The following is a 57,138-nucleotide window of genomic DNA, read 5'->3' as shown; positions in this document are numbered from 1 at the left end:
AGATGTGTATAAGAGACAGGTACTAGAGATAGGCAAAAACTCGGTCAACCCCTCCACGACGCCCAAAACCAGGGCTTTAGCTAACAAAATGATATCCATGGGCAAATTTTATAGGTAAGCCAACGGTTGACAGGGATTTATGCCCTACTGCTTCTCAAATCCCTACTCGGATCTGAATTTGGCCTTAAACTTCATGGCACAAATAAAAAGTAGCTGAAATGACATGACAGAAGCACGCTTTAGACTTTCGAGACAATCCCTTTTAGGTTTGATCCTGATCCAAGCCCTTGGATTGGGTGCGTCTCTCAGTCCCGCTTCTGCCCAGACCGCCGTTGGAGGACGTCCAGCGCTACCAACCACTGTGAGCCCACAGTCACTCACTGGTTTAGAGATGCCACCCCAAATGGTGAGCGTGCCAAAACCTGCCCTACCTAATGTCGCCGCCCCATCTAATGTCAGCGGCAGCAATACTGATACCAATGCAGCTCAAGCTAGTCAGATGTCGGATTTGATTCGCTTGTATCAGGATGCCGCTTTTAGCGATCCCGTCCTCAATGCTGCACGCTTTAACTACCAAGCTAGCAAAGAACTGTATTGGCAAGGTTTAGCACTGTTATTGCCTCAAGCAAATGCAACACCCGGTGGCACTCGTTATTTTCAGCATGGAGTTGGCACCACAGTAGTGCAAACAGGTCCTGGAAATTCTCGTGTATTTGATCAGAAGAACTACACCGTCACATTGACACAACCTGTCTTTAATATGGCGGCACTTGAAGGATTCAAAATCGGCGATCTCAATACCAAGATTGCGGATATGAACTTTTATCAAGCGCAACAAGACTTAATTTTGCGCGTCTCGCAAGCTTACTTTGATGCGCTCACGAGCCAAGATAACGTAGAACTCTACCGCAATAAAAAAGCGCTCATCAAACAGCAGTTGGAGGTAGCACAAGCAAAGTTTGATGCGGGCTTGGCAACTATTGTGGATGTCAATACTGCCCAAGCAAGCTATGACTTAGCTACTTCACAAGAGATTGCTGCGCAGGCAGACTTGGTTGTGAAGCGTGGTGTTCTTGAGCAATTAGTGGGTCACCCTGTGGGAGCTCTCAGACCACTGGTTAAAGAAGCCAAAATTGATGGCGTTTTAAAAGACCCCCGTGCCATTGCCAAAGTCAGCAAAAGCGCTGAGGTTGGTGATACCGTGAATCCACAGTTACCACCGGGACAAACTTTAGATGATTGGATTGCACAAGCTGAATCGGCTAACTTTAAAGTGCTCGCCAGCCAACTATCGGTATCTGTTGCAGAAAGCACCTACCGTGCATCACAAGCGTTGAATTACCCTTCGCTAAATTTAGTTGGCACTACTGGCTACAACACGTCTAATGGCACACCGAATAGCTACCAACCAGCGCAAACCAATGTGTATAACAACACGATTGCCCTGCAGATGAATATTCCCCTGGTATCAGGTGGCTATAACAGCGCAGTCATTCGACAAAATGCCGCTTTAGTCGATGCTGCCAAAGCAAACTTTGATAATGCGCGCCGCACAGCGGCACAAAACACGCGTGCCGCTTTTACTGGTTTTTATGGCGGTTTGGCGAGCGTCAAAGCCTATGAGGCTGCCGAGCGCTCTTCACAGTCAGCCTTAGAGTCCAGCAAACTGGGCTTTCAAGTAGGTACCTTAATCAATATTGATGTGCTGATTGCCTTGGATACTTTATTTACTACTCGCTCACAATTGCAGCAAGCGCGCTACAACACCATTCTCAATGCAATTAGATTGAAAGCTAGCGCTTCAACACTCTCAGACGAAGATTTATTAGCAATTAACTCTTTATTGCGCTAACAACTTCAACGACGCTGTTAAAACGTCTTGAACACTCGGAGAATGTTGCATATCCCCTAAATTGATAATCTGGTTTGACCAATATCCTTCTGTTTTCCACAGTGGTGAATCGCAATAGATTTCAATGGAAGGCTTACCCAAGACGGCAGCTAAATGTGTTAATCCCGTGTCTACTCCAATCGTTAGGGCCGCAGAACTAATGACTGAAAATGCCTCTTCAATTGAAAAACGCTCTGGAACAAATGACCCTGGTATTTGCTGACAGAGTGCCTGACTCACCAGCCTCTCCGACTCACTACCCCAGGGCAAAACAACTTGATAGCCAATTCTAGTGAGAGCATTTCCTAGAGCAATCCAGTCTTCATTGGGCCAGCGTTTTGCTGCTCTGGCGGTGGAATGAAAAAACAATACATAAGGTTTTTCTAAGCCTGCAACCTGGGGTGCAGAAATGGCGCTCACGAATTCTGCAGGATAAAACTGCGGCGCTTCTTCTCTACCGATAAGTGGCCAATCGAGAGCGGAACTCATCACCCAACGCGATCGATCAACTGCATGACATTGCTCTGGCACTTGTACTGATTGTGTATAGAACATACGCGCTTGAGGCTCGTATCCAGAAAACTGGGTCGCATTACCAATACCAGCAACGGTGACACCAGGCGCCTTTTTAGCCAAGGCACAGACCAAAGCTGACTTGATGAGGCCTTGGGTTTCAATCACATAGTCGTAGGTGACTTCTTGCAATGCACTCTTGAAGGCAAAAAATTCTTGCCATGATTCCCGCTTAAGTAAATGATGCTTCCAACGACGTAAGCCAAAAGGAATGATGCGATCAATACCTCGAAATCCAGGCTGACTACGTAAAGGCTCTAAAAGATGAACGTAAGCCTCTTCAACCACCCAATCGATTCTGGCATTTGGCAGACGTGAGCGCAAATCCCAAACGATGGGCAAGTTATGCAGAACATCGCCTAGCGAAGACAACTTCACCAACAGAATGTTTGGTTGTGATGTGTTTTGCTGATCTGAGAATGTAGGCAAATGAATGCTCATAGCGGCATTATCGCCTGTTTAATGCAGCCCAAGTCCAACTAGAACTTTGGAATAGCATCCCAAGACAATCCTGCTGCATCCTTAGCATTGATGTTTGGTAAAACACCCGGAGGCAGGGGCCACTGAATACCGACAGCAGGATCATTCCAAGCCAAACATACTTCACTTTGGGGGTGATAGTAATCCGTCGTTTTATAGAGAACCTCAGCCGTTTCGGAAAGGACTAAATAGCCATGCGCCAATCCCTGTGGCACCCACATTTGTCGATGATTTTGCGCACTTAATTCAACACCCACCCATTTTCCAAAACTCGGTGATGCTTGACGTGAGTCGACGACCACATCAAAAACAGATCCCGCGACCACACGCACTAACTTTCCTTGAACATGCTCTTGCTGAAAATGCATTCCTCTGAGAGTCCATTGTCTGGAGAAAGAATGGTTATCTTGCACAAATTGAATATCAAGACCAGTTGCTTGTGCAAAATCTATTGCATTAAAAGATTCTGAAAACCAGCCACGCTCATCGCCAAATACTTTAGGCTCGATTACCAAGACATCTGGTATAGCGGTTTGCTCTATTTTTAGTTTAGTGTTTGACACGATCAAGGTTTCGTTGGAATAAGCTTACGTGAGCGAAGGAGGGTTGCCTTGCTGCATCTCTAACAATATTTTATTTAAGTACTGACCGTAACTATTTTTACTTAATTGCGCTGCCACCTTTTGGACGCTCTCTGCCGTAATCCAGCCCTGGCGGAAAGCAATTTCTTCAGGACATGCCACCATCAAGCCCTGACGCTTTTGTAGGGTAGCAATAAATCCTGCAGCATCCAGCAATGAGTCGTGTGTGCCGGTATCTAACCAAGCAAAACCACGCCCCATAATCTCGACATTGAGCTCTTTTTTGTCTAAATAGAAGCGATTAACATCGGTGATTTCCAATTCACCGCGAGCGCTTGGTTTAATGGCTGCTGCAACATCACAAACTTGCTCATCATAAAAATAGAGACCTGTGACAGCGTAGTTGCTTCTAGGCTTTATGGGCTTTTCTTCGATTGACAATGCTTTGGCATGATCATCAAACTCCACAACACCATAACGCTCTGGATCAGTCACGTGATAGGCAAATACCGTAGCCCCTTTGGCTCTTTGATTGGCATTGTGTAGTTGATTCACTAACTCATGGCCATAAAAAATGTTATCGCCTAATACAAGTGCGCTAGGGTGATTATTTATGAACGATTTTCCTAAGGTGAACGCTTGCGCCAAGCCATCGGGTGAGGGCTGTACACAATACTGAATATTGAGACCCCACTGTGAACCGTCTCCCAATAACTCAGAAAAACGAGGAATATCGTGGGGAGTGGAGATAAGCAAAATGTCTCGTATCCCCGTCAACATCAGTGTAGTTAATGGGTAATACACCATCGGCTTGTCATAGACAGGCATCAATTGCTTGGACACAGCCTGAGTCACTGGATACAAGCGCGTACCAGAACCACCTGCCAAGATGATGCCTTTTCGTTGCAAGGCTCCTGTTCCCATAACCATTCTCACTAGACTTTTAAATGACCTGCTCTTTTACAAGCGCTTGAACATAAGTCCGAACTTGCTCAGTCCAGGACGTATCCCACCGCTGCAATTTTGACACATCAGCCCTTGCCTCTATCGCCTTTTTGAGCTTTTGGGCAGACATTCTGGAATTCATAGGGCGTGGAGCGGGCAATGGATATTCAATCGCCTGAATCGGCTTAATGTTGCTTGGATCGAGTTTGAGTGAAGCTCCCACCTCGATAGCGGTGTTAATGGCCACAATTGCTAACTCATACCAGTTCGTCTGACCAGGAGGAACTGCATGATAAATACCGGAAGTAATTTTTTGTATTTCCCATTCATCATTGAAAATGAAATCTAAACTGATAGCAGCAAGCCACTGCGCTGAGGTGGGAACACCTAGCTGGTCTTGAATAATATTGAGCGCTTCACGCTCCTTTGCCAGACGCAAAATGGTCCTAATATAATTTCCGCCATCCCCATAGACCCAACTAGTTCTCAAAATGGCGTATTGACCTTTGAATGCCTTTTTAAATACTTCCTCTATAGCATGCTCGCCAGCCGCCTTGCTTTTGCCATACTGGCTGAGCGGGTTACGTAAATCACTCTCAATATAAACACCGGCCTTACTACCATCAAACACATAATCTGTTGAGTAGTGCAATAAGGTGGCGCCATTCTCGACAGCATATTGAGCCATCAATTGTGGGGCACGTGCATTAATGGCATGCGCCAACTCAGGCTCGCTCTCAGCCTGATCTACTGCCGTATAGGCAGCAGCATTGATAATCACATTTGGCTTGACTCGCCCTAATAGCGCAATCATTTCTTGAGGATTGGCAAGATCGCAATCACTTCGCCCTATCAATTGAACTTGCACTCCAAACTTTTCGAGAGGGGTTTGTTCAAACTGTTGTTGAAATGCTTTTCCTAACTGACCGTCTTTGCCGAAAACGAGAATCTGCATAAAAAGTGTTTAGGGTTCAGTGAATCAATCGTTATTGATAGTGCTTTTGCAACCACTCACGGTACGACCCGCTGACCACTCCCTCAACCCATACTGGATTATTGAGATACCACTGTACCGTTTTACGTATTCCAGTATCGAAGGTCTCTTGCGGCTTCCATTGCAAATCGCGCTCAATTTTTCTGGCATCAATCGCATAACGACGATCATGCCCAGGACGATCTGTGACAAAGGTAATCTGCTCTGCATAGGACTGCGCATCCGCCCTAGGTTTTAGAGAATCGAGCACAGAACAGATTGTTTTCACCACATCTAAATTGGCTTTTTCGTTCCATCCACCAACGTTATAGGTCTCACCAATTTTCCCTTTTTCCAGAACGCGTCTAATTGCCGAGCAATGATCTGACACATAAAGCCAATCACGGATTTGCTGACCATCACCATAAATGGGTAGCGGTTTACCATTTAAGGCATTGAGAATCACTAGGGGAATGAGCTTTTCTGGGAAATGATAGGGGCCGTAGTTATTGGAACAATTGGTTGTTAAGACTGGCAGCCCATACGTATGGAACCAAGCACGCACCAAATGATCAGATGCGGCCTTGGAAGCGGAATAAGGACTATTGGGCTCATATGGATTGGTTTCTGAAAAAGGGGGGTCCTCCGCCTTCAAGGATCCATACACTTCGTCAGTGGAGACATGCAAAAACCGAAAATCTGCTTTTTGCTCTGCAGGCAATTGACTCCAATAGGCACGTGCACTCTCTAGGAGATTAAAAGTACCCAACACATTCGTCTGCACAAAATCTGCTGGGCCATGGATTGATCTATCCACGTGACTTTCTGCAGCAAAATTGACGATGGCACGCGGTTGATATTTTTCTAACAAATCACCGACCAAACCACGATCGCCAATATCGCCATGCACAAAAATATGTCGGGAATCTTTTTCAAGAGAAGCCAAAGTAGCTAGGTTGCCGGCATAAGTTAACTTATCTAAATTAATAATGCCCTCTGCTTTGGGGTTGGCAAGCCAATCCAAAACAAAGTTTCCACCAATAAAACCGGCTCCGCCTGTAACTAAAATCATGCTTTAATTGGCCTCAAAATAGATTCTGCAAATGCTTGTGAAGTGAAAGGCACAAACTGGGAAGAAATTAAGAAGTCATGACCCGCTTGCTGGTATTGCTTGAATCTTGCTTCACTCATGCCGCTAATATAACTATACAGCGCTCTATAGGGATCGGGATCAGAAATGAACTCCCTAAAGTCAATAAAACAATCTTTTAGAACCATATTTTCAATGGCTGGCTCACCCCAATAAATAGGCACGCAACCGGCAAACAAACAGTCAAAGATCTTCTCGGTGACATATCCTGGAATATCTCGCGCATTTTCAAAGCAAATACTAAATTTTGACTTGGCATAAATCTCAAATTTGGTTTGCGCCACACCCTGATAGCTTTTAAATACCGGGCTACCTGTAATAAAAGGAATAATTTTCTCTAAGCGATATTGCAACTTACCTAGGGTTCCCAAGCGTTTTTGCGGCACCTTCCAACCATTACCGTACAAAGCAAAGTCTTGTGGAGCATTACGCTCAAACCAGCGAATAGCTCTTACTCTTTCGGAATACAACTCGCGCTGATCAATCGCATTAGCATGGCGATTGCTCGCAATTAATACGCACAATGTTTGGCGATTGGCAAATCCAGGATTGACTATCGCATTCACTTGAAAACCTGACGGCTGTACATTGGGATAGCGCATCTCAAACTTGGGAATATCTTTAGTCTGCTGTGCTAGCTTGTTTTGGGAATGGTTACTGAGTAGCGCCTGATCCCAGGTGTAGATACCGTCAAATTGATTCAAATAATTTGGGTCACCATTGATTGGTACGGTTAATTCAGTCTCAAAACGTACCAAGTAGTTTTTACATCCAGCAATCGGAATGATGGGGAGCGACTCCAGATACAGATTAAAGTCAGGTTGAATGTCCTGTAGCTGCAAGACATCAATAGTATGCAGTTGAATATTTTTTTGCTGTGCCTGTGACCTCAGAACCCGAAATGGCTCAAGGCAGTCATCGCGATTGCGGGGGCTATTAGGGTTAAAAAGATCATCATGACCCTCCTCCCAACCGACGATCCCTCCAACTAGCATAGACAACCAATCCTATTAGGTTACGCTTAAGACAAGCATTTCTGGCGTTAATGGTTTAATTATAGGGTTATGACTATTTATTCCTACCTTCAAGGGGGTCTTGGCAATCAAATGTTTCAATATGCGATTGCTAGAGCTCTTGCAAAGCATTATGGAACCGATTTTGCACTAAACCACAGCTGGTTTAACCGATCGTTACATGGAGATACTCCTAGAGAGCTGCAAATTGGTCTGCTCAACATTCCAAATGTGCCGCTAGTTAGCGCAGACTTTCCTCATAAACCAAACAAAATCTCTCGTTTCATTCAAAAATGTCTACCAATCAATCCATTAATCATTTATCAGAAAAGCGCCTTTGATTATGATCAAGCACTTTTCAATTTCACCGGCATCAGAAATAGAGATCTGTATCTTTCAGGATATTGGCAGGCTTACCCCTACATTCAATCTATTCAGAAACAGCTAAGAGAAGAGTTTCAAACCAAATCTCCACTCTCAAACCATTACCAAAAATATTTAGATCAAATCCAATCTACCGAATCAGTGATGGTGCATATTCGTCGAGGCGATTATGTGAACTCACCTGCAGCCTCCCAATTTCATGGCGTGCTACCCATCAGTTATTACCTATCCGCCATAGACGAAATTCGATCGCAAAAGCCGCAAGCGCATCTATTTATATTTTCTGATGATATTGCATGGGCCAAAAACGCTCTAGAGGATATTTCGGACAAAACGTTTATTGAACACACGTTATCCGGCGACGCAGCGGTAGAGGAACTGCAATTAATGATTGCTTGCAAACATCACATCATTGCCAATAGCACTCTTAGTTGGTGGGGTGCTTGGTTGAAAACATACCAGGATGGCATGGTCTATGCGCCCAATTACTGGGTCAACAATCAAAACCTCGAACTCAAGAATCTATTGCCAGCTGAGTGGCAAAAAATTTCTATTAAATCTAAGAACTAAAACCTTCCAATAAGGCTAGAAAAAGAAGCGGCCAATAAGCGCTCCATTCGAGTAAATGGAGTCATTAGACCGTTGCCTCGAAACTGGAAACGGGCATATAACTCTTGATTGGCCCCAATAGAAATATTAGGAATCTTTTGATTAATCAGCACCATAAATTGAATCCCATATTTCCAGCGCTTTAAAAAAGGTAGCGCTCTTGGCAAACATTTTTTTGGAATATTGAGGCGACGCAAATAATCTGCTTGCGCTTCAGAAAATACATTTCTTGCAGCCTGAAAATGATTTACGCTTGTTTGAGTTGAGTGCAATCGGTATGTAATGAGTTTCTTTTTTATATTAGCAAATCGATATCCTGCAAGCGCTATTTCGGTCCAAAGGCAATAATCCTCCGCATGAAGATAGGAAGCTTTATAAGGAAATTGCCTAAATATTTCTATGCGCCCCATCATGGCAGGGTTGCAAACTGGGCTGCAAACACTTAATAATGCGTGAATATCAGCATTTGAGTGACGTTGCTTTGAAGACTTAATCTGACCTGTTACTTGATTGAGCGTCCAATGATCAGCACCACACAAGTCAGCATGATTGGCCTCTAAAAAAGCAACTTGTTGCTCAAGGCGATCAGGATATGCGCGATCATCGGCATCCAATAGAGCGAGGTACTTGCCCTTTGCTAATTGTGCAATACGATTTCTGGTGGTAATTAGCCCCCTATTGCGATCTGAATAAACCTTCACAATGCGTGGATCTTGAAAACTATCAATAATTTCTCGCGTTCTATCAGTAGAACCGTCATCGACTATGATGAACTCAAAATTTTGATAGGTCTGCGCCAAAATACTTTCAATAGCCTCGGCAATATAACGCTCCGAGTTAAAGGCTGGCATCGATACCGTAACTAAAGGCTTCTTTTGAGATGTCTGCATGCGAGAAGATGATTGATGCTCGGTCATACTTGCAGGATGACTCATATCAGAAATAGCTTTGCAATAACCGAAGCAAGCGCTTTACCCTACGCAATGCCCTTGATGGCAATGATTTAGCAGGCGCGCCAAAATCCATTTCTGCCTCCCAAGCGGATTGATAAATAACGCCCATAAAATTTTGCCGCAACTTTAACTCTGTTTCTCCAATGCGCCGAGAAACATAGTATTGCCAGTCATAATGGTAGATTCTAAAGAGAGGCTCAATCATTCGTAATGGAATAGCTTGATATTTAAGCAATGCTTCTCCATACACTAGACTCTCAGGGTGTTTGGGCGTCACCAAATCCCACAACGTCATTCCTTTGGGCTCTAAATATTGACGATCTAAAGATTCCCATACTTTTGCAGACCAAATAAAAGGAGACGGGGCACAGTAATAATTAGGTCCCTCTCTATCAAATAATGATTTAACAGTTTCAGACTCTGTGCGCAGCTCGCTTTCAACACGCTGGTGACCTTGATTTGTTGCCATCTGAAAAAATTCTTTGTTCTGATGCAAAACGGTATAGGGATCGCCATCTGGCGCTAAAAAATCACTCTTAGAAAAATCCCGAATAAAAATACTGTCTGAATCAATACATAAGTAATTATTAGCCAGCCCAAGACGCCAAAATTCAGACTTAATGACTTGTTGTGCCAATCCACCACTTCTCATTTTCTGAATATCTTTTGGTGCGCGAGGATTAGCCCTAACAATCGATTCATCCGACACCCAATGGAAACTCTGCTTATCGCCTACAAGCGCAAAGAGTGCCTCTCGATCGGATTCAGGGGTAGAAATATAAAAAGGAATTGCATCGACATTATGTTTCTGCACAGACTCTAGCAAGCGCTTTACACGCAGTAGATCTCGTTGATACGATTTGCAATAAAGAACAAAATCCCGTGACATTAGGATTCGTAGCCCATTGGATTTTGAGACTGCCAACGCCAACTGTCTGCACACATTTGTTCTAGATTGCGTTCAGCACACCATCCTAAAAGATCGCGCGCCAAGGAGGGATCGGCATAGTAAAGCGCAACATCGCCAGGCCTTCTATCAGTCACTCGATAAGGAATAGGGCGACCGATGACTTTTTCATAGGCACGAATGACATCCATCACGCTATAACCAACGCCTGTTCCCAAATTGACCGTTAATGAAGGCTTGCCTGATAACAAATGTTCAACCGCTTTTACATGGCCGCGAGCCAAATCAACCACATGGATGTAGTCTCTTACTCCTGTGCCATCGGGGGTCTCCCAGTCATTGCCATAAACTTTTAATTCCTCCATACGACCTGCAGCAACTCGAGCAACCAAGGGAGATAAGTTATTTGGAATTCCATTTGGATCTTCACCAATCATTCCTGATTCATGCGCACCTATGGGATTGAAATATCGCAAATACGCTACACGCCATTTTGAATCTGATTTCTCAAGATCACGCAATATTTGCTCACTCATTAGCTTAGTCTGTCCATAAGGATTTTCCGGCTTCAAATCTGCGTCTTCTTTCACAGGGCTTACATCTGGATCACCATATACGCATGCAGAAGAACTAAAGACAAAATGATGGCAACTATGCTTTTGCATTACTTGCAAAAGAGCAATCAATCCACTGATGTTATTTTCATAATAAAGAAGAGGATTAGAGTAGGACTCGCCAACAGCTTTGAGTGATGCAAAGTGCACTACCCCTTTGATGGGAAATGATTGAAAAACGGACTCTAAAAAAACAGGGTCGCAAACGTCGCCCTGAAGAAATTCTAATTTTTTACCAGAGAGTTTTTCTAGGCGCGCCAATACCTTCGGGCTTGAATTAATAAAGTTATCAATACCAATGACGCGCTGACCAGCTTGGAGCAATTCAAGCCAAGTGTGTGAGCCTATGTATCCTGTGGCGCCTGTTAAAAGAATCATTCCAATCTATCTGCCATTCTCAGCATTTGCATCACTCGGTCACTATAAACATGGCACCCTTATCGACCCCCGAGCGGGACCATAAGGGGTGGGAGGCTGATTTTCCCGATTTAGCCGTTATTATTGAATTATATGAAACCTATAGGCTCAAACCGCTCTTTTTCGTTTTTGAGCGCCTTGATTATCCTGATTAGCAGTACCTTGCTGGCTGTTTGGTCGCTGACCAATACGATTGGCTTACGTAATGCGCTTTTAGCGCTTGGCGCCCTCACCGCCCTATTGCTTCTGAGGCAATATTCCAAAATACCGACAGCAAATATCAGCCAAGGTAATTTCAAGCAATCCAAACTACGATTTTTGCCCATCATTTTGTCCATTTGCATGTTGGCCTGGGTGATCATGCATTACCTGTTATTTACCCAAGAACCAGGGCAGCAATTCAAAGAGCTCACCAGCACATGGTTAAGAGTCTTGGAGGCACTTCTAATCGGAGCGGCAACTGGGATTGCATTACAGCAACATCCTCGACGAGCACAATTTTTGTGGTTTGGAATTTTATGTAGCTTTGCTTACTTGCTTAGTCACTATTTAATAGCGTATTCGCATTCTGGGCAACTCTTCATGCCCAATTATTATTTCACCAGCCCATTTGGAAATAAGATCAACACTGTATTGATGGGTGGCATCTTTATTAGCGCTGTTTGCGGCTCCTCTGCTGCTACCCTTCTCCACAATCGCCCTCAATACGCATGGCCTATCTATTGCTTTTGGGTATTAGGCACCTTTTTAATTCTCTTTGCCTTTACCACCATTATTGATACACGCAATGGGGTTGGCGTGGGCATCATTTTGCTGGCAAGCTGGGCTTTCTTTATTGGCATTTCTAAATCAGTACGGCAAATCCGTTTAGGAAAACTCGATTGGAAGGTTGGCTTAGCAACACTCATTCCTGCGCTACTCATCATTTTGTTTGTACAGCAACACTTAAGTATCAACCGTGGATGGAATCACTTCATCGACGACGTCAGTGTTGCCATCAAAATTGATGAAGTGCCTCATTGGCAAGATGTTAAAAAATATGGCTACCCTAAAACCGACAATGGCGAGCAGGTGTACCCCAACAACTATGAACGGGCTGCCTGGGCAACTGCTGGCATCCGCTCACTTATTCAAAATCCCCTTGGCTATGGAATGCTTGAACACTCCCTAGGTAAAGTCATACGACAATCTTTTCCAGAGGCAATGATTCGCTCTTCGCATAGCGCTTGGATTGATCTGGGATTGGCCTTTGGAGTTCCAGGGCTCATTTTCACATTGGGTGCATTACTGTCGACAATAGTGGTTGCACTAAAAACACAGTCTGAGAATCGCTTAGTGGCAATATGGATTGCAGCGGATTTACTGCTCACTTTCACTATTGCAGAGGTTAGCAGCAAACATACGATTGAGATTTTATTTTTCTGTATTGCATTACTAAACACCATGCTTTTAGCGCCAAAGAATGAGCGCGCTGTTCACTAGCAGTTTTTAAAGCTCTAGTAAGCGTTTTTATTCACAAATCCGCGGAAGATAGTGAAGAAAATAATTTTGAGATCTAGCCAAAGAGACCAGTTTTCAATGTAGTACAAATCGTGTTCAATACGGGCATTGAGGTCGGTGTCACCTCGCCATCCATGAATCTGCGCCCAACCGGTAATACCGGCTTTCACCAAATGCTTTTTCATGTAGTCCGGAATTTCTTTTTTGAATTGCTCAACAAAGATCGGTCTTTCAGGTCTGGGACCCACGATCGACATCTTGCCTTGCAGTACATTAAAAAATTGCGGCAATTCATCTAGACTGGTTGAACGCAACCATTTTGAGAATGGTGTAACCGATTTATTGGCAGAACCTCCCCAAACGACTTTGCCATCTTCAAGATCGACTGGCATGGTTCTAAATTTGTAAATCTCGAAGACTTCGCCATTCCAGCCCACCCGCTCTTGGCGATAGAGAATCGGGCCCGGAGAACTCAATTTGACCCCAATGGCCAATATCAGCATCAGCGGACTAATGAAAATTAATATCAAGATGGAAAGCACATAATCTTCCATCGATTTAAGAAATAAATTCATGCCTGTCATGGGCGTGCCATACAGATCAATCATCTGCATACCCAAGACTTCACTGACACCATGATTAATCAAGCGGAATGAAAACCAATCCGGCACAAATCGGATTGTGGCAGTACTCATCTGCAAATGCTCCATGACCATGCGCATTTGTGAGCCGTCGCCCATTGGTAATGCCAACCAAATTTCATTCAGGGGTTGCTTCGCGAGCTCATGTAATTTAGCAGCATCCAGATCTCTCAAGTGGTGTTGAACCCGATAGCCCGACCAGGAAGATTCATTAATGCGCCGGGCAATTTCATCAGCGGTACCGCCCGATCCCACAATGGCGATATGTCGCAGATTCACGCCTTTGCTGCGATAACGTCGAATTAAAACGTAACTAAATAATCTGCTGCCACACAATACGAATAAGCTGATCACTGCCCAAGAGCCAAGCCACAAACGAGAATACATTTCGGTGGATTTGCTAAACACCAACCAAATCAATATCAAAATCCAGGTTTTTAAAACGCCACTAGCAACCTGTCCAAATAAGGCCATTAAGTTTCCACCACGCCAAGAACGATAAGCGCGGTTTGTTAAAAATAAATATGCCAAACTGGCGAGCAACATCAAAGCGGCATAGCGCTGCAAATCCAATTCAGGATCTTTAAAAATCTGGATGGCAAAGAAGGTGCATAAACCGACCAAGTTAATGATCAAAAAATCAAAAACGCGGATCAGGTAAGAATTAATGAGGAAGGATGCAGCCATCGCCGTATTTTGCAGTACTACGACACATTCATGGAAAATTTACGCAAAGCAGCGACTACATCATCTACAGAAATTTGATCCATGAGATAAGTGGGGTGAACGGGGTACTCAAAACCCAAGTTCAGAAACGCCCCTCCCTCATTGGGGCCTAGGCCCAAAATCACAGTGCGGTCAGCATGTGGACTACCTGGATACACTGGGCCCCAGCGCAAGGGATTGGTGGGACCATGCAACGCAACCAAGGGCGCCCCCAATAAGGCAGCCAGATGCATCGTGCCCGTATTGACAGCAATCACCGCTGCAGCAGACTGCAAATAGGTTGCCGTCTCTAGAAGACTGGCTTTACCAGCAAGATTTATTAAGGCTTGCCCTTGAGAATGTCCAATTTGCTCACATAAAATTCTGGCTCGGTCGCCATCGCTGGGACCTCCAGTGATCACAACGCCATACCCAGCTGTAATGAGCCTTTTTGCTAAATCCACCCAGCGATCGATTGGCCACTCCCGAAGTTCAAAGCGGTTACCGCTGGCCCAAGGATGCAAAACTACATAAGGTTGCCTAATTTTTAAGCAATTTGCCTCTAATAAGCGAGATACTGCGATAGGAGGCGATAAGTTGGAGCGAAGCCCTAAAGGGTTCAATAAAGCCCCAAAATTGCTCAATTCATGCACTTTTGGGCTATGTTTTACAGAGTCATCATAGGCAAAGTGGCGATTTTGCCCCTCTGTTTCAAAGCCAATCGTCCAGCGAGCTCCGCTAAAAGCAGCCACTACCGCGCCAATCCGAGACCATTGGGAAGTGTCAATCAAGAGATCCACTGGGTGTTTTCTCATCACCGAAATGGCTTGCCAAGGCTTGGTAATAGGCACCAAAACCAATTGGTCATACCCCTCAATGAGCTCAAAAGTGACTGCATTTGCTGGGGTGGCAAATATCGTGATTTTGCTCTCTGGATAGGCTTTTTTCAGGTCTGCAATCAAACTAGAGGCTAATAGGGCATCCCCAATGGCCGCAAAAACACAGAGTCCAATTCGTTGAAATTGCGCAGGTTGAGGTCTTTTATGGCGAAAAAGCGACCAAATCCATAGAGATGGCACGCCAATCCAGCGATCGAGCTTACGCAAGAATGTTCTACCGCGCTCAGCTTTGCCCAATGCCCTCACCTATATTTAGCCCTGAAATACATCCCATTGTATTTCCTAAACTTTTGAATATGCCATCTAAAGAAATGAGCCCGCTAGGCGCGGGAACGTGATTTAAAACAATTTACAATAGCGTATTTACCATTCATCGAATTTCTGAAGAAAAATCCCATGTCAAAAAATAAAGTTGCCCTCATTACTGGTATTACTGGCCAAGATGGTGCGTATTTAGCCGAGTTATTACTCAAAAAGGGCTATGAAGTACATGGGATTAAACGTCGCACCTCTCTTTTTAATACTGATCGTATTGATCACCTCTATCACGATCCGCATATCGAAGGCTCTAAGCTCACTTTGCATCATGGTGACCTCACCGATTCTTCTTGCCTGATTCGCATCATTCAACAAACTCAGCCAGATGAAATCTACAACTTGGCTGCGCAATCCCACGTTGCAGTGTCTTTTGAAGAGCCTGAGTACACCGCTAACTCCGATGCATTAGGTGCACTACGTATTTTGGAAGCAATTCGCATCCTCAAATTAGAAAAGAAAACCCGCTACTACCAAGCATCGACTTCTGAACTCTATGGCTTGGTTCAAGAGATTCCACAAAAAGAAACGACGCCGTTTTATCCGCGCTCACCTTATGCAGTGGCCAAGCTCTATGCTTACTGGATCACCGTGAACTATCGTGAAGCCTATGGTATCTATGCTTGTAACGGTATTTTGTTTAACCATGAGAGCCCGATTCGCGGTGAGACTTTTGTAACTCGTAAAATTACTCGCGCCTTAGCGCGCATCAAGCTCGGTTTGCAAGAGTGCTTATACCTTGGCAACTTAGATGCCAAGCGTGACTGGGGCCATGCGCGTGACTATGTCGAGATGCAGTGGCTCATGCTCCAACAAGCAGAGCCAGAAGACTTTGTGATTGCTACTGGCGTGCAATACAGCGTGCGTCAATTTATTGATTACGCCGCCGAAGAACTCGGCATGAAGATCACTTGGAAAGGCCAAGGCGTTGATGAAAAAGGTTACGATGCCAACGGTAAATGCATCGTGGCAGTTGATCCACGCTACTTCCGCCCTACTGAAGTAGAAACCCTCTTAGGCGATGCAACCAAAGCCAAAGAAAAACTCGGCTGGGTGCCTGCAACTTCATTTGAAGATCTCGTTAAAGAGATGGTACGTGAGGACCTCAAAGGTGCTGAGCGTGATGAATTAGTAAAAAAACACGGCTACAGCACTCTCAGTCGCAATGAATAAAGACGCCAAGATTTATGTCGCTGGTCATCGTGGGATGGTGGGCAGTGGTATCACTCGTCTGCTCAAATCCCGTGGCTACCAAAATGTGATTACAAGTACCCACGCAGAATTGGATCTATTGGATCAAGCTGCGGTACATGCCTTCTTGCAAAAAGAAAAGCCAGACTACATTTTTATTGCGGCAGCAAAAGTGGGTGGCATTCAGGCAAACAATATTTACCGCGCGGATTTTATTTACCAAAATCTCATGATTGAGTGCAATCTCACGCATGGCGCCTATTTGGCAGGCGTGAAGCACTTAATGTCTCTAGGCTCAAGTTGCATCTACCCTAGAGACTGCCCTCAGCCAATCAAAGAAGAGTATTTGCTCACCGGCCCCTTAGAGCAAACCAATGAGCCTTATGCTTTGGCCAAAATTGCTGGCATTAAGCTGTGTGAGAACTACAACCGTCAGTACGGCACAAAATACGTGAGCGTCATGCCAACCAACCTTTATGGTCCGGGAGATAACTACGACTTAAATAACTCCCATGTGCTGCCAGCCCTGATTCGCAAGGCACATGAAGCTAAATTACGTAAAGACTCCCACTTAATGGTGTGGGGTTCAGGCAAACCACGCCGCGAGTTCTTACACGTGGACGATATGGCCAGAGCCTGCGTCATGCTCATGGAACAAGGCTATGACGGCTCTTTTGTGAATATTGGCTGCGGCAACGACATCACAATCCGCGAATTGGTCGAAGAGGTGGTCTCGGTAGTCGGTTTTGAAGGGGAATTACAGTTTGACACCTCAAAACCCGATGGCACCCCCCAAAAACTATTGGATGTCAGTAAAGCCAACGCCTTGGGCTGGAAGGCTGAAATTGCCCTGCGCCCAGGTATCCAGGATGCTTATCACTGGTTCTTGGAGCATGTGGCGCCAACTTTGAAGTAATTGAGTTGGTAAAAATATGCTTTTGAAAACAGGGGGTCTCTTGACCCCCTTTTCTTTAGGTAAAATTTGCCGATGAATCTTAACTTTTCGATGGTAATTATCTGTGGGGGAGCCGGCTCCCGTCTGTGGCCCGTTTCTCGTGAGAACCGTCCAAAAGTATTTATGCCGGTGGCCAGTCAACACTCACTCCTTAGTGAAACTGCCAATCGCATTACCTCTACCAACCCATGGCTTTGTATCGTGACTTCTGAAAGTCTAGGTTTTCAAGTGGTTGCGGATTTAAAAGATTCCGAGCAAGAAGCCAAGCTCACCATTATTGAACCTTTGCGACGTAACACCGCTCCTGCGGTGCTCTTTGCTGCCTTGGCCGCCAAAGACGCTGGTCGTGGTGATATTCCAATGCTAGTCTTGCCAGCCGATCATGTCATTCATGACAAAGTCGGTTTTGAAATGGCTGTTTCCAAGGCGGTTGATTTTGCACAAGAAGGAAACCTAGTCACTTTTGGCATTCCCCCAACCCACGCAGAAACTGGCTATGGTTATCTTAAGCTCGGTAAGGCGGTACACACTCCACGCAATGCTGAAGGTCGCATTGTTGAGCAATTTGTTGAGAAGCCTGCACTTTCAGTAGCCGAGCAATATGTTGCCGCTGGTAACTACCATTGGAACTCAGGCATGTTCTGTTTTACGCCGAATACTTTGATTAAGGTAGCTGGCGATATTGCCCCTAAATTGTTGCAACAAGTGCAAACTTGTTGGCAAGCAAGCACGCAGAATCAATCTGGCAACAGTTCGCTGACGCTGGACAAAACTACGATGGCTACCATTGAAGATATCTCTTTGGATTACGCCATTATGGAAAAAGCGCCCAATGTCGTTTCCGTCAATGCCAGCTTTGATTGGGATGACGTGGGCTCTTGGGATGCGATGGCAAAACATTTTCCCGAAGATGAGCATGGCAATGCCGCACAGGGCAAAGCCATTTTTGTAGACTCTTCTAACAACTTTGTTTTTGGTCGTGAGCGCTTAATTGCTGCAGTCGGCCTAGATAACCTTATCATCGTTGATACGCCAGACGCTCTGCTGGTTAGCGCTAAAGGGCATTCTCAGTCCGTCAAGAAAGTGGTTGATTCACTGAATAAAGCACAAGATGAACGTGCTAGCTATCACAGCACCGTGCATCGTCCTTGGGGCACATACACAGTGATCGAAGAAGGTCCTGATTACAAAATTAAACGTATTGTGGTGCACCCAGGCGGAAAACTTTCCTTGCAAATGCACCACCATCGTAATGAGCACTGGGTGGTCATTGCTGGCAAAGCAGAAATCGTTAATGGTGACAAGGTCTTGCACCTCAATGCCAATGAATCTACCTACATCCCCAAAGAAACGCAGCATCGCCTGACCAATTTGGGCGATACACCTTTGGTGATTATTGAAGCTCAAGTCGGCGACTACTTAGGCGAAGACGACATTGTGCGCTTTGAGGATCAGTACGGCAGGGCTTAAGTACCCTAACCGTTAACCTTAAATCGTTTCCAGAATCTTTTGCACGGCTTGGTTCACGCCCACTGGACTACCCAATACTGGGTTGAGATTTTTCTGCTGCCAATCTAACCAAATTTTTTCTAGAGTCATCGCAATACCAGACTCGTCACCACTAGCACTCAAATAAGCATTGCGGGCACTAAGCATCTCATTTAACTGGGGATTGCGATGCGTGATCCCCCAGATAGGACGACCTGTCCACAAATAATCATAGAGTTTTGAAGGAATGTATTCAGCGCATTCTTCACCCTGTCCATGCAACAAAATCAAGACATCAGCCTGCTGCATTTTTTCAATAACCTGCTCCCTGCCAGAGATACCGGACCGAGGATCTTTTTCCAGGCGGCCATGGGTCACCACCACATCATCAAGTCCGCAGCGCTCAACAAATTCTACTGAAAGGGCGTCCAAAGAAGCGCCATATACATGAATGCGGATATGAGCGCGCGCTTCTGGACGCTTTGCAAATAGTGCATTGAACGCAGACAGAATGGTTGATAAAGAGCGATCTTTTGCTAATGATCCAAAGTGGCACAGATTTAAGTACTCAGAGTATTGGTGTTTGGTTGTAAATTGTGTGTGACTTGGAGGCTCTGCCCCTGGGGTCACCACAAATCCGTGAGCGTTCTTTGGAGTGCCCAACTCTGGATTACGTACCTTTGCATAATGCAATGCACCTTCAGTTAACCACCAAACATAATCCGCATGCTGACATAACTTCTTCTCTAAGAATTGCCTAAAGGCAGCATCGCGATTGGTTGGTTTTTCAAAGCCTTGGTCTTGAGGGCTTTTACGAATCACCAGCGGGTCATGAATCTCGCTGATCAACTCAATACCTGTCGACTTTTTTAACCATAAACCTGCTAGATGCGCCGACCATGCGCCTCCACTGGAATACACCACATCCACTTTGCCACTACGAATCAGTTTCCGACCGTGAAGAAAAGCAGGGATAGCCCAAGACCACTGACTTGAATACCCTAGTAATAATTTCTCAATAGCAATGAATGGTGCTAGCAACAACGATACTGTGCGAGTCGTAATTTTGTAAAACCAGCCACGCCCATATTGATTGGCGATCCAATGACGAAAGTCAAACCGAAAACCGGCTGGACCCCATGCTAAAAATTGATGATGTGCAAAGCGCTCATCCTTGATCCCTGTAATGGCACTAAAGACGATCGGTTGTACGCCCGCTTCGAGCAAGTGAGGAATCTTATCGGTCACTGTCAAGCTGGCAGCGCGACCATCCATATTAAAACCGTGCGACAGTATCAGCCAACGCTTTTTTTCTGGAGCAACCAAGATCTGCGGCATCACTGTCATCAAGCCCGATGCGCTATTTAATTACCCGCAACGATGGACATCACCGCCATACGAACCGCAATACCAAAGGTCACTTGATTCAAAATAACGGCCTGCGGACCATCAGCAACAGCGGAATCAATCTCCACTCCACGATTCATGGGGCCTGGGTGCATCACAATGGCGTCCGATTTCGCAAGCGCCAAGCGCTGAGGGTTTAAACCATACTGCTTGAAAAATGCATCGCCCTCTGGAACTTGACCTGCTTCCATACGCTCTTTCTGAATGCGCAAAGTCATCACCACATCAACGTCCTTAAGTCCTTCTTCCATCGTATGAAAGACTTTGACGCCCAACATATCCAAATTGCTTGGCAAAAGACTTTCTGGACCGATCGCGCGAATATCTTCGCAACCTAAAGTAGTGAGTGCATGAATATTGGATTTCGCTACTCGGGAGTGGACGATATCACCGACAATTGCCACTTTGAGCCCTTTGAATTGCTGCTTAAAGTGACGCATGGTGTACATGTCCAATAAACCTTGCGTAGGGTGCTGATGACTACCATCACCTGCATTAATCACGTGCACATGAGGCGGCACATGCGTAGCAATTTCAATAGGTGCACGAGATACACTGTGGCGCACTACAAAAATATCGGCCTGCATCGCGACTAAGTTATCAATCGTGTCCAGTAAGCTTTCACCCTTCGCGGTGGAGGAAGTAGAGATATCCAAATTGATCACATCCGCTGAGAGGCGCTTAGCCGCAATCTCAAAAGTCGTTCTCGTACGGGTAGAGTTTTCAAAGAAGAGATTAAATACGCTTTTACCCCTGAGTAAAGGGACTTTCTTGACCTCTCTAGAAGGATCAGTAACGCTGACAAACTGTTTGGCAGTATCGAGAATATGCAAAATTTGCTCTTTTGGCAGACCTTCCAGCGTCAGTAAATGGGTTAACTCACCATTGGCGTTAAATTGATTCACTACATTTGATCCTAAATTTTTGCTCATTCGGTGCGCTCCTCAAGTACGAAGCTCAATTTACCTGCGCCGTCTTTTTGTAAGACCAAGATTTGCTCATCAGCCACTTGAACCGTTTCGCCTACAAAATTCGCGCTCACCGGTAGTTCACGATGACCACGATCTGCTAGCACCATCAGTTCGACTTTAGCGGGACGACCAAAATCGAATAATTCATTTAAAGCAGCGCGCACTGTTCTTCCAGTAAACAGCACGTCATCAATCAAGATGACATTTGTACCATTGACATCAAATGGCAAATCGGTTGTCATGGTGCTTGCAGTGCGAAGTGCAGTCATACCTTTTTCAGCATAATCATCACGATGAAAAGCGACATTAATCACGCCATAACGTGATAATCCCAAGTCGCTCGCTAAGCGCTCAGCTATCCAAGCTCCGCCAATTGCCAAGCCAGCAATCTCAAAAGGGGATTGCTGCGCACGCTTGCGCATCGCATCGAGCATTTTCTCGTACAACAATTCAGCATTCATTGACTATTTCCTGCATTTCATTCATTTAATCTTGGTCAACCTTTGACACCGACGCCTCTGCAAAATATTGCTCCAAAATCACCGCAGCAGAATGGGCATCTAGATTGTCCTGCATCTGGGCATTACTCTCCAAAATAGCCGAGCTATAACGCTCGTCTACCCAAATCACTGGCAAATTCAGCCTGCCTTTCAGCTGATTGCCAAATCGGGTTGCTCTCTCGGTCATTTCGTGGGTTGCGCCATCGGGATGCAATGGCCTGCCCACAACCAATAAATCTGGCTGCCATTCGTTTACTAAGGAACCAATCTCCTGAAACAAGCCATCAGCATTAGGGGCTACGATGGTTTTAAGCGCTTGTCCTATGCGAGTCACCGAATTACCTACAGCTACACCAACTCTTCGTGTTCCATAATCAAATGCCATTACCGTCTGAGCAACTCCTGTAATAGCGTTCGACTTAGGCATGCCCCGCCTCTCCTGAGAGATGAGACAAATCAAAACCCAGATGGCCCATTGTTTTTTCATAACGCTTTGCAGCTGGAGTATTAAAAATAATCTCCATCATTTGCTCGCGAGACAATGGCACATTCATCCAACCATTGAGAGTAATTTCTTCTTCTAGCTGACCAGCTCCCCAGCCAGCGTAACCCAAGGTCATTAAAAATTTTCTTGGCCCGTTACCAATCGCCACCGCTTCGAGCACATCTTTTGAAGTGGTCATTGTCAAACCACCTGGAATGATCAGGGAGGAGCTATAAGAGAGATGAGGATTGGATTCGTGCAAGACGAAACCGCGCTCAATTTGCACGGGCCCACCAAAATAAACAGGCTGCTCCAATAAGGGCGCAATTTCTAGCTTGAGATCAATCTTGTCAAACAGATCACCTAAATCTACTTGGGTAGGTTTGTTTACCACTAAACCCATTGCACCACGCTCATTATGCTCAAAGAGATAAACCACAGAGCCAGCAAAATTGGCATCTACCATGCCTGGCATAGCAATTAAAAATTGATTAGCTAAATGGTCGGCTGAATAGGAGATCAAAGATCCGTTGTCAGGATTTTGAGGGGCTTTATTGGCCGTATTCATAAGACCCTATTTTACCGAATCTCTAGATTTTTCCCGTAATCTTGTACGCAACTAGGCCAATGAGTTCATGGAGCAAGCGATTCCAGTTTTGCGCACCATAAACGAGGTCAAAAGAGGTCCACTGCAGAGTGTGGGCAGTTTGATAATCGACTGGCAATGGCAATACAAGAATGCCTTGCTTTTGGAATATTTTGATGGATCGATACATATGACTGGCAGAGGTCACCAAGATCCATGGTTTTAACTGGCCATCTGCATTCTTCATTCCAACAGTGTCGATGATGGGTTTGACATACAGCGCATTCTCATAGGTATTGCGCGATTGATTCTCGAAATGCACCTTCTGAGAATCAATCCCCTGCTCATCAATCAAGCGTTTAAAACTGTCTGCCTCTGAAATGCCCTTTGGATTCACGGCCCCAGAAAATCCGCTATATACCAATGGCAAATCTGGATAACGATGAACTAGTTCTAGCGCTTTGGTAACACGCTCTGCAGCTGCTCCAATCGCGACCTCATCGCGATCAAGTCCAATTTGGCCACTTTCAATTGCGCCACCTAGCACTACGATGCCGCCAATATTCTCCTGAGAAAGCTTCGCCAATTCAGATTTAGCCACTGAATCTTCTAGCGCTCTTAGCAACGCCTCTGCCGTTGGAATCCATCCAATAATCAACAAATCCAATAAAGCCAAAACCAAAAAGCGTTTTACTAACGCCAACTTTCTTAGCAACAAAAAGTAAAGGCTGAGAACAACGAACAATAGTGCCCAATTGAGGGGTTCGATACAAAACTGCACTACTTTCGAAAGAATAAAGAAAATCGTATCAAGCATGACTCAGAATCTTAATCCTTTTACTTCATTCCTCTTCAACAAATTATTGTATTTAGCCCTAATATAGGGGTTATGCAAAAAGCACTCGTTTGGCTCCGCCGTGATCTTCGTCTTTATGACAATGCTGCGCTTCACCACGCCCTTCAAGAGAGCGCCCAAGTTTGGCTAGCATTTATTTTTGATACAAACATCCTCAATCCGTTGCTTAAAGAGGATAAGGATGATCAAGGCAAAAGACTATTGACTCACGATCGCCGGGTAGATTTTATTTGGCAAGGTCTACAACAAATCGATGCAGAACTTCGCGCCCTAGGTGGCGGTTTGATAGTGCGTTTTGGTAAGCCTACAGAACTCATTCCACAAATTGCTAAAGATCTTGGCGTTAACACAGTTTTTACGAATCATGATTACGAGCCATCAGCCATTGCACGTGATGCGCAAGTTGAAAAAAGTTTGGATCAATTAGGCATCGCATTTAAAGACTACAAGGATCAAGTCATCTTTGAAAGAAAAGAGATACTGACCAACTCGAATACCGTGTTTTCAGTTTTCACGCCCTATAAAAATAGTTGGCTCAAAAACCTACAAGCAAAAGATCTCGCTGCTTTTGACTGCACCCCCAAACCAGGACAAATTGCTTCTGTTCCAAAAAAATTCGATTTTCCTTTGCCCACTCTGGAGTCTATGGGCTTTTGCCCAACGGGGATCGAGAGCTACCTACCCCCTGGATCTCAAGGAGGCCAGGCTTTTTTGGAAGACTTTCTTCATCGTATTGATCAATACCAAGTTGGCAGAGATTTTCCAGCTGTCAAAGGTGTGAGTTACCTCTCCACCCATCTACGCTTTGGCATGCTATCGATTCGCGGACTTGTACGTGAGGCACATCGTCGCATGCTAGCTGGCAGCATGGGTGCAACGATTTGGTTAAGTGAACTCATATGGCGCGATTTCTATTTCATGATTTTGGCCAACCACCCACGCTTAGCAGAAGGCAAATCTTTCAAACCAGACTATGACAATATTGTTTGGGAAAGTGGCAATACTGCCAAGAAGTTGTTCACCGCTTGGTGCGAAGGTAAAACGGGTTTCCCCTTAGTTGATGCCGCAATGCGTCAGCTCAATCAAACCGGCTATATGCATAATCGCTTGCGCATGGTAGTGGCTAGTTTTTTGACAAAGGATTTAGGAATAGATTGGCGCTGGGGCGAAGCCTATTTTGCGCAGCACCTCAATGATTTTGAGCTCTCATCAAACAATGGAGGCTGGCAGTGGGCATCCTCTTCTGGATGTGATGCGCAACCTTACTTTCGGATCTTTAATCCCACTACTCAATCAGAAAAATTTGACCCTGAGGGAAAATTTATTCGCCGCTACTTGCCCCAATTGGAAAAACTCTCCAAAAAATCCATTCATGCACCCTGGAAAGCCGGTCAGATTGAGCTCGAGGTCGCTGGGATTCAGCTAGGTAAGGACTATCCATTACCTATTGTTGACCATGATGAAGCGCGCAAGAAAACCTTGGTGCGCTACAGCGTGGTGAAAAAAGTAGATTAGTCTCACTCAAATCTTCATGCCCCGTTCTAAAATGGGGCATGAGCAAAATTTATGCGGTAGGTGACGTTCAAGGATGTGCGCCTTCGCTAAAAGCCCTTGTTAAAAAACTCCCTAAAGAATCCAAAATGATTTTTTTGGGTGATCTCGTCAATCGTGGCCCTGATTCACTTGGCGCTTTACGCTACCTAAAATCGCTTCAAGAATCTGGTCGGGCTGAATGCATTTTGGGCAATCATGATCTCCATCTACTGGCGATCGATGCTGGCATTCGGCAGACTAAAGGCTTGGATACTGTAGATGCCATACTCAAAGCAAAAGACCGCGATGAGTTAATTGATTGGGTACGCAATCGCCCCTTAGCTTTAAGTAATGGCAAATTACTCGCGGTTCACGCTGGAGTTCTGCCTCAATGGGATTTACAACAAACTATCGAGTGCGCCCAAGAAGTTGAGAAAGTGCTACGCAGCAAATCCTATAAAACCTTTTTAGGCAATATGTATGGCAATACCCCGAACCTATGGCGCAACTCACTCAAAGGGTATGAGCGCCTGCGGGTAATTACAAATGCGCTCACCAGAATGCGGTTTTGCAAACCTAACGGTCAAATGGAATTTGAGAGCAAAGAAGGTTTAGAAAAAGGCCCGAAAGGTTTTATTCCGTGGTTCAAGGCGCCAAATAGAAAAACGCGAGAGCATGTGATTTATTTTGGGCATTGGTCTACGCTCGGTTTAATGCGTAAAGCGAACGTAGTTGGTCTTGATACAGGATGCGTCTGGGGTGGAAAACTCACTGCCATTGAGATTTCGGAAACTCACAAAGATAAGAAAAGCGCACAGATTATTCAGGTGGATGGATATGACCATCCATTACGCATGTAAACGTCTGTATAAATTAACTAAGCACCTAGCTTTTGAAAAGCTTTATCAGCAGCAGCAATGATGGCACTAATCACTGCATCATCATGAGTCATCGAGGTAAAGCCAGCCTCATATGCAGATGGAGCTAAATACACCCCTTCATCTAACATCAGATGAAAAAATTGCTTGAATGCTTCGATATTGGTTTTTGTAACCGCTTCATATGAGCTTGGGACTTCTTTAGAAAAATAAAACCCAAACATTCCGCCAACACTATCTACTGCAAAAGGAATATTGGCTTTATCCGCCATTTGCTTCATACCTGCCATTAACTTTTGTGTTTGCGATGTCAGATTTTCAAAGAATCCTGCCCGAGAAATAATCTCCAATGTTTTTAAGCCAGCGGCAACTGCCACAGGATTACCGGAGAGAGTTCCTGCTTGATAGACATTTCCTAAAGGCGCTAACCTAGACATGATTTCTCGCTTGCCACCAAAGGCAGCGATGGGCATACCGCCGCCCATTACCTTGCCTAAGCAAGTAAGGTCGGGTTGAATGCCCTGAAGAGATTGGGCGCCACCAAGAGCGACCCTAAAGCCCGTCATGACTTCGTCATATATCAGAACACTGCCATATTGATTCGTGAGCGAACGAATCGCATTCAAAAACGCTTTGGAGGGCTGAATCAAATTCATGTTGCCAGCAATAGGCTCAAGAATGACTGCAGCAATTTGATCACCTTGCTTTTTAAACACCGCCTCAATTGCTTCTACATCGTTATACGGCAGCACTAAGGTATGCTTCACTAGATCTTGCGGCACTCCTCCTGAGGATGGCGCATTTTGGGTGGAGTCTGCAAACGTTAATAAGCCAGAACCCGCCTTCACTAATAGGCTGTCGGCATGGCCGTGATAACAACCTTCAAACTTAATAATGACATCGCGACCTGTATATCCACGCGCCAAACGAAGAGCGCTCATCGTGGCTTCTGTGCCACTAGAGACTAAGCGAACTTGTTCAACACTAGGAACTAGCGCGCAAATGCGCTCTGCTAATTCAATTTCGCCTTCAGTAGGTGCGCCATAACTAAAACTCGTTTCTGCTGCTTTTTTGACTGCCTCAACTACCTCTGGATTTGCGTGCCCCACAATCATGGGACCCCAAGACATAATCAAATCGATATAACGCCTATTCTCAGCATCCCAAAAGTAAGGGCCTTGTGCTTTAGTGACGAAACGTGGTGTTCCTCCCACCTGACGAAATGCGCGGACCGGAGAATTCACTCCACCAGGGATGGTCTTTTGTGCACGCTCAAATAAGACGTCGTTTTGACTCACTGTTTCCTCAGCTAACGTAGTTTATAAAGCCATCATTTCAAAATCTTCTTTGCGCGCGCCGCACTCCGGACAGGTCCAGTTCATGGGCACATCCTTCCATAAGGTGCCTGGAGGAATGCCTTCATCCGGCAGGCCAGCGGCTTCGTCATACACCCACCCACAAATCAGACACATATATGTTTTAAATTCCATTGCTCAACTCTCCAGTCATTTCCAGTAGATTTTCTACATTCTTTATTTATTTTAAAGGGCTTATCCGTTTGTGGAACTTTCGTTATTTAAGCGCTTTTCATGCATTTCAAATTTAAATAATCGACATTCCAACGGTCCATTAAATAACGGCGTTCTCTTAGACTCTTTAATGCGAAGTTGGCCAGGAAGCGCCATATCGGCAGTCAAAACAAACACGTTCCATCCGCCAAATGTATCTTTTAAATGCTGTCCAAACTGGCGCAAAAATTCCACAAATTTTGGATCTTGCTCTTCTTGGGCTTGGAGTTTTTTTAACGATTCACGACTTGTGCGCTTAGCGCTTTGGCGGCCTGTTTCTAGATTCAGCTCATAGCGATTTTCAACATCACTGAACTCATCATTTTTATCACGCAAACTACGATCTTGACCACGACCACCTTTAATGACAAGACGCTCCCCATAGGGGGGATTTAGCAACATCGTGCCGTGAATAACACCACTTGGAGGTTTGCTAGCCATCGCATCAATTTGCCGAACCATAGGTTGATCAGGCAATTGCGCTCTTTGCCAGTTGCCTTGATACATCGCTACTAATCGCTCGTTAATGTCTCCACCATAAATTTTTAGAGAATCCACGGAAGAAAATTGCTTGCGCTTTTCTAATATGCGAGTGAGTGCTGCTTCTTTTAAATGAGCCCAACTCTCCTGCTCAGCAGATTCCTGAAACGGCTTTAATCGTTGAAAACCAAAGCCATGCGCCGAAGTAACCAATGGACGATAAGCCAGTCTACTTGGCTTAGCATCGTTCCCATACATGCCCGCTCGAATTGCCCCAGGAGGTATGCATAACGCAGTTTGTGCTGCTTCTATTAAAAAAGTTCCGCTGCCACACATCGGATCGAATAATGTTTGCCCTGGCTTCCAGCCCGTCAGAGACAAAATGCCAGCCGCTAAATTTTCCTTGAGCGGCGCATCACCTTTTTCATCCCGCCAACCGCGCTTAAAGAGCGCCTCGCCAGAGGTGTCAATATAAATCGTCACATGGGTAGCGCTTAAATGAGCCTGCACTCGCACATCAGGAAAGGCTGTATCAATACTGGGGCGGTCTCCTGTGACATCTCTCAAACGATCAACAATCGCATCTTTAATTTTGAGGGTTGCAAAATTCAAACTCTTCAGTGGTGAGCGATGCGCAGTCACATCCACGCGCAATGTCTGTTTACTCGTAAACCAATCCTCCCAAGCAAGGCCGCTTGCTAATTTATAGAGGTCCTCTTCTTGCCTATAAGGCGCTTGCGCCATTTGCAGTAAAACACGGCTGGCGATACGAGAATGCAAATTGAGCGCCATAGCAACGGATATTGGACCTGCAAGGCCAATACCCCCAGTAGGGCTCGTTGGGGTTGGCTCAATAACCCATTTACCCAATTGTTGTGATTCGGGTAGTTGAGCAATCTCTGCAAGCTCCTGCGCCAATGGAAGCTCTAAACCACCAGGACAAACAACAAAAAATCTCATGGAATTCACAATCTCTAAGAAGAGCTACGCGGCAGCTCTAGAAAAAACATCTAGGGCTTAAATATCACTAAGCTGACAATCACCAATAACAACATTACGGGAACCTCATTAAACCAGCGATACCAAACACCGGATTTCAGATTGGCTCTAGCGCGAAACTTTTTCAATAAACTCCAGCACGCATGATGGTAACCAATCACCAAAAGCACAAAAAATAATTTGACATGCATCCAAAGCTCACCAGCACCGACGCCAAAAACTAACCAAAGTGTGAGCCCCAGGATCACTGCTGGTACGGCCAGAATGGTCATAAATCGAAAGAGCCTATTGGACATACCCAGCAAACGTGCATACGCTTCTGGATTTTTCTCATCCGCTAAATTGACAAAAATACGAGGCAGATAAAACAGACCAGCAAACCAAGAGGTAATGAAAACGATATGAAGGGTTTTGACCCATAAATAAGGATTTGTCATGATGTATTGAGTGTGATGGGTAACTTAAGTACGTATCTCGCCGTGGCCCATCACCACATATTTCAAAGAAGTCAGGCCATCTAAACCCACTGGGCCTCGAGCATGCAACTTGTCATTAGAAATACCAATTTCTGCGCCCAATCCATACTCAAAGCCATCAGCAAAACGTGTACTTGCATTCACCATCACACTCGAGCTATCGACCTCACGTAAAAAACGATCAGCATTGTTCTTATTGTTAGTAATAATCGCATCAGTATGTTTACTACCATAACGCTCAATATGATCCATTGCCTCATCAAGACCAGCAACGGTTTTGATAGACAAAATAGGTGCTAAGTACTCTGTTTGCCAATCTTCTTCAGTGGCATCAACCAAATGAGTAAAGCCAAGTGTTTCTAAGGTTTTGCGCGTGAGAGGATCCACCCGCAGCTCAACTCCTTTGTCTTGATAAATCTTACATAACTCTGGCAATACCTTGGGAGCAATCTCTTGATTCACTAGCAATGTTTCCATCGCATTACAGGGAGCATAACGCTGAGTCTTCGCGTTATCACACACTTTAATCGCCATCGCAATATCGGCATCAGCGTCAATATAAGTATGACAAATTCCATCTAAGTGTTTAATCATTGGCACACGTGCTTCAGACATTAAGCGCGCGATGAGACTCTTGCCACCCCGTGGAACAATGACATCAATATACTGAGTCATCGTAATCATCTCACCCACAGCAGCTCGATCAGTTGTCGTAATCACTTGCACAGCATCTTTTGGCAGCCCGGCAGCCGCTAGCCCTTCCTGAATAATGCTTGCTAATAGGGTGTTGGAATCAATCGCCTCAGATCCACCGCGCAATATGACGGCATTACCCGACTTTAAGCATAGCGCTGCTGCATCGATCGTGACATTAGGACGAGACTCATAAATGATGCCAATCACACCCAATGGGACACGCATTTGCCCCAATTCAATTCCGGATGCCTGGCGTTGCAGTGGGGTGATCTTTCCAATAGGATCAGCCAAAGACACAATTTGCTCAAGACCCAATGCCATCGTCTCTATTGTCTTAGGAGTCATTGTGAGACGATCAACAAAAGCAGCATCAGAGTCGCTACTCTTAGCACGCTCTACATCAATTTGATTGACTGCTGCTATCTCAGTTGCTTTTTCACGCACAATTTTGGCAATGTGTAATAGCGCTTGATTTTTTTGTTCGCTACTTGCACGCGCCATAGCACGAGATGCATCACGGGCACGCCTCCCAATATCTTGCATCATTTGACGAATCGCAGCACTTGCTTCGGTCATATTGCTAACTCTCAATATTTTTAGGTTATCACTTCAATATCATTAACGTAATAGATTGCCCACTAAGCGCAGACCATCCCATGGATCTGATGGCAACTCAGGCGCCGAAAGACCCTTTACCTGTCGATCTAAGCCAGCGGCAACTTGCATCGCTTTACGTAGTTTCAAGGGAGCAATTCGCTTTAAGGCTGCAGGATACAAACGCTCTTTAGCACCCCAAATCCGATTAGCTCGCATGAGCTGTTGCACTGACTCTCCGGCCTCAACCGCCATCTTCAACTTAGATAGTAGCCTAAGCTCTTCTGTAACGCTCCAGAGAATCAAAACTAATGGCTCACCTTCGCCCTTCAGGCCATCTAACATATGGTTTAACCTGGCTAAATCGCCAGCCAGAATTGCTTCGGTCAATTCAAAGACGTTGTAACGCGCCACTTTTAATACTGAGGCACGAATTTGTTCTTCCGTTAACGTGCCAACTGGATACAGTAATCCTAATTTGAGAATTTCCTGATGGGCTGCAATTAAGTTTCCTTCAACTTGTTCGGCAACAAATTCCAATGATCTTTGGCCACTCGGGCCTGACTCAACCTCTTGCCCCTGTTTTTTTAAACGCTGCGCAATCCAAGCTGGTAAAGACCCGCGATCCAAAGAATCGATTTGCACCGCCATTCCCGCTTCATCCAAAGAACTAAACCAAGCTGATGTTTTGGTTTTTCCATCCAACCTTGGCAACACAATACAAGTGATGGTATCTGGGCCTTCAGGACCGATTCCCAGAGACTGTAATTGTGCGGAGAATTGTTTTAATGCTTCGGCACCATCTCGACCAGGCTTACCGGTCGGTATGCGTAACTCAACCCAGCGTTTATCCCCAAAAAGTGACATGGTTTGACCTGCGTTTAAGAGCGCACTCCAGTCAAAACCGCGCTCTTGCAATAACACTTCACGCTCGGTATAGCCCCGCTGCTTAGCAATAGCACGCAACTGATCCATTGCCTCCATCATGAGTAATGGTTCATCACCGCAAAAAACATACAAGGGCATTAAAGTGCCATCGGCTTGCAGCTTCTTTAGATGCGTTTGCAGGGCGTCAATTTTGATCATAGACACTCTTTTAGAAAAAATTCTAAAAGCCCTTGCTTTTCGAAACTCTTGCAGATGCGGAGATACGACGTAATATCTGAATTGCCAAGTCACGGCGCATCAAACCCAAGAATCCTTGAATTTGAGCATCATTCGCCAAAACGGTGGAGACAGAGAAGTCTAGATCGCGAGTGAGATAGATCTCTGACTCAGGTACCACCTCTACACCCGTCGTATCAAACGCTCTAAAGGTAACGCGAACAGTCAAACGATATGCAGAAATTTGACCATTGGCGTTATAAGCCAAAATTTCTTGAGTAGTTGTTTCATTCAGAATCTCTAAAAGAAGGTCGGCATCCCTTGGATTAATCGCCACCTTCACTGCAGTGCCTGTTAACACTGCCGTTTGAATATCCCCGCGCAATTGTGGCGAAGGATTGCCAGTAATCGCGAGAGCTTTATAGGGTAAATCCACTGCGCCCTTTAAGCGAAAACCACAAGCACTAATGGAGCCCAACATCGTCAGACCCATCATCGCAAGCGCAGAGCGTCGCACTCTATTAGTGGGGGCTGCTACTCTTCTTTCTTGACGAGTGATCTTCATAGCATCTACTTCCTTAGGCAACAATATTGATAAGGCGCCCTGGCACAACAATCACTTTTTTAGGGCTACCGCCATTGAGTGCCTTTTGTGCTGCTTCGCTTTGTAGGGCACAAACTTCTATCTGCTCTTTTGACGCATCCGCGGCCACTTTGATTTCACCGCGTAATTTACCGTTAATTTGGAGCATTAAAGTGATCTCAGTTTGCACTAACGCAGACTCGTCCACTGTTGGCCAAGGAGCATCCAATAGGGGGCCAAATGTTTTGTCATACGCTAAGTCTTTCCATAACTCATAGGTCATATGAGGCACCACAGGGTATAGAACGCGCAACAAAATACTGAGACATTCACGTAAAACCGGTGCGCTAATTGAAGATGTTTGCTCAAGCTTAATTGGCTCTAGGACATTTAATAACTTCATCGCTGCTGAAACAACGGTGTTGTACTGGCGACGTTGATAGTCAAAGTTCGCTTGTTTCAGAATGCTATAGACCTCGCGACGTAATTCTTTCTCGGTCTCATTGAGCTCATTAGGAATAGCATCCTGCGCTACTCGTATCGCATTCGCTTGACTGCTTGAGTACATCCACACTCTGCGTAAAAAACGGGAGGCACCTTCAACGCCAGCGCCAGACCACTCTAATTGCTGTTCTGGTGGAGCAGCAAACATCACAAATAAACGAGCGGTGTCCGCGCCATATTCATCGATGAGAGCCTGTGGATCAACGCCGTTATTCTTACTTTTAGACATCTTCTCAACACCGCCAATCATGACGGGCGCAGCAGAAGCGTCACCTTTAAGTTTGGCACCACGCGGGCGGCCTTTTTCATCAAGATCTAATTCCACTTCTTGAGGATTAAGCCAAACTTTTTTACCCGAAGCTTCTTCCGTGTAATAGGTTTCATTGAGAACCATTCCTTGCGTCAACAAATTCTGGAATGGTTCATCAAAATGAATCAGATTGAGATCACGCATGACCTTAGTCCAAAAGCGTGCATAGAGTAAATGCAAAATCGCATGTTCAATACCGCCAATGTATTGATCCATCGGCATCCAATATTCATTCCGCTCATCGACCATTGTCTTGGCATCTGGACCTGTATAGCGCATGAAATACCAAGAAGAATCTACAAAGGTATCCATTGTGTCTGTTTCACGACGCGCAGGTTTACCGCATTGAGGGCACTTCACATTTAAAAAATCAGCACGTTTATTTAGTGGATTACCGCTGCCATCAGGAACACAATCTTCTGGCAAGACGACTGGTAAGTCTGCCTCAGGCACCGGCACAGCACCGCAGCCAGGATGACTCTCATCCCCACAATGAATAATCGGAATTGGCGTACCCCAATAGCGTTGGCGTGAGATACCCCAGTCGCGCAAACGATAGGTGGTTTTAATTTCTCCAATACCCATCTTTTCAAGATCATTAGCTACTGCGCTCACCGCCTCATCATGAGAGAGGCCGTCGTACTTGCCACTGTTAAAGCAAACGACATCTTCTTTTTGGGCGTACCAATCTGCCCAATGCGTTGGATTAAACATGGGTGACTCCTCTTTGAGGGCAATCACTTGCTTAATCGGCAATTCATATTTGAGTGCAAAAGCAAAATCACGTTCATCATGTGCTGGCACCCCCATGACTGCGCCATCACCATAGGACATCAACACATAGTTTCCAACCCAAACTGGAACAGGCTCATGCGTGAGAGGATGCGTGACATAGAGACCAGTGAACATCCCCTCTTTTTCTTGAGTTGCCAAATCCGCCTCAATCACACTACCGGTTTTGCATTTTTCTATGAATGCAGCGAGAGCAGGATTAGTAGCGGCGGCCTTTGTTGCCAATGGATGTTCTGCTGCAACAGCACAGAAGGTGACGCCCATAATCGTATCGGCACGCGTAGTAAATACATACAGCAAGCCATCCTTAATGAAGTTGCCATGCTCATCAGCGATTTCATGCTTGAAAGCAAAGCGCACACCACGACTTTTACCGATCCAATTTTGCTGCATGGTTTTCACACGCTCAGGCCAACCTAAGCCATCGAGACCCGACAACAACTGCTCAGCATAGGCTGTGATATTGAGGTAGTAACCAGGAATTTCGCGCTTCTCGACGAGAGCACCTGAGCGCCAACCTCGCCCATCAATCACTTGCTCGTTAGCCAAAACAGTTTGATCAATCGGATCCCAATTCACGACTTGAGTTTTTCTGTAGGCAATACCCTTTTCAAGCATCTTTAAAAAGAGCCATTGATTCCAGCGGTAATATTCGGGGCTACAAGTGGCTACCTCTCTTGACCAATCAATGGCTAAGCCCATCGCCGCCATTTGCTTTTTCATATAAGCAATGTTGTCGTAAGTCCACTGCGCTGGCGGGACTTTATTCTGGATGGCCGCATTTTCTGCGGGCATACCAAAGGCATCCCAACCCATCGGCATCAGAACGTTATAGCCTTGCATGCGAAGCTGACGCGCCATCACATCATTGATGGTGTAGTTGCGTACGTGACCCATATGCAACTTTCCAGAGGGATAAGGCAACATAGAGCAAGCGTAATACTTTGGCTTTTTCTTGCCATCTGCACTAACTGCGTTTTCAGTTACTCGATAGGCCTGAGCGTTTTCCCAATCAGCCTGAGCTGCCGCTTCAATGCTGCGGTAGTCGTAATCCTTACTCATTCAAAACAACTCTTTTCTTCTGTTCTTGATAAATTTTGATAGCGTTACTTATTTACGCAAACCAAGTACATCCTGCATGTCATACAAACCGGAAGCTTTGTTTTGCAGAAAACGGGCTGCGCGTAAAGATCCCTGTGCATAGGACTGGCGACTTGATGATTTATGACTGATCTCAATACGTTCACCATCACCAGCAAATAAAACGGTGTGGTCACCCACAATATCGCCGCCACGAATAGTGGCAAAACCAATTGAGCCTGGTTTTCGTTCGCCAGTATGACCTTCGCGAGCATAAACAGCCACATCCTCTAGTTTTTCACCAAGAGCATCAGCAATGACTTCACCCATCTTCAAAGCGGTTCCAGATGGCGCATCTACCTTATGACGATGATGAGCTTCAATCACTTCAATGTCATAGCCTTCATTAAGCATCTTCGCAGCAATCTCGAGCAGCTTGAAGGTTGCGTTCACACCGACACTCATATTGGGTGCAAACACAATCGCCATTTTTCCTGCTGCGCTTTTGAGGGCACCAATTTGATCGGCACTTAAACCTGTCGTACCAATAATCATCTTCGTGCCAGTTTTTTCTGCCACAGCGAGATGCGCCATAGTACCTTCGGGTCTAGTGAAATCAATCAGAAATTCTGCATTCGCCAACACCGCGGCTACATCCGCTGAAATAGATACACCTGTCTTTTTGCCCAAAAAAGCGCCAGCATCTTCACCCAATTGAGGACAAGATGCATGTTCAAGCGCGCCAACAAGTTGCGCATCTGTGCTATTGAGCACAGCCTCAATTAACATTCGGCCCATCCGACCAGTAGCCCCTGCAATTGCAATCTTCATCATGTTTTTTCGCTCTTAATTTAGATGCTGATGGATGCCTAAATATCGGTAGGCATCATGGTTAAAAATATTTACTGTTTGGTCTCGGTTGCCAATGGAATGCTCAACTCTCCAGGCCCTATATATTCCGTCTGTTGCGCTGGTTGTACTACTGGCGGCACGACTGCGCCCTGCGGCAAGTTGTCCGTTGGGCTTGGCACTAATAACTCGGGTTGTTGCAAAGGTGGGGTGACAGGCGGTTTATTTGAGCCAGTGAATATGTCCCAAAATGAACGTTTATTTTTGGCGTAGTCATCTATTTCGGCAACTAACTCTACTTCCGTAGGTAAGGCATCGCCTTCAAACTTGACGACCTTGTCGCCATCAAAAAATACTGTGACATGCCGCTCTTTGCCAACGCGTTGGCCAGCGCGTTTAAATTCAAAAACATAGTCCCAACGATTCGCATGAAAGTAGCTAGCTAACAATGGGGTACCCAAAATTTGACGCACTTGCTCACGCGTCATACCCACCTGCAACTTTGCATACTGCTCGCTGGAAATAAAATTGCCCTGCACCATATCTGGAACATAGGGTCTAAAAATTTTATTCATCCAGGCACGCTGGGTTTCATCAACCGCAGTAGAGCAGCCCGCAATTGCTAGCAGATTAAAGACAGCAAAAGCCAATAAACCACTTCTAGAGGAGCGAAAAACCCCTTTTAGAAAAGACTGAAAAAAACGTTGAAAAAGTTCAAGGCAAATTTGCATGGCTGGCCGTATCATTAAGACATTGATTTTAGCGCCCAAAGCCATGAATACGAACCAAAACCCCAGCCCTGAAAATTTACGAGATATTGGTCTCAAAGCCACTGGCCCCCGGATGAAAATCCTCGATTTCTTCCATCAAAATGGAGGTACCCACTTTAGCGCCGAGGACGTTTTTATGGCTCTCGCAAAGGAAGACCAAGAAATCGGCTTGGCGACCGTCTATCGAGTACTAACCCAATTTGAACAGGCAGGCCTATTAATACGCAGTCATTTTGAGTCCAGCAAGGGAGACAGCCGAGCGATCTATGAACTCAATGAGGGACGCCACCACGACCACTTAGTTTGCTTGGACTGTGGACATGTTGAAGAGTTTGTTGATGAGGCCATTGAGAAGCGGCAGCGAGACATTGCCAAAAACCTGGGTTTTAAGCTCCAGGAGCACTCCTTAGCCATGTATGGCCATTGCCAGAAGAAAAACTGCAGAAATAAGCAAAAATAGTCTCTTTTTGATGCTTTAAGCACTCCTTTTGCCCGGGATAAATGAAAAAAGACCTCAAATTAGAGGTCTTTTTAACATTTTAGCTACTTTTAACTACAAATAACGGTTTTTGCTCACTTTACAGCCATTAGTGCTTCTGCGGCATTGAGCATCTGAACTGAATAACCCCATTCGTTGTCATACCAGGCCAACACTTTCACCAACTTACCGTCAGCTGAGACGCGGGTTTGAGAAGCGTCATAAATACTTGGACGTGGGTCATGGTTAAAGTCAATGGAAACCAAAGGCAGTGTATTAAAGCCCAGGATACCTTTGAGCTCGCCCTCGCTAGCTGCTTTCAAAATAGTGTTCACTTCATCAACGCTGGTAGCGCGACTAGCAGCAAATGTGAGATCGACTACAGAAACATTGATGACTGGCACACGCATTGCAAAACCATCAAAACGACCAGCCAATGCCGGCAACACTAAACCCACCGCTTTAGCAGCACCAGTTTTAGTAGGAATCATGCTGGTAACGGCAGAGCGTGCACGACGCATATCCTTGTGATACACATCCGTTAACACTTGATCATTGGTAAATGCATGAATGGTGGTCATCAAACCAGACTCAATGCCAATTTTTTCTAGTAATGGTTTTACTAGCGGTGCCAAACAGTTAGTCGTACAGCTCGCATTAGAAACCACCACATCACTTGGCTTTAAAACATTTTGATTGACGCCGTAAACAATAGTTGCGTCTACGTCTTTTTCACCAGGAGCAGAGATCAATACTTTCTTTGCACCCTGTTGAATATGAATCATCGCCTTCTCTTTAGAAGTGAACTTCCCGGTGCACTCTAAAACCAAATCCACTCCCAACTCACCCCATGGAGTCTCTGCTGGATTGCGGGTGCAAAACATTTTGATTCTGTCACCATTCACAACCATGCAATCGCCATCGACTGAGACTTCGGCAGGAAAACGGCCATGAGCAGAATCGTATTGAGTTAAATGGGCGTTAATAGCGATATCGCCCATTGCATTAATTGCAACCACTTTGATATCACGACGTGGCTTACCGTTCACTTGATCTTCATATAAAGCGCGCAATACCATGCGACCAATACGTCCATAACCATTAATTGCAACACGAATTGTCATTGTTTTCCCCTTGCTAATATTGAAATTGATTGCGTCGATTCAGATTATTTCTTTGCGATGCATTGCTTTACTGTTTTCGCAATTTGATCGACTGTTAGGCCAAAATATTCATACAGCTGTCCTGCAGGTGCGGACTCACCAAACGTATCCACACCATGTACTGAGGCACAACCATACTTCCACCAGAAATCACTCACGCCTGCTTCCACTGCAATACGTGGAAGATTGGCGGGCAATACTTTTGACTTGTATGAAGCATCTTGCTGATCAAATACAGTGGTTGAAGGCATGGAAACCACTCGCACACCCAGCTTACCCCCACTCTCATTCTCTACTCGCTCAGCAGTTTGTAGCGCTAGACCCACTTCAGAGCCCGTAGCAATGATGACAACATCGACTTTTCCAGACTGCGGTTCACGCAGCACATAGCCCCCGCGGGCAATATCTTTAATTTGCTGACTATTTCTAGAAACAAATGGGCAATTTTGGCGACTAAAAATCAGCGCACTTGGACCGTTTTTACGCTCAATAGCCGCGCCCCAAGCAACGGCACTCTCTGTGGTGTCACAGGGACGCCAAACCATCAAATTCGGAATTAAGCGCAGACTAGCAACGTGCTCAACTGACTGGTGTGTTGGACCATCCTCTCCCAGGCCAATCGAGTCGTGAGTGAAAACAAAAATGCTACGTAACTTCATTAGCGCCGCCATGCGAATCGCATTACGACTGTAATCAGAGAAAGTTAAAAAGGTGCCGCCGAATGGAATATAGCCACCATGCAAAGCGATTCCATTCATGATGGCGCTCATTCCAAACTCACGTACGCCATAGTTAATATGGTTACCCCATTGATCACCACGCACCGCTTTACATGCTGACCAATTGGTGAGGTTTGAACCCGTTAAATCTGCTGACCCACCCATGAATTCTGGCAATGCAGGCGCCAATGCCTCAATGGCATTCTGACTTGCTTTACGTGTCGCAATCGTCTCTGCTTTGGATTGACAGGCTTTGAGATACTTGGCTAGTGTCGGAGCAAAATCTTTTGATAAATCACCTTGCATCCGACGCTGTAATTGCGCAGCAAGCTCAGGAAATTTATTTTTGTATTTTTGGAAATCTTTATTCCACTCATGCTCAAGCGCTTGACCGCGTTTCTTGAAATCCCAAGCAGCATAAATATCTTTTGGAATCTCAAATGGTGCATATGGCCAATTTAAGGCTACCCGTGTTGCTGCAATTTCAGTCGCTCCGAGCGGTGAGCCATGCACCTTATCAGTACCGGCCATATTCGGCGAGCCTTGCCCAATTGCGGTTTTGCAGCAAATTAAAGTAGGCTTATCGCTCTTCTTGGCCTTAGCAATAGCCTTGGAGACCGCTTCAGCATCGTGACCATCTACATCACGAATGACATTCCAGCCATAGGCCTCAAAACGTTTCGGCGTGTCTTCGTTAAACCAAGATACGACTTTGCCATCAATGGAGATGCCATTGTCATCCCATAAGGCAATGAGTTTGTTGAGCTTCAATGTTCCAGCCAATGAACACACTTCATGGCTAATACCTTCCATCAAACAACCATCACCTAAAAATACATAGGTGTAGTGATCAATGATGTTGTGTCCGGGGCGATTAAATTCTTCTGCAAGTAATTTTTCTGCCAATGCCATTCCTACTGCATTGGAAATTCCCTGACCTAGTGGCCCTGTTGTGGTTTCTACTCCAGGAGTAATGCCATATTCAGGGTGACCAGGAGTTTTGCTATGCAACTGGCGGAAATTTTTTAACTCCTCGATCGGCAAGTCATAACCAGAAAGATGCAGTAAGGAATACAACAACATTGAGCCGTGACCATTTGATAAAACAAAACGATCACGATCAATCCAATGGGGATCTGTGGGATTGTGTTTTAAATGCTCATTCCACAAACCAACGGCAATGTCGGCCATGCCCATTGGCATTCCAGGATGTCCTGAGTTTGCTTGTTGAACTGCATCCATGGAAAGGGCGCGAATGGCATTAGCCATGCGAATTTGAAGGTTTGACATCGTAAAAAAGGTCTCGAGGAAAATAAATTAGCTATATTTCAGTAATGCCTCAATTTTATCTTCCCGGACCATGGGAATCCCAAAAGCCAACCCCTCTGACCCCAGAGGTTGCCCACCATTTACGCGTTAGACGGGTTCAAACAGGGGAATCGTTTCCTATCTTTGATGGAAAAGGCCAAGTTGCCAGGGCTCAGCTGCTCTCCCTTAGTGGAAAAAGCGGTTTGGCACAAATTACTGAAATTCGCACCGATACTCACCGTGAAACGCCTTATGCGATTACTTTGGCGCAAGGTCTGGCCGGAGGCGACAAAATGGACTGGATTGTCGAAAAAGCAATTGAAACGGGCGCTCAAATCATTGCCCCAATGCAATGCGAGCGTTCCATATTGAAACTCACACGCTCAAGCGATCATGAGCGAGCTCAAAAACGCCTAACTCACTGGCAGGGCATCATTCAAGCTGCTTGCGAGCAATGCGATAGAACGGTATTAGCAACACTGGAACCGATAGTCACTTTTGAAGACTATTTAAAAACCAATCTAGAAAACCAAAAACCTGCACTCAAACTATTGCTCAGCCCCGATGCAACAAAAAGCATCTATACCGTTTTGGCAGAGCACCCCCCGCAAGATATTGTTCTCATGATCGGTCCAGAAGGGGGTCATTCGCCTGAGGAAGAAGCAGACGCTCAAGCAGCTGGATACCAATTGATTTCTTTAGGTGAACGCGTCTTGCGCACTGAAACCGCCGGGATCGTTGCCATTACAGCGGTGCACAGCATTTGGAACCCAGAAATGCAAAATCGCCTCAAGTAGAGGCGATTTCAGGGTTTGCAGCTTATCAGTATTTAAGCAAATGAGTAGAACACACGATATGGTGTGCGACGCTCAGCCCAATAATCCACTGCATCACGGAATACATCTAACAATGTTTCACGCGCTTCTTTGTCAAATTTTTGAGTGCAAGGCAAACCTTCAAGCACCACAACAAACCCTGGTTGTTGACCAGCTTTATCTGTTGTCGTTGTTAAAGCATCTAACAAAGGATCAAAATTTTTAGCTTGCTGCTTAGTAAACGAATAAGCGATAGCGATTGCCTCAAGTACCTCACCCTTAGTCATTGCATTGGTGCAATTAGCATAAATAAAATGCTGACCGAGTTCAGTAGCAGCTTCCTGTAGATCTGGTGTACGGAAAGCACGAATAGATTGCACGATGTTAGTGCGCACACTGCGCAACATGGCCGGCGGTCCGGCATCACGAACGGCCAAAGCGGCACGCCAAGAAGCTGTCACTTTTTTCCCCGAAACTTGATTTGCTGCATAGGTTTGTAAACGAGATAAACCGCCTTGAGCATAAATATTGGCAGCGGATGATTCTGTTTCTAGACGATCATTACTGTCCCAACTTTCAGCGCGGCTATGTTCTTCGAAGCTGGCTGTACTGCTATTTTCAGAGCGATTATTCATGATGGGTGCTAGGTTACCCTTAACACGCCATCAAATCAAGCCCAAATACGCTACTTTTTCTATAAGTTATTGATTTATATAGTATTAATTTATGTAAGTTACTGCTAACTTACATAAATTCTAGGCGCTTAATGAATGCCTCTAGCGTTACTAGCGGCCTCTACCACTGCCAAAGTCGTCACATTTACAATGCGGCGCACAGTAGCTGCTGGGGTCAATATATGGATTGGTTTTGCGACACCCAATAACAATGGCCCAATAGCAATTCCATTACCTGCCGCAACCTTCAGAAGATTGTAGGAAATATTGGCAGCGTCAATATTTGGCAATACCAATAAATTTGCATCCCCCTTGAGTGGTGACGAAGTGATCGTGCCTGAACGAATGCTTTCATCTAACGCGCTATCGCCATGCATCTCGCCATCTACCTCTAATGTAGGGTCCGTCTTTTGCAATAGCGCCAATACTTCGCGCATCTTTACAGCAGAAGGGGCATTGCTTGATCCAAAATTAGAATGCGACAAGAGGGCAACTTTGGGCACCAATCCCAATTTACGCATTTCGCTAGCAGCCATCAACGTCAGCTCCGCTAGTTCACATGCACTAGGATCAATATTGATATGGGTGTCGACCAAGAAAACCTGACGACCAGGAAGTATCAATCCAGACATGGCGCCATAAACATTTGCACCCGGTTCGCGACCAATCACTTCATCAACATATTTCAAATGCGTAGCAAGATTACCGACTGTGCCAGAGATCATGCCATCAGCCATACCTTTTTTGATCATTAAGCTGCCTATCAAACTATTGCGGCGGCGCACTTCAAGCTTAGCAAACGATTGCGTTACGCCCTTGCGCTCAGTCAGACCAAGATAGGTTTGCCAGAAGTCACGGAAACGATCATCTTTCTCGGGATTGACGATTTCAAAATCCGCGCCCGATTTCATGCGCAGACCAAACTTGTCAATACGATGCTCAATCACTGCTGGACGACCAATCAATATCGGCGTAGCTAAATGCTCATCGATAATAATTTGCACCGCACGTAATACGCGCTCATCTTCACCTTCAGCAAAGACGATACGTTTTTGATTTGCAGGAACCCTTTTAGCGATACTAAAGAGGGGTTTCATCAAGGTGCCAGAGTGATACACAAATTGCTGCAATTGATTGCGATAGGCATCAAAGTCTTTGATCGGACGAGACGCTACGCCATCATCCATTGCCGCTTTTGCAACTGCTGGTGCAATCACAGTAATCAGACGTGGATCAAATGGTTTTGGAATGAGGTACTCAGGACCAAAAGAGAGATTCTCAATGCCATAGACAGATGCCACCACTTCACTTTGCTCGGCCTGCGCAAGCTCAGCAACCGCTTTCACGGCTGCCACTTCCATGCCACGCGTGATTGTGGTTGCACCCACATCTAGTGCGCCACGGAAAATAAATGGGAAGCACAGTACGTTGTTTACTTGGTTGGGATAATCGGTGCGACCTGTTGCCATGACGGCATCTGGGCGAACTGCCTTTACTTCTTCAGGCAAGATTTCAGGTGTGGGGTTTGCTAAGGCGTAGATCAATGGCTTATCCGCCATTTTCTTAACCATGTCTTGTTTTAATACGCCGCCTGCTGATAAGCCCAAGAAAATATCTGCGTCTGCAATCACATCATCCAAAGTACGTAAATCAGTCTCCTGACAGAATGGCTCTTTCTCAGGATCCATTAATTCTTTACGGCCTTTATAAGCAACACCAGCTAAGTCAGTAACCCAAATGTTTTTTCTTTGGATACCTAGATCCACCAAGAGATCCAAGCAGGCAAGAGCTGCAGCGCCAGCGCCGGAAGTAACCAGCTTGACGTCCTCGACTTTCTTACCAACCACCTTTAAGCCATTCAGAATGGCCGCCGCTACCACGATTGCTGTTCCGTGCTGATCATCATGGAAGACGGGGATCTTCATGCGCGCTTGCAACTTACGCTCAACAACAAAACAATCTGGCGCTTTGATGTCTTCTAAATTGATGCCACCAAAAGTCGGTTCGAGTGCCGCAATAATTTCAACCAACTTGTCTGGATCAGATTCGTTTACTTCAATATCAAAAACATCGATACCTGCAAACTTCTTAAAAAGAACTGCTTTACCTTCCATGACGGGCTTGCTTGCGAGCGGCCCAATATTGCCTAATCCAAGAACGGCTGTGCCATTCGTAATCACACCAACTAAATTTCCTTTAGCGGTGTACTTAAACGCATTAGCAGGATCTTTAACAATTTCTTCACAGGGAGCGGCTACACCAGGCGTATATGCAAGCGCAAGATCGCGTTGATTCGTCAATTGCTTCGTTGGTGCAATCTCGATCTTTCCAGGGACAGGCAACTGATGATACTGAAGCGCCGCCTCTCTTAAGGCTGCAATTTGTTGTTCTTTGCTATTGTCTTTACTCATCTACTAACTCACTAAATCGTTTTGTCTATTGTGTCTGTCGTATTTGTTGTTTTATCTAATTATTAGTACGCATTAAGTACCAAATAAGACCTTCATTCTATTCCTCTCTCGCATTCAGCCCCTAAGAGCCATAAAATGAGACATGCACTCTGAATCCAACCCGATTGGGGAATTCGACTTAATTGAACGTTTTTTTAAAACGGGAAATGATTTAAGCATCACAAACCCTACTGTAAGTTTGGGTATAGGCGATGACTGCGCACTCATAAAACCCCTTCTAGATGAGGAAATCGCCATTACAAGTGATATGTTGGTGGAAGGTAGACATTTTTTTCTTGATGCTGAACCCGAGCAATTAGGGCGTAAAGCGCTTGCAGTCAACCTATCCGACCTGGCAGCCATGGGTGCAAAACCGCTAGGATTCACCCTTGCAATAGCCATGCCCACGGTCAACACCCTATGGTTAGAGGCCTTTTCCAAAGGCTTAATGGCAACTGCTAAAGAATTTTCATGCCCCTTAATTGGGGGCGATACCACCGCTGGACCCTTAACTCTTTCCATTACCGCCATTGGCAGCATCCCCAAGAAGACAGCCATCCGCAGATCTGGAGCGCAAGTTGGTGACGATATTTGGGTTTCGGGAGTAGTAGGCGATGCAAGACTTGCTCTTGCTGCACTGCGTCATGAAATTACCCTTTCTGCAAACGACTATCAAGCAGTCGCATCACGCCTTCATCAACCCACTCCTCGGATTGCGCTTGGCATTGCACTAAGAGGAATAGCTAGTGCAGCTCTTGATGTTTCCGATGGCCTACTCGGTGACTTGATGCATATTCTCAAACAATCCAAAGTCGATGCAGAAATTACATTGGCACATATCCCTAAGTCCGCAACGTTACAGAAACAAAAAATAGAAATTCAACATCAATTTGCTGCCAGCGGTGGAGATGATTACGAACTTTGTTTCACCGCACCTCATTCGCATCATGATGCAATTTTAGATATCAGCAAAAAACTCCAGATACCATTAACAAAGATCGGTCGCATTATTGCGGCAAAAACTCAGAGTCCACAAGTGCTTCTGATGGATTCTGATAATCGATCACTGTCTTCTTCCGAATCCGCCAAACTTCTTCAATCGTTTGACCACTTTGCAAAATGACAAAAGCAAATAGAACGGAAGTGCATCCCAACTGCAAGTGGGTCTTTCAAAGCTTACATCGAGTCCTAGCCTTTGGTTTTGGTAGCGGGTTAAGCCCCATTGCACCTGGCACCGCAGGCACTCTTTGGGCTTGGGCTGGCTACCTGGTTGCAGGGCAATTTCTCAATACACACGCATTAGCTTGGATCACACTTGGTGGTTTTATTGTAGGTTGCTGGATCTGCGGCAAAGTCAGTGAAGAGCTAGGAAAACAAGATTTTGGTGGGATTGTGATAGATGAAATCATTGCATTTTGGCTTGTGCTACTTTTTATCATGCCAGCTAATTTCTGGATGCAATTGATTGCATTTATTCTCTTTCGATTTTTTGACGCCGCGAAACCCGGACCCATTGGGAGCATTGATCGTCACTTTAAATATCAAGAAAACTCCAACTCATCATCTACGCGCATACAAATGATATGGCGAGGATTTGGCATCATGATTGATGATGTAGCCGCTGCATTAGCAACTATTTTCATCATCTTCATTGCACGTATGATCGGCATTCATTTGGGATGGATCTGAATATGCATTTAATAGACACTGTAAAAACGTTAGCTGAAATCTTGCTAGCAAAAAATTGGAAAATGGCGGCCGCCGAATCCTGTACTGGGGGGCTTGTCTGTGCCAACCTCACCCAATTGTCTGGTTCAAGCGAGTGGTTTGAGCGAGGGTATATCACCTATAGCAATCAAGCCAAAGAGGAATGCCTAGGCGTAGGCGCAGACGTCTTAGATGCCTATGGCGCGGTGAGCGAACAGGTCGCCAAGGCAATGGCGCAAGGCGCTTTGCAAAATGCAGGGGTCAATGCCGCCCTCTCTATTACGGGAATTGCTGGTCCTAGCGGAGGTTCAAAAGAAAAACCGGTGGGTACAGTGTGCTTTGGTTGGGCCATTCAAAATGATGCTGGAGAAAATCGGGTGTTAACCAAAACTATGTACTTTGCAGGAGATCGCCAAAGTATTCGCGAACAATCCTGTCTATATGTTCTCAACGAATTAGCTAAATTACTCGAAGACTAGCAACTGCCCTTACTTCATCCATCCCTTGTGATAGAAGTAAAACAAAGGAATGATGGCAGAGACAAGCATGGCTGCAATCGCCATTGGATAACCCCACGTAGCATCTAGTTCAGGCATATGTTTGTAGTTCATACCCCAAATACTGGCGAGCAAAGTCGGTGGCATTAAAGCCACTGACACCACCGAGAAGATCTTGATGATTTTGGATTGGTTCAAATTAATGAAACCAACCGTTGCATCCATTAAGAAGTTAATCTTGTCAAACAAAAAGGCAGTATGGTTTTCAAGTGAGTCAATATCTCGCAAGATTTGACGTGCTTCTTCTTGTTGTTCGTCAGACAACAACTTGCTACGCATCAGAAAAGATAAGGCTCTGCGGGTATCCATCACATTGCGACGAATACGTCCATTGGTATCTTCTTCCTTGGCGATTGTTTCAAGAACTTGTTCTGCATCGGCATCATTAATATCGTCTTGCAAAACCCGTTTACCCGCTTGCTCAAGATTCTCATAAACCTCCTCTAAAGCATCTGCTGAATACTCAGCATCTGTGGAGTACAAATCCAGCAAAACATCTTTTGCATTACTGACTGAGCCTGGACGTAAACGCGCCCGCAACCTTACCAAGCGGAAAACTGGTAAATCTTCATCATGAATTGAAAATAAAACTTGCTTGGTGAGCACAAACGCAACACGTACGTTACGAGAGGTTTCCTCTTCATCCAAAAGAAAATCTGTCCGAATATGAAGGTGCCCATCATCCGCTTCAAAATAGCGAGCAGAAGCTTCCAAGTCCCCCAAATCATCTAACTCGGGCAAAAGCACACCAAAAGCTTCTTTAATCCAAATGAGCTCTTCTTCCTCTGGATCAACGACGTCAATCCAGATAGGATTAGCGTATTGCAATAATTCATTGCGATCTTCCACTTGCTCTTGAGAGAGGCGGCCATTTTGCAGGACGAACAAGTTGATCATGGTGAACTCCTAAGGAATGTGCGCTAGTTTATCCTATAGACCGTGACAAAATCACTAAAATAAGCCAAATTTAATGAACTCTCACTCAAATACCTTTAACCAGCAACTCCAGTCTGCATGGGCTTCCCAAGGCAGCATGCTGTGCGTTGGTTTTGACCCTGATCCTTTGCGCTTGCCTGAAAGCTTACAAGGCAAGCCCGAGGGCATCTTTGAGTTTTGCAGAGAAATTGCAGACGCTACAGCGGATGTAGTATGTGCATTTAAACCACAGTTTGCTTATTTTGCGTCACAAAGAGCTGAAGCTCAGCTCGAAAAACTCATTAGACATCTCAAAGATCAATACCCACACATCCCCGTTATTCTGGACTCCAAACGTGGGGATATTGGTAGTACCGCTGATCACTATGCCCTTGAGGCCTTCGAGCGCTATGGTGCTGATGCAGTTACCGTGAATCCATATATGGGCTTTGACACAATCGAACCCTACTTAAAACATCAAGGCAAAGGTGTCATTGTCCTATGTCGCACCTCAAATCCTGGGGGCTCAGATTTACAGTTTTTAAATATTTCTCCACAAGGGGAGCCCTTGTATTTGCATTTAGCCAAGCTGGCTGCAACCCAATGGAATGGCTCAGGACAAATCGGCCTTGTGGTTGGCGCAACTTTTCCGGAAGAGATTAGTAAGGTCCGTGCCGTCGTAGGCGATATGCCTTTATTGATTCCGGGTATTGGAGCGCAAGGCGGAGATATTGAGGCGACCGTAAAAGCTGGCAGCGTTCCTGGCAAACCGGGAACTGGCATGATCATTAACTCCTCGCGCGCAATTTTGTATGCAAGCTCCGGAAATGATTTTGCACAAGCAGCAAGAAAAGTTGCTCAAACTACCCGTGACGCATTAAATCGGGCGATTTAATTTTTACTTTGCTTTCTTTGCAGGTGTCGCAATCGGCGCTAAGGCCACACGATCCATATTTTCCAGGATGAATTCTTGGCGAGCGCCGTAATGAATACTTCCCCTGTAACAATATTGCGCTTTATCAAAGCATTTTGGTGCTGGCAATGCTGAAGCTAAAGCAGCTGCCTGCTCTCGATCTAAGTTGGCTGGCGTAGTTGAGTAATAGCGCGCAGAAGCAGCTCCAATTCCAAAGATACCTTCGCCCCACTCCACCGAATTAAGATAAATTTCAAAGAGTCTCTGTTTAGTCAGCAATAGCTCCAAAAGTCCTGTAATGACAAGCTCTTGGGCTTTGCGAAAATAGTTTTGCTCAGACGACAAAAATAGGTTTTTTGCTAATTGCTGCGTAATAGTCGAGCCGCCTCGCAAAGCTGGCTTACCTTTTTTGCCAGGGCTGCTATTTTGTTGATGCTGCTGATTTCTTTCCCACGCTTTTTGCATATCTTCAACACGAACACCTTTGTGTTGGAAAAAAATATCGTCCTCACTGACCAAAACTGCACGTTTGAGATTGTTTGAAATCTTGTCATAAGGCGTCCATTTTGATTGCACAGAACACGTCCAATGCCAACTACATAAACGCCAACGTTCGGCCCGCTGAAAAGCGGTGCTGCTTGGATCCACGCTAACCCATAACCCAATTTGTAATGCAAAATACAGCTGCATGAAAACAAAACCTGCCAATACACACTTGACTAGGTAAAGAATCCAACGCATAAGTCGTTAAAAATGGAAGCAAATACTAGCTACGCAACTGAGCAAGTACGGCACGCGGCCGAATGAATTGAGCAAGCTCGGCACCACGCCAGAGTAAGAATGCATCTGCTGCTTGTTCAACCAACATACCAAGGCCATCACTGATACGAGCACCACGCTGCAGGGCTTGCTGCATAAAGGCGGTTGTTTTGCCATAGACCATGTCATATGCAAAAGAACTTGGTGTAAAAATATTGATCAATGCAGCAGGACTCAGAGGTGATTGATCCGATAGACCAGCTGCAGTCGCGTTGATTACCAAATCAAATGGGTAAGGCGTTTTTTCTGGGCTCTCCAGATCCAACAAAGAGCGTGACTCTAGAGCAACCTCTTTGCTAGAAGCCAAACCGGCAAAAATTTGCACTAACTCATTTGCTTTTTCAGGCGAGCGATTGGCAATAACCAAACATTTTGGTGATTGCTCAAGCAAGGGTCCAATAACGCCACGAGCAGCGCCACCTGCACCAATCAGCAAAATGCGAGCCATGTGAAGAGCTATGCCTTGCGCTAGTAGATCACGCACTAAACCAGCACCATCCGTGTTGTCGCCATAAATTTTTCCATCCTGGATCCAGAGCGTATTCACCGCACCTGCTAATTGCGCTCGCATGGTTAATTGATCGGCAAATGCTTGTGCATCCAATTTGAAAGGCACCGTAACATTCATACCCTTACCGCCTGAGGCAAAAAAATGCTTGGCTGCATCGGCAAAACCATCTAATTCTGGTTGCAAACGACCATAGTGCATCGCTTGATTTGCTTGTTTTGCATACTCATGGTGAATGAGTGGTGACTTACTGTGAGAAATGGGGTTGCCTGCTACCGCGTAGACATCTAGACCCGTAAAACACTTGGGGTCTGTATGGATCTCATTGGAAGTATGTGAACTCATGATGACTACAGAATAAGCGAATTTTCAAAAATACTCATTAATGCTTAAGCTCTAAATGATCGCTACCCTCTCGAGTGAAATCAAAGGTAGAAATCCAATCAAGCACATCAATCTGATTACGCATTTCAGGTGGGAAAGGGCCAAATGGAGCAGATGCACGCACAATAGCAAGAGCTTGACGATCTAGCTCGGGGTTGCCAGAGCTTCGTCCAATAGACACCCCATCTTTACCTTGAGCATTGGGGGTAATCCTTCCTTGCGAATCAACGCTCACCACAATAACAAGACTGCCGTAAAGAGGCCGACCATTGGCACGAGGGAAAAAAGCACTTCCATATGCTTCGATTTTTTGTCGCATGGAATCAAAATAATGGGCAAAAGTAACGGCCTTTGTATTTGCACCCGTTAGTACTTTGCGACGCGGTTCACGACCATCTGTTTGCAAACGTTTTGCTAATTCTGCTTCTAGAGAGTTTAGTTGTGACAACATTTTTTGCTCATCGCCACTTTTTTTGCCACCTGATTTAGCACGCTGCTCATCTAACTTTGCCAGCATTTGCTTTTGTTGTTTCTCTAAAATTTCAAGTCGTGCTTGCGCACCTAACCTTGCGCGATGCAATGCAGTTGCATCTTGTGTAGCTGATGAGCCGCCACCTTGTAAATCTGCTTGCGCTAGCTTATTGGCCTGCTTAGGAGGGGTCTTATTGCTGGCATTTACCAATACCACGCTCAAGGGGGTATTTAAGCGACGTTTTTCGATCTCTCCCGCCCCCCAACGAATGGATAAAAAGAGCATGTGAATGATCAGCGATACACAGAGCGCCAAACGAAACGGATAGCGATGCCATGCTTTCTGTAAAAAGCCCAACAATCGACTGGGCTTTTCAAAGCCAGGCATTTTGATAATCCTAGTCTGAGCCTGCATCTTCTTCAATATTTCCTGGCAATGCTTCAGGCGCCTCTATTTCTATCACTCTTACCGCCGCACTCAATTGCAATAAATCAACATCAGATACAACAACTTCTGCGCGGGTCATACGTGGGTGTTGTGCTAACTCAGGAATAGGCAAATGTAGTGGCACCTGCTCAACCCTAGACATTCCCTCCTTCAAGTGGCGCACAAATACTTTCTTTGCGTCGCCATCTTGATTAATCCAGCGCAAGCACCAATACTTTTCAAGGCGATCCTGAAATTCACCATAAGCTTGGTAACAGGACTCAAAGTCAGCCGCAATACCCATCAAAGTAGCGTCACGTGGTGGAAATGGCGCCACCATTTTTGCTGTTACCCCATGCTTTGCCAATGCAATCAACTGCCATTGGTTCACTAAATCTGAATAGCGACGCAAAGGGGAAGTACACCAAGCGTAATAGTCCAAACCCAAACCCTCATGAGGGCCTGGAGTAGTCTGCATACGCGTGCGCAATGGCCCCCAACCTTTTTGAGTTCTAAATAAACCTGGCAAGCCATGCTCTGCCAGCAATTGGCCCGACGCACGGTTACAGAAAATCATCCATTCCGCCACGATGGTATCGAGAATCGACCCTCGTTGACGCGGCACGATTTCTACTCGCTCTGTATCACCCTCTGGTTTTATTTGAAAATAAAAATCTCTCGCCAGAGTATTAGGATCAGAAACACCCAATTGCTCAGCGCGCAAACCATTAGCGACACGTTTTTCTTGGCGATCGGCATGTAAGATTTTTGCAGCGCGCCACAAAATTGATAGCTCTTTTCTGAAAGGATAGGTTGCGCTCTCATCACCAAGGCTATCCTCGCTCACCAGATGCTCAATATCCTCAAGTCTTAAGTTAGCTGAAATAGGCACCATTTCCGCTTGCATCTGCAAGGTCTCAGGTTTAGGACGCCCCACTTCATCAATATCGACATAGATTGACAGTGCTGGTCGAGGCGCCCCTTCATCTAATGAAAATTGCCCAATGACGGACTGAGGCAACATAGTCATTTTGTCGCCTGGAAAATACACGGTAGACATCCGCTTACGCGCCACTTGATCTAATGGATCATCCTTCATGATGACCAATCCAGGCGCAGCAATATGAATGCCTACTCTATGGCCGCCATCTAGCAGCTCTGTTACAGAAAGCGCATCATCAATCTCTGTTGTTCCTGCATCATCAATTGAGAATGCCTGTACTTGCGCCACAGGAAGATGCGCAATAGCCTCATCGTAGGCGGACTGATCTATAGAAATACTCTTGTCATGATGGGCGCCATTTGGGAAATGGCTTTTTAAAAACATTCCTTGGTGATAAGCCAAAGGAGAGTCGAGCGCCTCACAACGGATCATTAATTGCGCAGCAGACTCGCCAGTTTCTGCACAAGCTGCTGTCAATGCTTTATATGCGGAGGAATTTTTATCGGGCGAGAAGAGCAATTGATTCGCTAGAGGCCTAAGCTTTTCGGGAAATTTTCCAGCGACAAACTCTTGTTGCCAAACTGATTGCAGCTCTAATTCTTTTTGCTTACGTTCAATAGCAGCTAAACCTGCTTGTAATTGCTCTTCGGGCGCTCTTTGAAAACGACCACGACCTTTGCGCCGAAAATATACCGGCGCACCCTGCAATGCAATTGCCAACGCCACTTGTTGAGCAACCGTTGCTTGAGAACCAAAATATTCTTGGGAAACATCAATAAACCCAAACTCTTCCGTAGGGGCGCAATCCCACAATAATTGCAAATCAATTTCTTTAGATAAAACCTGAGCCTCATTCATTACTAACTGGGCTTCGGGTTTTTCAAAACGCAGCCAAACCTCTTTGGCCTTCAATTTGATTTTTTTACCTGACAAGCTCGTTGCTTGCCAAGATTCAGCATCGCCAGAACCTACTCCTGACTGCACGGTAGCGATTTTGATATCGCCGCCTTCTTCATAAACTAGATTCATACTTAGAGGGAGATTCCGCCGCTAGCCTCTAATGCAACTCCATTGACGTAACTCGCCTCTGCACTTGCCAAAAATAAATACACATTAGCCATTTCTTCTGGTGTGCCAAGGCGCCCTAACCAGCTTCGTCTTTCAATATCTTGCAATATATTTTCTGGCATCGCCTTGACCATTTCAGTGGCGATAAATCCAGGACAAACCGCATTGACTCGGATACCCTTTGGACCTAATTCTCGTGCCCAGGTTTTTGTAAATCCAATCACCCCAAATTTCGTAGCGGAATAATTTGTTTGTCCAAAGTTGCCATACAAGCCAACTACGCTCGAGGCATTCACAATTGCACCAGAGCCTGCTTCAAGCATGTGTGGCACTACTAATTGTGTGCAATTAAAAACACCCTTGAGATTGACATCAATCACAGTATCAAACTGAGCCTCAGTCATCTTGATCAAACGCGCATCCTGTGTGATTCCTGCGTTATTAATCAAAATATCGATACGTCCATAGGTTTGCATCACTTGATCAATCACAGCCTGAATACTTGCGCGATCAGTTACATCCATGGCATAGCCTTGTGCATTGGGGATCTGTGCGGCAGCACCCTTGACTGCCTCTAAATTGATGTCTGCAACAATAACTTTTGCGCCCTCTTGTGCAAAACGTTGTGCCGTTGCAAAGCCGATGCCTTTTGCGGCTCCGGTAACAATGGCGACTTTATCTTTTAAACGATGGCTCATAATTCGCTTTCAATATTGATTGTTCATTAGCTGTAGCGCGTTATCAGGCGCTCACGCAGAAATAGCATTGAGTATTTTTTGATGCACTCCACCAAAACCACCATTACTCATCACCAAAATATGGTCACCAGGTTGAGCTTGCGCAACAACTGCGTCAACTAATTTCTGTAGATCATCAAAGGCATATGCCCTTCCCGCCTCTTGCGCATTTAAGGGCGCTAAAACTTCTGCCAAATCCCAGCCTAAAGATTCTTTTCCGCTATTGGCTCCATAAGCAAACACCTTATCCGCTTGCTGAAGGCTATCAGGCAATTGCGCTTTCATCACACCAAGCTTCATCGTATTAGAGCGTGGCTCCAACACCGCCAAAATACGTGAGTTGCCCACGCGTCGCCTTAAGCCATCCACTGTAGTGGCGATAGCTGTTGGATGATGGGCAAAATCGTCATACACCGTGACATTATTTGCTACGCCAATAGTTTCTAATCGGCGTTTAACATTTTTAAATTCAGCTAGCGCACGAGCAGAGTCTGCTGGTGAAATGCCAACATGATTAGCTGCGGCGATTGCAGCAAGGGCATTGAGTTGATTATGTCTACCCATCACACCCGATTCTGGCGCCCATATCACTGTTGCAGCCTCTTTGCCAGCCTTGCGAACAATAAATCCATCATTCGCTTGAGAAACGAGCGACCATTCATTGGTATCACTTTGCCCAAAGCGTTCCACTGGCGCCCAAGCGCCGCGAGTAACCACCCGCTCAAGGGCTGGCTCCTCACCGTTCACAACCAACAACCCATCACTGGGAACGGTTCTGACTAGATGATGAAATTGCGTTTCAATGGCAGCAAGATCCGCAAAGATATCAGCATGATCAAACTCTAAGTTATTCAATAAAGCGGTACGGGGTCTGTAGTGCACAAACTTACTGCGCTTATCAAAAAACGCTGTGTCGTATTCATCTGCTTCGATGACAAAATATTTGCCCTCACCTAAGCGCGCTGACACCGTGAAATTGAGAGGTACGCCCCCGATCAAATATCCAGGCTTGTAACCATTAAATTCCAAAATCCAAGTTAGCATGGCGGAAGTGGTTGTCTTTCCATGAGTTCCCGCAACGGCCAAAACATGTCGGCGATATAAAACTTGCTCACCCAGCCACTGCGGCCCTGAAATATACGGCAATCCTTGATTAAGAATCGCCTCCATCAGAGGATTGCCACGAGAAACCACGTTGCCAATCACAAATAAATCTGGCATGGTCTCAAACTGCAATAATTGATCCGGTGAAAATCCTTCGATGAGATCGATGCCTTGAGCCTCAAGTTGCGTACTCATCGGTGGATACACATTGGCATCGCAACCCGTAACCCGATGTCCGGCTTGCCGAGCAATTGCGGCAATACCACCCATGAAAGTACCGCAAATGCCTAAGATATGTATGTGCATTAGCGAATTTTAGCGAAGGAGTAGCAATGAACCGCAGACAGTGGATGATGATTGGAGGAATTAGTGTTCTAGCCCTGGTGGCTGGAATCCTTTCTTCTCACTGGATCTCACAAACAGGACTAGCAAGTGATCCCTCCATCAAAGCATTTTTTGCCAACCCCTGGAAAACGCCTGACGGCAAATCCGCCAACTCGGATGATTGGCGCGGGAAGGTCTTAGTAGTCAATTTTTGGGCCTCCTGGTGCCCTCCTTGCGTAGAAGAAATGCCCACATTAGACAAAATCGCACAGGAATATGCCTCTAAAAATGTCTTAATTGTTGGTATCGGTATCGATTCACCCTCTAACATACGTCAATTTCTAGAAAAAACGCCTGTTTCCTACCCAATCATGATTGGAGGACTAGACGGTAGCGCACTTGCAAAGCAGATGGGGAATGCCCAAGGCGCACTGCCCTATACCGTCATCATTAATGCAAAAGGTAAATCTGTTTTTACAAAATTAGGAAAGATAAGCGAAGAAGAGTTGAAAAAAGCCATAAATTCTGCAATTTAATTACTTTTAGAAAATCTTCATCGCTGGAGCCCACATAAAAAATGCTGAAATTTTAGGCAAAAAAATCCATAAAATTCATTATTTGCACCTAACTGCTGTGAAAATTTGCTCAGCTCAGCATATTTTTAGACTTTTAGAATCCTTGTAGGCGTATACTTCCACCTGTAGCAGGTGAAGCATGAAGTAGCAAGACTGGCCAAAAGCCCCAACTAATCAATTGACACCTAACTGCCTCTAAAAATAGGGATTTATGTCTAAAAAAGCTTCAATTCTCGTCATTCAGGGCCCTAACCTCAATTTATTAGGCACCCGTGAACCTGAGGTTTATGGAAAAACCACCTTAGAAGACATTCATCAAAGACTCGGGGATTTAGCAAAAGCTCAATCCGTTGAATTGAGCACCTACCAAAGCAATCACGAAGGTGAACTCATCGATCGCATTCAAAAAGCCAAACAAGATGGGGTCGATTTCATCATCATTAATCCAGGAGCATTTACCCACACCAGTGTTGCCCTACGTGATGTCTTGGCTGGAGTCGCTATTCCTTTTACAGAAGTTCACCTATCTAACATTCATCAAAGAGAAGAGTTTCGCAAACACTCTTATCTGTCTGACATTGCCACCGGAGTGATTTGTGGACTTGGGGCAATTGGCTATGAACTAGCCCTTCAAGCTGCAATCGCGCGTTTACAAAAATAATTTCAGTATTTCAAAAGAGGACTAACTCAAATGGATCTAAGAAAACTCAAAACCTTAATTGACCTCGTTTCCGAATCTGGAATTTCTGAGCTAGAGGTTAATGAAGGCGAAGATCGAGTACGCATTGTCAATGCGAGCACTCCTAGCGCTACAGGACAAGTTGTGTATGCAAGCCCTGCGCCAGCACCAGCAATTTCTGCCGCTCCAGTAGCTG

General features: G+C 45.4%; 54 protein-coding genes and 1 pseudogene. 17 read left to right on the top strand and 38 right to left on the bottom strand.

What is annotated here, in order from left to right; all coding sequences use genetic code 11:
• Positions 1-223: 223 nt before the first annotated feature.
• Entirely contained in the window at positions 224-1,852 is a 1,629-nt protein-coding gene (locus KIH43_RS01320; RefSeq protein WP_297716911.1) for a TolC family protein, read from the top strand.
• On the opposite strand, the gene waaC is transcribed toward KIH43_RS01320, so the two are convergent.
• From waaC to KIH43_RS01290, 6 genes are read right to left on the bottom strand one after another with little or no spacing between them, the layout of a single operon-like run.
• Entirely contained in the window at positions 1,841-2,905 is a 1,065-nt protein-coding gene (waaC, locus tag KIH43_RS01315; protein ID WP_297716909.1) for a lipopolysaccharide heptosyltransferase I, read from the bottom strand. The genes KIH43_RS01320 and waaC overlap by 12 nt on opposite strands.
• A gap of 38 nt (positions 2,906-2,943) precedes the next feature.
• On the bottom strand, positions 2,944-3,507 hold the full coding sequence (gene rfbC, locus KIH43_RS01310) for a dTDP-4-dehydrorhamnose 3,5-epimerase (protein WP_297716907.1): 564 nt from the start codon (positions 3,505-3,507) through the stop codon (positions 2,944-2,946).
• 24 nt (positions 3,508-3,531) lie between these two features.
• Entirely contained in the window at positions 3,532-4,434 is a 903-nt protein-coding gene (rfbA, locus tag KIH43_RS01305) for a glucose-1-phosphate thymidylyltransferase RfbA (RefSeq protein ID WP_297716919.1), read from the bottom strand.
• Positions 4,435-4,468: 34 nt separating this feature from the next.
• Positions 4,469-5,425: a dTDP-4-dehydrorhamnose reductase gene (rfbD, locus tag KIH43_RS01300; protein WP_297716905.1), complete on the bottom strand. Its 957-nt coding sequence runs from the start codon at positions 5,423-5,425 to the stop codon at positions 4,469-4,471.
• Positions 5,426-5,456: 31 nt separating this feature from the next.
• Complete coding sequence (gene rfbB, locus KIH43_RS01295) at positions 5,457-6,515, bottom strand: dTDP-glucose 4,6-dehydratase (protein ID WP_297716903.1); 1,059 nt, start codon at positions 6,513-6,515, stop codon at positions 5,457-5,459.
• Positions 6,512-7,588, bottom strand: a complete 1,077-nt coding sequence (locus KIH43_RS01290; RefSeq protein ID WP_297716901.1) for a glycosyltransferase family 10 — start codon at positions 7,586-7,588, stop codon at positions 6,512-6,514. Before KIH43_RS01290 ends, rfbB begins: the two co-directional genes overlap by 4 nt.
• Positions 7,589-7,657: 69 nt before the next feature.
• On the opposite strand from KIH43_RS01290, the gene KIH43_RS01285 reads away from it, so the two are divergent.
• The gene (locus tag KIH43_RS01285) at positions 7,658-8,560 is read left to right on the top strand and encodes an alpha-1,2-fucosyltransferase (protein ID WP_297716899.1); all 903 of its coding nucleotides are present in this window, start codon (positions 7,658-7,660) and stop codon (positions 8,558-8,560) included.
• Here KIH43_RS01285 and KIH43_RS01280 read toward each other — a convergent pair.
• The 3 genes from KIH43_RS01280 to galE are packed head-to-tail and all read right to left on the bottom strand — an operon-like array spanning position 8,557 to position 11,451.
• On the bottom strand, positions 8,557-9,516 hold the full coding sequence (locus tag KIH43_RS01280) for a glycosyltransferase family 2 protein (RefSeq protein WP_297716897.1): 960 nt from the start codon (positions 9,514-9,516) through the stop codon (positions 8,557-8,559). The genes KIH43_RS01285 and KIH43_RS01280 overlap by 4 nt on opposite strands.
• 19 nt (positions 9,517-9,535) lie before the next feature.
• Positions 9,536-10,441: a DUF6492 family protein gene (locus KIH43_RS01275; RefSeq protein ID WP_297716896.1), complete on the bottom strand. Its 906-nt coding sequence runs from the start codon at positions 10,439-10,441 to the stop codon at positions 9,536-9,538.
• Positions 10,441-11,451, bottom strand: a complete 1,011-nt coding sequence (galE, locus tag KIH43_RS01270) for a UDP-glucose 4-epimerase GalE (RefSeq protein ID WP_297716894.1) — start codon at positions 11,449-11,451, stop codon at positions 10,441-10,443. Before galE ends, KIH43_RS01275 begins: the two co-directional genes overlap by 1 nt.
• A gap of 132 nt (positions 11,452-11,583) precedes the next feature.
• Between galE and KIH43_RS01265 the strand changes: the two genes are divergently transcribed.
• A complete protein-coding gene (locus KIH43_RS01265) occupies positions 11,584-12,972 on the top strand; it encodes an O-antigen ligase family protein (RefSeq protein ID WP_297716892.1) in 1,389 nt (462 codons plus the stop codon).
• 14 nt (positions 12,973-12,986) lie between these two features.
• Here the strand turns inward: KIH43_RS01265 and KIH43_RS01260 are convergent, their stop codons facing one another.
• Together KIH43_RS01260 and KIH43_RS01255 are read right to left on the bottom strand one after the other, a co-directional pair.
• Positions 12,987-14,318, bottom strand: coding sequence for an undecaprenyl-phosphate glucose phosphotransferase (locus KIH43_RS01260; RefSeq protein WP_297716890.1), 1,332 nt, complete (start codon positions 14,316-14,318; stop codon positions 12,987-12,989).
• Between the two features lie 17 nt (positions 14,319-14,335).
• A complete protein-coding gene (locus KIH43_RS01255; protein ID WP_297716888.1) occupies positions 14,336-15,472 on the bottom strand; it encodes a glycosyltransferase family 9 protein in 1,137 nt (378 codons plus the stop codon).
• A gap of 159 nt (positions 15,473-15,631) precedes the next feature.
• Between KIH43_RS01255 and gmd the strand changes: the two genes are divergently transcribed.
• The 3 genes from gmd to KIH43_RS01240 all read left to right on the top strand — a co-directional run bounded on the left by gmd (position 15,632) and on the right by KIH43_RS01240 (position 19,166).
• Positions 15,632-16,723 (top strand): GDP-mannose 4,6-dehydratase, encoded by a 1,092-nt coding sequence (gene gmd / locus KIH43_RS01250; protein ID WP_297716887.1) that lies wholly within the window; start codon positions 15,632-15,634, stop codon positions 16,721-16,723.
• Positions 16,716-17,657, top strand: coding sequence for a GDP-L-fucose synthase (locus tag KIH43_RS01245; RefSeq protein WP_297716885.1), 942 nt, complete (start codon positions 16,716-16,718; stop codon positions 17,655-17,657). Before gmd ends, KIH43_RS01245 begins: the two co-directional genes overlap by 8 nt.
• 72 nt (positions 17,658-17,729) lie before the next feature.
• Positions 17,730-19,166, top strand: coding sequence for a mannose-1-phosphate guanylyltransferase/mannose-6-phosphate isomerase (locus KIH43_RS01240; protein ID WP_297716883.1), 1,437 nt, complete (start codon positions 17,730-17,732; stop codon positions 19,164-19,166).
• An 18-nt stretch (positions 19,167-19,184) separates the two neighbouring features.
• On the opposite strand, the gene KIH43_RS01235 is transcribed toward KIH43_RS01240, so the two are convergent.
• The 6 genes from KIH43_RS01235 to KIH43_RS01210 all read right to left on the bottom strand — a co-directional run bounded on the left by KIH43_RS01235 (position 19,185) and on the right by KIH43_RS01210 (position 23,949).
• Entirely contained in the window at positions 19,185-20,531 is a 1,347-nt protein-coding gene (locus KIH43_RS01235) for a glycosyltransferase (RefSeq protein WP_297716917.1), read from the bottom strand.
• 17 nt (positions 20,532-20,548) lie between these two features.
• A complete protein-coding gene (locus KIH43_RS01230; RefSeq protein ID WP_297716881.1) occupies positions 20,549-21,523 on the bottom strand; it encodes an aspartate carbamoyltransferase catalytic subunit in 975 nt (324 codons plus the stop codon).
• Positions 21,520-22,023: a bifunctional pyr operon transcriptional regulator/uracil phosphoribosyltransferase PyrR gene (gene pyrR, locus KIH43_RS01225; protein ID WP_296970449.1), complete on the bottom strand. Its 504-nt coding sequence runs from the start codon at positions 22,021-22,023 to the stop codon at positions 21,520-21,522. The genes KIH43_RS01230 and pyrR overlap by 4 nt, the downstream gene beginning before the upstream one ends.
• Before the next feature lie 25 nt (positions 22,024-22,048).
• Positions 22,049-22,489, bottom strand: a complete 441-nt coding sequence (ruvX, locus tag KIH43_RS01220) for a Holliday junction resolvase RuvX (RefSeq protein WP_297716879.1) — start codon at positions 22,487-22,489, stop codon at positions 22,049-22,051.
• Positions 22,482-23,066 carry a YqgE/AlgH family protein gene (locus KIH43_RS01215; protein ID WP_297716915.1) on the bottom strand — a complete coding sequence of 195 codons (585 nt, stop codon included), beginning with the start codon at positions 23,064-23,066 and terminating at the stop codon, positions 22,482-22,484. The genes ruvX and KIH43_RS01215 overlap by 8 nt, the downstream gene beginning before the upstream one ends.
• A 70-nt stretch (positions 23,067-23,136) precedes the next feature.
• Positions 23,137-23,949: a YdcF family protein gene (locus KIH43_RS01210; protein WP_297716877.1), complete on the bottom strand. Its 813-nt coding sequence runs from the start codon at positions 23,947-23,949 to the stop codon at positions 23,137-23,139.
• A 72-nt stretch (positions 23,950-24,021) separates the two neighbouring features.
• On the opposite strand from KIH43_RS01210, the gene KIH43_RS01205 reads away from it, so the two are divergent.
• Together KIH43_RS01205 and KIH43_RS01200 are read left to right on the top strand one after the other, a co-directional pair.
• Entirely contained in the window at positions 24,022-25,503 is a 1,482-nt protein-coding gene (locus tag KIH43_RS01205; RefSeq protein ID WP_297716876.1) for a deoxyribodipyrimidine photo-lyase, read from the top strand.
• Between the two features lie 38 nt (positions 25,504-25,541).
• Complete coding sequence (locus tag KIH43_RS01200) at positions 25,542-26,381, top strand: symmetrical bis(5'-nucleosyl)-tetraphosphatase (RefSeq protein WP_297716873.1); 840 nt, start codon at positions 25,542-25,544, stop codon at positions 26,379-26,381.
• 17 nt (positions 26,382-26,398) lie between these two features.
• Here the strand turns inward: KIH43_RS01200 and hemL are convergent, their stop codons facing one another.
• From hemL to KIH43_RS01150, 10 genes are all read right to left on the bottom strand, one after another.
• Positions 26,399-27,697 (bottom strand): glutamate-1-semialdehyde 2,1-aminomutase, encoded by a 1,299-nt coding sequence (gene hemL / locus KIH43_RS01195; protein WP_297716871.1) that lies wholly within the window; start codon positions 27,695-27,697, stop codon positions 26,399-26,401.
• 21 nt (positions 27,698-27,718) lie between these two features.
• A complete protein-coding gene (locus KIH43_RS01190; protein ID WP_296970462.1) occupies positions 27,719-27,889 on the bottom strand; it encodes a rubredoxin in 171 nt (56 codons plus the stop codon).
• 60 nt (positions 27,890-27,949) lie between these two features.
• Positions 27,950-29,407, bottom strand: a complete 1,458-nt coding sequence (locus KIH43_RS01185; protein WP_297716869.1) for a THUMP domain-containing protein — start codon at positions 29,405-29,407, stop codon at positions 27,950-27,952.
• A 50-nt stretch (positions 29,408-29,457) separates the two neighbouring features.
• A complete protein-coding gene (locus KIH43_RS01180) occupies positions 29,458-29,883 on the bottom strand; it encodes a CopD family protein (protein ID WP_297716866.1) in 426 nt (141 codons plus the stop codon).
• A 24-nt stretch (positions 29,884-29,907) separates the two neighbouring features.
• On the bottom strand, positions 29,908-31,194 hold the full coding sequence (locus KIH43_RS01175) for a glutamate-5-semialdehyde dehydrogenase (RefSeq protein ID WP_297716865.1): 1,287 nt from the start codon (positions 31,192-31,194) through the stop codon (positions 29,908-29,910).
• A gap of 42 nt (positions 31,195-31,236) precedes the next feature.
• Entirely contained in the window at positions 31,237-32,298 is a 1,062-nt protein-coding gene (holA, locus tag KIH43_RS01170; RefSeq protein WP_297716863.1) for a DNA polymerase III subunit delta, read from the bottom strand.
• A 22-nt stretch (positions 32,299-32,320) separates the two neighbouring features.
• Positions 32,321-32,881: an LPS assembly lipoprotein LptE gene (gene lptE, locus KIH43_RS01165; RefSeq protein WP_297716861.1), complete on the bottom strand. Its 561-nt coding sequence runs from the start codon at positions 32,879-32,881 to the stop codon at positions 32,321-32,323.
• 13 nt (positions 32,882-32,894) lie between these two features.
• On the bottom strand, positions 32,895-35,567 hold the full coding sequence (leuS, locus tag KIH43_RS01160; protein WP_297716859.1) for a leucine--tRNA ligase: 2,673 nt from the start codon (positions 35,565-35,567) through the stop codon (positions 32,895-32,897).
• Positions 35,568-35,615: 48 nt separating this feature from the next.
• Positions 35,616-36,416, bottom strand: a complete 801-nt coding sequence (gene dapB / locus KIH43_RS01155; RefSeq protein ID WP_297716913.1) for a 4-hydroxy-tetrahydrodipicolinate reductase — start codon at positions 36,414-36,416, stop codon at positions 35,616-35,618.
• Positions 36,417-36,487: 71 nt separating this feature from the next.
• Positions 36,488-37,180, bottom strand: a complete 693-nt coding sequence (locus KIH43_RS01150) for an outer membrane protein assembly factor BamE (protein ID WP_297716857.1) — start codon at positions 37,178-37,180, stop codon at positions 36,488-36,490.
• 28 nt (positions 37,181-37,208) lie between these two features.
• On the opposite strand from KIH43_RS01150, the gene fur reads away from it, so the two are divergent.
• Complete coding sequence (fur, locus tag KIH43_RS01145; protein ID WP_296967244.1) at positions 37,209-37,664, top strand: ferric iron uptake transcriptional regulator; 456 nt, start codon at positions 37,209-37,211, stop codon at positions 37,662-37,664.
• A gap of 113 nt (positions 37,665-37,777) precedes the next feature.
• Here fur and gap read toward each other — a convergent pair whose 3' ends face one another.
• Both gap and tkt read right to left on the bottom strand, forming a co-directional pair.
• Positions 37,778-38,806 (bottom strand): type I glyceraldehyde-3-phosphate dehydrogenase, encoded by a 1,029-nt coding sequence (gene gap, locus KIH43_RS01140; protein ID WP_296966998.1) that lies wholly within the window; start codon positions 38,804-38,806, stop codon positions 37,778-37,780.
• A gap of 44 nt (positions 38,807-38,850) precedes the next feature.
• Positions 38,851-40,854: a transketolase gene (gene tkt, locus KIH43_RS01135; protein WP_297716855.1), complete on the bottom strand. Its 2,004-nt coding sequence runs from the start codon at positions 40,852-40,854 to the stop codon at positions 38,851-38,853.
• 44 nt (positions 40,855-40,898) lie between these two features.
• On the opposite strand from tkt, the gene KIH43_RS01130 reads away from it, so the two are divergent.
• On the top strand, positions 40,899-41,669 hold the full coding sequence (locus tag KIH43_RS01130; protein ID WP_297716854.1) for a 16S rRNA (uracil(1498)-N(3))-methyltransferase: 771 nt from the start codon (positions 40,899-40,901) through the stop codon (positions 41,667-41,669).
• 32 nt (positions 41,670-41,701) lie between these two features.
• Here KIH43_RS01130 and KIH43_RS01125 read toward each other — a convergent pair whose 3' ends face one another.
• Positions 41,702-42,322: a barstar family protein gene (locus KIH43_RS01125; RefSeq protein WP_296967001.1), complete on the bottom strand. Its 621-nt coding sequence runs from the start codon at positions 42,320-42,322 to the stop codon at positions 41,702-41,704.
• 128 nt (positions 42,323-42,450) lie between these two features.
• Complete coding sequence (locus KIH43_RS01120; protein ID WP_296967002.1) at positions 42,451-44,772, bottom strand: NADP-dependent malic enzyme; 2,322 nt, start codon at positions 44,770-44,772, stop codon at positions 42,451-42,453.
• A 142-nt stretch (positions 44,773-44,914) separates the two neighbouring features.
• Here KIH43_RS01120 and thiL point away from each other — a divergent pair, with 142 nt between their 5' ends.
• The 3 genes from thiL to KIH43_RS01105 are packed head-to-tail and all read left to right on the top strand — an operon-like array spanning position 44,915 to position 46,997.
• Entirely contained in the window at positions 44,915-45,934 is a 1,020-nt protein-coding gene (gene thiL, locus KIH43_RS01115) for a thiamine-phosphate kinase (RefSeq protein WP_297716853.1), read from the top strand.
• Positions 45,931-46,500 (top strand): phosphatidylglycerophosphatase A, encoded by a 570-nt coding sequence (locus KIH43_RS01110; RefSeq protein ID WP_297716852.1) that lies wholly within the window; start codon positions 45,931-45,933, stop codon positions 46,498-46,500. The genes thiL and KIH43_RS01110 overlap by 4 nt, the downstream gene beginning before the upstream one ends.
• A 2-nt stretch (positions 46,501-46,502) precedes the next feature.
• Positions 46,503-46,997, top strand: coding sequence for a CinA family protein (locus tag KIH43_RS01105; RefSeq protein WP_297716851.1), 495 nt, complete (start codon positions 46,503-46,505; stop codon positions 46,995-46,997).
• A 9-nt stretch (positions 46,998-47,006) separates the two neighbouring features.
• Here the strand turns inward: KIH43_RS01105 and corA are convergent, their stop codons facing one another.
• Positions 47,007-47,972: a magnesium/cobalt transporter CorA gene (gene corA, locus KIH43_RS01100; protein WP_296967006.1), complete on the bottom strand. Its 966-nt coding sequence runs from the start codon at positions 47,970-47,972 to the stop codon at positions 47,007-47,009.
• Between the two features lie 73 nt (positions 47,973-48,045).
• Between corA and pyrF the strand changes: the two genes are divergently transcribed.
• Positions 48,046-48,885, top strand: coding sequence for an orotidine-5'-phosphate decarboxylase (pyrF, locus tag KIH43_RS01095; RefSeq protein ID WP_297716849.1), 840 nt, complete (start codon positions 48,046-48,048; stop codon positions 48,883-48,885).
• A gap of 3 nt (positions 48,886-48,888) precedes the next feature.
• Here pyrF and mtgA read toward each other — a convergent pair whose 3' ends face one another.
• The 6 genes from mtgA to mpl are packed head-to-tail and all read right to left on the bottom strand — an operon-like array spanning position 48,889 to position 55,670.
• A complete protein-coding gene (gene mtgA, locus KIH43_RS01090; protein WP_297716847.1) occupies positions 48,889-49,644 on the bottom strand; it encodes a monofunctional biosynthetic peptidoglycan transglycosylase in 756 nt (251 codons plus the stop codon).
• Positions 49,645-49,669: 25 nt separating this feature from the next.
• On the bottom strand, positions 49,670-50,575 hold the full coding sequence (aroE, locus tag KIH43_RS01085) for a shikimate dehydrogenase (protein ID WP_297716845.1): 906 nt from the start codon (positions 50,573-50,575) through the stop codon (positions 49,670-49,672).
• Between the two features lie 37 nt (positions 50,576-50,612).
• Complete coding sequence (locus tag KIH43_RS01080; RefSeq protein WP_297716843.1) at positions 50,613-51,473, bottom strand: energy transducer TonB; 861 nt, start codon at positions 51,471-51,473, stop codon at positions 50,613-50,615.
• A 10-nt stretch (positions 51,474-51,483) separates the two neighbouring features.
• Positions 51,484-53,484 (bottom strand): RNB domain-containing ribonuclease, encoded by a 2,001-nt coding sequence (locus tag KIH43_RS01075; RefSeq protein WP_297716841.1) that lies wholly within the window; start codon positions 53,482-53,484, stop codon positions 51,484-51,486.
• A gap of 2 nt (positions 53,485-53,486) precedes the next feature.
• Positions 53,487-54,221: a 3-oxoacyl-ACP reductase FabG gene (gene fabG / locus KIH43_RS01070; RefSeq protein ID WP_296967013.1), complete on the bottom strand. Its 735-nt coding sequence runs from the start codon at positions 54,219-54,221 to the stop codon at positions 53,487-53,489.
• 51 nt (positions 54,222-54,272) lie between these two features.
• Positions 54,273-55,670 (bottom strand): UDP-N-acetylmuramate:L-alanyl-gamma-D-glutamyl-meso-diaminopimelate ligase, encoded by a 1,398-nt coding sequence (mpl, locus tag KIH43_RS01065; RefSeq protein WP_297716839.1) that lies wholly within the window; start codon positions 55,668-55,670, stop codon positions 54,273-54,275.
• 26 nt (positions 55,671-55,696) lie between these two features.
• On the opposite strand from mpl, the gene KIH43_RS01060 reads away from it, so the two are divergent.
• The 3 genes and pseudogenes from KIH43_RS01060 to KIH43_RS01050 form a co-directional block, all read left to right on the top strand.
• Entirely contained in the window at positions 55,697-56,224 is a 528-nt protein-coding gene (locus tag KIH43_RS01060; RefSeq protein WP_297716837.1) for a TlpA disulfide reductase family protein, read from the top strand.
• A gap of 250 nt (positions 56,225-56,474) precedes the next feature.
• Positions 56,475-56,924: a type II 3-dehydroquinate dehydratase gene (gene aroQ / locus KIH43_RS01055; protein WP_296967016.1), complete on the top strand. Its 450-nt coding sequence runs from the start codon at positions 56,475-56,477 to the stop codon at positions 56,922-56,924.
• 30 nt (positions 56,925-56,954) lie between these two features.
• A pseudogene (locus KIH43_RS01050) lies at positions 56,955-57,138 on the top strand (acetyl-CoA carboxylase biotin carboxyl carrier protein); the annotation flags it as partial.

Source organism: Polynucleobacter sp. (assembly GCF_018500155.2).
In the GTDB taxonomy this organism is placed as follows: domain Bacteria; phylum Pseudomonadota; class Gammaproteobacteria; order Burkholderiales; family Burkholderiaceae; genus Polynucleobacter.
This window is presented reverse-complemented; position numbering and strand designations above follow the sequence as displayed.

Coding starts and splice junctions, on each gene's coding strand:
- KIH43_RS01320 (WP_297716911.1), top strand. CDS start 224: ATGACAGAAGCACGCTTTAGACTTTCGAGACAATCCCTTTTAGGTTTG.
- pyrF (WP_297716849.1), top strand. CDS start 48,046: ATGAACTCTCACTCAAATACCTTTAACCAGCAACTCCAGTCTGCATGG.
- KIH43_RS01130 (WP_297716854.1), top strand. CDS start 40,899: ATGCCTCAATTTTATCTTCCCGGACCATGGGAATCCCAAAAGCCAACC.
- aroQ (WP_296967016.1), top strand. CDS start 56,475: ATGTCTAAAAAAGCTTCAATTCTCGTCATTCAGGGCCCTAACCTCAAT.
- KIH43_RS01080 (WP_297716843.1), bottom strand. CDS start 51,473: ATGCCTGGCTTTGAAAAGCCCAGTCGATTGTTGGGCTTTTTACAGAAA.
- rfbB (WP_297716903.1), bottom strand. CDS start 6,515: ATGATTTTAGTTACAGGCGGAGCCGGTTTTATTGGTGGAAACTTTGTT.
- KIH43_RS01125 (WP_296967001.1), bottom strand. CDS start 42,322: ATGAATAATCGCTCTGAAAATAGCAGTACAGCCAGCTTCGAAGAACAT.
- lptE (WP_297716861.1), bottom strand. CDS start 32,881: ATGAAGATCACTCGTCAAGAAAGAAGAGTAGCAGCCCCCACTAATAGA.
- dapB (WP_297716913.1), bottom strand. CDS start 36,416: ATGAAGATTGCAATTGCAGGGGCTACTGGTCGGATGGGCCGAATGTTA.
- KIH43_RS01265 (WP_297716892.1), top strand. CDS start 11,584: ATGAAACCTATAGGCTCAAACCGCTCTTTTTCGTTTTTGAGCGCCTTG.
- KIH43_RS01190 (WP_296970462.1), bottom strand. CDS start 27,889: ATGGAATTTAAAACATATATGTGTCTGATTTGTGGGTGGGTGTATGAC.
- KIH43_RS01230 (WP_297716881.1), bottom strand. CDS start 21,523: ATGAGCAAAAATTTAGGATCAAATGTAGTGAATCAATTTAACGCCAAT.
- holA (WP_297716863.1), bottom strand. CDS start 32,298: ATGATCAAAATTGACGCCCTGCAAACGCATCTAAAGAAGCTGCAAGCC.
- gmd (WP_297716887.1), top strand. CDS start 15,632: ATGTCAAAAAATAAAGTTGCCCTCATTACTGGTATTACTGGCCAAGAT.
- KIH43_RS01180 (WP_297716866.1), bottom strand. CDS start 29,883: ATGACAAATCCTTATTTATGGGTCAAAACCCTTCATATCGTTTTCATT.
- KIH43_RS01275 (WP_297716896.1), bottom strand. CDS start 10,441: ATGTCACGGGATTTTGTTCTTTATTGCAAATCGTATCAACGAGATCTA.
- KIH43_RS01285 (WP_297716899.1), top strand. CDS start 7,658: ATGACTATTTATTCCTACCTTCAAGGGGGTCTTGGCAATCAAATGTTT.
- fabG (WP_296967013.1), bottom strand. CDS start 54,221: ATGAGCCATCGTTTAAAAGATAAAGTCGCCATTGTTACCGGAGCCGCA.
- KIH43_RS01290 (WP_297716901.1), bottom strand. CDS start 7,588: ATGCTAGTTGGAGGGATCGTCGGTTGGGAGGAGGGTCATGATGATCTT.
- rfbD (WP_297716905.1), bottom strand. CDS start 5,425: ATGCAGATTCTCGTTTTCGGCAAAGACGGTCAGTTAGGAAAAGCATTT.
- corA (WP_296967006.1), bottom strand. CDS start 47,972: ATGATCAACTTGTTCGTCCTGCAAAATGGCCGCCTCTCTCAAGAGCAA.
- thiL (WP_297716853.1), top strand. CDS start 44,915: ATGCACTCTGAATCCAACCCGATTGGGGAATTCGACTTAATTGAACGT.
- leuS (WP_297716859.1), bottom strand. CDS start 35,567: ATGAGTAAGGATTACGACTACCGCAGCATTGAAGCGGCAGCTCAGGCT.
- KIH43_RS01245 (WP_297716885.1), top strand. CDS start 16,716: ATGAATAAAGACGCCAAGATTTATGTCGCTGGTCATCGTGGGATGGTG.
- KIH43_RS01060 (WP_297716837.1), top strand. CDS start 55,697: ATGAACCGCAGACAGTGGATGATGATTGGAGGAATTAGTGTTCTAGCC.
- mtgA (WP_297716847.1), bottom strand. CDS start 49,644: ATGCGTTGGATTCTTTACCTAGTCAAGTGTGTATTGGCAGGTTTTGTT.
- KIH43_RS01175 (WP_297716865.1), bottom strand. CDS start 31,194: ATGACCGAAGCAAGTGCTGCGATTCGTCAAATGATGCAAGATATTGGG.
- KIH43_RS01210 (WP_297716877.1), bottom strand. CDS start 23,949: ATGCTTGATACGATTTTCTTTATTCTTTCGAAAGTAGTGCAGTTTTGT.
- waaC (WP_297716909.1), bottom strand. CDS start 2,905: ATGAGCATTCATTTGCCTACATTCTCAGATCAGCAAAACACATCACAA.
- aroE (WP_297716845.1), bottom strand. CDS start 50,575: ATGAGTTCACATACTTCCAATGAGATCCATACAGACCCCAAGTGTTTT.
- KIH43_RS01075 (WP_297716841.1), bottom strand. CDS start 53,484: ATGAATCTAGTTTATGAAGAAGGCGGCGATATCAAAATCGCTACCGTG.
- KIH43_RS01150 (WP_297716857.1), bottom strand. CDS start 37,180: ATGATACGGCCAGCCATGCAAATTTGCCTTGAACTTTTTCAACGTTTT.
- galE (WP_297716894.1), bottom strand. CDS start 11,451: ATGATTCTTTTAACAGGCGCCACAGGATACATAGGCTCACACACTTGG.
- gap (WP_296966998.1), bottom strand. CDS start 38,806: ATGACAATTCGTGTTGCAATTAATGGTTATGGACGTATTGGTCGCATG.
- KIH43_RS01205 (WP_297716876.1), top strand. CDS start 24,022: ATGCAAAAAGCACTCGTTTGGCTCCGCCGTGATCTTCGTCTTTATGAC.
- KIH43_RS01200 (WP_297716873.1), top strand. CDS start 25,542: ATGAGCAAAATTTATGCGGTAGGTGACGTTCAAGGATGTGCGCCTTCG.
- KIH43_RS01235 (WP_297716917.1), bottom strand. CDS start 20,531: ATGACAGTGATGCCGCAGATCTTGGTTGCTCCAGAAAAAAAGCGTTGG.
- KIH43_RS01240 (WP_297716883.1), top strand. CDS start 17,730: ATGAATCTTAACTTTTCGATGGTAATTATCTGTGGGGGAGCCGGCTCC.
- KIH43_RS01185 (WP_297716869.1), bottom strand. CDS start 29,407: ATGAGATTTTTTGTTGTTTGTCCTGGTGGTTTAGAGCTTCCATTGGCG.
- pyrR (WP_296970449.1), bottom strand. CDS start 22,023: ATGAATGCTGAATTGTTGTACGAGAAAATGCTCGATGCGATGCGCAAG.
- ruvX (WP_297716879.1), bottom strand. CDS start 22,489: ATGCCTAAGTCGAACGCTATTACAGGAGTTGCTCAGACGGTAATGGCA.
- KIH43_RS01260 (WP_297716890.1), bottom strand. CDS start 14,318: ATGGCTGCATCCTTCCTCATTAATTCTTACCTGATCCGCGTTTTTGAT.
- fur (WP_296967244.1), top strand. CDS start 37,209: ATGAATACGAACCAAAACCCCAGCCCTGAAAATTTACGAGATATTGGT.
- KIH43_RS01105 (WP_297716851.1), top strand. CDS start 46,503: ATGCATTTAATAGACACTGTAAAAACGTTAGCTGAAATCTTGCTAGCA.
- mpl (WP_297716839.1), bottom strand. CDS start 55,670: ATGCACATACATATCTTAGGCATTTGCGGTACTTTCATGGGTGGTATT.
- KIH43_RS01280 (WP_297716897.1), bottom strand. CDS start 9,516: ATGACCGAGCATCAATCATCTTCTCGCATGCAGACATCTCAAAAGAAG.
- KIH43_RS01110 (WP_297716852.1), top strand. CDS start 45,931: ATGACAAAAGCAAATAGAACGGAAGTGCATCCCAACTGCAAGTGGGTC.
- KIH43_RS01120 (WP_296967002.1), bottom strand. CDS start 44,772: ATGAGTAAAGACAATAGCAAAGAACAACAAATTGCAGCCTTAAGAGAG.
- tkt (WP_297716855.1), bottom strand. CDS start 40,854: ATGTCAAACCTTCAAATTCGCATGGCTAATGCCATTCGCGCCCTTTCC.